This is a genomic window from Verrucomicrobium sp. BvORR034, from assembly GCF_000739635.1.
Taxonomy (GTDB): Bacteria; Verrucomicrobiota; Verrucomicrobiia; order Verrucomicrobiales; family Verrucomicrobiaceae; genus Verrucomicrobium.
In genome coordinates, this window is the sequence record NZ_BATQ01000041.1 from 171,825 (window position 1) to 220,125 (window position 48,301).

Annotated in this window: 42 protein-coding genes (1 of these 42 running past the window's edge); 23 read left to right on the plus strand and 19 right to left on the minus strand. The window is 61.4% G+C overall.

Annotation, left to right across the window (positions count from 1 at the left end; genetic code table 11):
* A protein-coding gene (locus BV034_RS06950) for an LLM class flavin-dependent oxidoreductase (protein ID WP_050025477.1) crosses the window boundary here: on the plus strand, nt 1-249 show its 3' end. The gene continues 981 nt to the left of window position 1, outside the view; only the last 249 of its 1,230 coding nucleotides appear in the window; its start codon lies beyond the left edge, outside the window; it ends in the stop codon at nt 247-249.
* Nucleotides 250-348: 99 nt separating this feature from the next.
* Here the strand turns inward: BV034_RS06950 and BV034_RS06955 are convergent, their stop codons facing one another.
* Complete coding sequence (locus BV034_RS06955) at nt 349-1,248, minus strand: hypothetical protein (protein WP_265592727.1); 900 nt, start codon at nt 1,246-1,248, stop codon at nt 349-351.
* A 503-nt stretch (nt 1,249-1,751) separates the two neighbouring features.
* Between BV034_RS06955 and BV034_RS06960 the strand changes: the two genes are divergently transcribed.
* The 13 genes from BV034_RS06960 (at nt 1,752) to BV034_RS07020 (ending at nt 15,919) form a co-directional block, all read left to right on the plus strand.
* On the plus strand, nt 1,752-3,011 hold the full coding sequence (locus tag BV034_RS06960; RefSeq protein WP_050025480.1) for an SfnB family sulfur acquisition oxidoreductase: 1,260 nt from the start codon (nt 1,752-1,754) through the stop codon (nt 3,009-3,011).
* Between the two features lie 13 nt (nt 3,012-3,024).
* Complete coding sequence (locus tag BV034_RS06965; protein ID WP_081887627.1) at nt 3,025-3,951, plus strand: ABC transporter ATP-binding protein; 927 nt, start codon at nt 3,025-3,027, stop codon at nt 3,949-3,951.
* Between the two features lie 21 nt (nt 3,952-3,972).
* Nucleotides 3,973-4,869: a branched-chain amino acid ABC transporter permease gene (locus BV034_RS06970; protein WP_050025482.1), complete on the plus strand. Its 897-nt coding sequence runs from the start codon at nt 3,973-3,975 to the stop codon at nt 4,867-4,869.
* A gap of 44 nt (nt 4,870-4,913) precedes the next feature.
* A complete protein-coding gene (locus BV034_RS06975; RefSeq protein ID WP_050025484.1) occupies nt 4,914-5,951 on the plus strand; it encodes a branched-chain amino acid ABC transporter permease in 1,038 nt (345 codons plus the stop codon).
* A gap of 480 nt (nt 5,952-6,431) precedes the next feature.
* Nucleotides 6,432-7,172 carry a hypothetical protein gene (locus BV034_RS06980; RefSeq protein ID WP_265592728.1) on the plus strand — a complete coding sequence of 247 codons (741 nt, stop codon included), beginning with the start codon at nt 6,432-6,434 and terminating at the stop codon, nt 7,170-7,172.
* 330 nt (nt 7,173-7,502) lie between these two features.
* Nucleotides 7,503-8,867: an ABC transporter substrate-binding protein gene (locus BV034_RS06985; protein WP_050025487.1), complete on the plus strand. Its 1,365-nt coding sequence runs from the start codon at nt 7,503-7,505 to the stop codon at nt 8,865-8,867.
* A 96-nt stretch (nt 8,868-8,963) separates the two neighbouring features.
* Nucleotides 8,964-9,728: an ABC transporter ATP-binding protein gene (locus BV034_RS06990; protein ID WP_050025489.1), complete on the plus strand. Its 765-nt coding sequence runs from the start codon at nt 8,964-8,966 to the stop codon at nt 9,726-9,728.
* Nucleotides 9,729-10,026: 298 nt separating this feature from the next.
* Nucleotides 10,027-11,148 (plus strand): dimethylsulfone monooxygenase SfnG, encoded by a 1,122-nt coding sequence (sfnG, locus tag BV034_RS06995; RefSeq protein ID WP_050025551.1) that lies wholly within the window; start codon nt 10,027-10,029, stop codon nt 11,146-11,148.
* Between the two features lie 138 nt (nt 11,149-11,286).
* On the plus strand, nt 11,287-11,826 hold the full coding sequence (ssuE, locus tag BV034_RS07000) for an NADPH-dependent FMN reductase (protein ID WP_050025491.1): 540 nt from the start codon (nt 11,287-11,289) through the stop codon (nt 11,824-11,826).
* Nucleotides 11,827-11,959: 133 nt separating this feature from the next.
* The gene (locus BV034_RS07005) at nt 11,960-13,168 is read left to right on the plus strand and encodes an acyl-CoA dehydrogenase family protein (protein WP_050025493.1); all 1,209 of its coding nucleotides are present in this window, start codon (nt 11,960-11,962) and stop codon (nt 13,166-13,168) included.
* Nucleotides 13,165-14,397: a bifunctional 3,4-dihydroxy-2-butanone-4-phosphate synthase/GTP cyclohydrolase II gene (locus BV034_RS07010; RefSeq protein WP_050025494.1), complete on the plus strand. Its 1,233-nt coding sequence runs from the start codon at nt 13,165-13,167 to the stop codon at nt 14,395-14,397. Before BV034_RS07005 ends, BV034_RS07010 begins: the two co-directional genes overlap by 4 nt.
* Nucleotides 14,398-14,459: 62 nt before the next feature.
* The gene (locus BV034_RS07015) at nt 14,460-15,560 is read left to right on the plus strand and encodes a sigma-54 dependent transcriptional regulator (protein ID WP_050025497.1); all 1,101 of its coding nucleotides are present in this window, start codon (nt 14,460-14,462) and stop codon (nt 15,558-15,560) included.
* A 173-nt stretch (nt 15,561-15,733) separates the two neighbouring features.
* Nucleotides 15,734-15,919, plus strand: coding sequence for a hypothetical protein (locus tag BV034_RS07020; RefSeq protein WP_050025498.1), 186 nt, complete (start codon nt 15,734-15,736; stop codon nt 15,917-15,919).
* A gap of 73 nt (nt 15,920-15,992) precedes the next feature.
* Here the strand turns inward: BV034_RS07020 and BV034_RS07025 are convergent, their stop codons facing one another.
* Nucleotides 15,993-17,375, minus strand: coding sequence for a sigma-54 dependent transcriptional regulator (locus tag BV034_RS07025; protein WP_050025501.1), 1,383 nt, complete (start codon nt 17,373-17,375; stop codon nt 15,993-15,995).
* 169 nt (nt 17,376-17,544) lie between these two features.
* Between BV034_RS07025 and BV034_RS07030 the strand changes: the two genes are divergently transcribed.
* The 8 genes from BV034_RS07030 (at nt 17,545) to BV034_RS07060 (ending at nt 25,820) form a co-directional block, all read left to right on the plus strand.
* Complete coding sequence (locus tag BV034_RS07030) at nt 17,545-18,330, plus strand: class I SAM-dependent methyltransferase (RefSeq protein WP_081887629.1); 786 nt, start codon at nt 17,545-17,547, stop codon at nt 18,328-18,330.
* A gap of 125 nt (nt 18,331-18,455) precedes the next feature.
* Nucleotides 18,456-18,743 carry a hypothetical protein gene (locus BV034_RS07035; RefSeq protein ID WP_265592729.1) on the plus strand — a complete coding sequence of 96 codons (288 nt, stop codon included), beginning with the start codon at nt 18,456-18,458 and terminating at the stop codon, nt 18,741-18,743.
* A 94-nt stretch (nt 18,744-18,837) separates the two neighbouring features.
* Nucleotides 18,838-19,569: a YoaK family protein gene (locus BV034_RS07040; RefSeq protein ID WP_050025506.1), complete on the plus strand. Its 732-nt coding sequence runs from the start codon at nt 18,838-18,840 to the stop codon at nt 19,567-19,569.
* Nucleotides 19,570-19,726: 157 nt separating this feature from the next.
* Nucleotides 19,727-19,927: a PAS domain S-box protein gene (locus BV034_RS36795; protein ID WP_343123284.1), complete on the plus strand. Its 201-nt coding sequence runs from the start codon at nt 19,727-19,729 to the stop codon at nt 19,925-19,927.
* Complete coding sequence (locus tag BV034_RS07045) at nt 19,924-20,673, plus strand: ABC transporter ATP-binding protein (protein ID WP_050025508.1); 750 nt, start codon at nt 19,924-19,926, stop codon at nt 20,671-20,673. Before BV034_RS36795 ends, BV034_RS07045 begins: the two co-directional genes overlap by 4 nt.
* Nucleotides 20,670-23,453: an FtsX-like permease family protein gene (locus tag BV034_RS07050; RefSeq protein ID WP_050025510.1), complete on the plus strand. Its 2,784-nt coding sequence runs from the start codon at nt 20,670-20,672 to the stop codon at nt 23,451-23,453. Before BV034_RS07045 ends, BV034_RS07050 begins: the two co-directional genes overlap by 4 nt.
* A 315-nt stretch (nt 23,454-23,768) precedes the next feature.
* On the plus strand, nt 23,769-25,475 hold the full coding sequence (locus BV034_RS07055; RefSeq protein ID WP_050025512.1) for an NAD(P)-binding domain-containing protein: 1,707 nt from the start codon (nt 23,769-23,771) through the stop codon (nt 25,473-25,475).
* Between the two features lie 21 nt (nt 25,476-25,496).
* The gene (locus BV034_RS07060; protein ID WP_050025514.1) at nt 25,497-25,820 is read left to right on the plus strand and encodes a DUF2218 domain-containing protein; all 324 of its coding nucleotides are present in this window, start codon (nt 25,497-25,499) and stop codon (nt 25,818-25,820) included.
* 457 nt (nt 25,821-26,277) lie between these two features.
* On the opposite strand, the gene BV034_RS07065 is transcribed toward BV034_RS07060, so the two are convergent.
* The 13 genes from BV034_RS07065 to BV034_RS07120 all read right to left on the minus strand — a co-directional run bounded on the left by BV034_RS07065 (nt 26,278) and on the right by BV034_RS07120 (nt 42,906).
* Entirely contained in the window at nt 26,278-27,162 is an 885-nt protein-coding gene (locus BV034_RS07065; RefSeq protein WP_265592730.1) for a hypothetical protein, read from the minus strand.
* A 97-nt stretch (nt 27,163-27,259) separates the two neighbouring features.
* Complete coding sequence (locus BV034_RS07070; RefSeq protein WP_050025518.1) at nt 27,260-29,092, minus strand: IucA/IucC family protein; 1,833 nt, start codon at nt 29,090-29,092, stop codon at nt 27,260-27,262.
* 9 nt (nt 29,093-29,101) lie between these two features.
* Nucleotides 29,102-30,496: an MATE family efflux transporter gene (locus tag BV034_RS07075; RefSeq protein WP_050025520.1), complete on the minus strand. Its 1,395-nt coding sequence runs from the start codon at nt 30,494-30,496 to the stop codon at nt 29,102-29,104.
* A gap of 16 nt (nt 30,497-30,512) precedes the next feature.
* A complete protein-coding gene (locus BV034_RS07080; RefSeq protein WP_050025522.1) occupies nt 30,513-31,775 on the minus strand; it encodes a saccharopine dehydrogenase family protein in 1,263 nt (420 codons plus the stop codon).
* Nucleotides 31,776-31,811: 36 nt separating this feature from the next.
* On the minus strand, nt 31,812-32,963 hold the full coding sequence (locus BV034_RS07085; RefSeq protein ID WP_050025524.1) for a carboxynorspermidine decarboxylase: 1,152 nt from the start codon (nt 32,961-32,963) through the stop codon (nt 31,812-31,814).
* 14 nt (nt 32,964-32,977) lie between these two features.
* Nucleotides 32,978-33,184: a hypothetical protein gene (locus tag BV034_RS35830; RefSeq protein WP_265592731.1), complete on the minus strand. Its 207-nt coding sequence runs from the start codon at nt 33,182-33,184 to the stop codon at nt 32,978-32,980.
* Nucleotides 33,178-33,840 carry a sugar phosphate isomerase/epimerase gene (locus BV034_RS07090; protein WP_265592732.1) on the minus strand — a complete coding sequence of 221 codons (663 nt, stop codon included), beginning with the start codon at nt 33,838-33,840 and terminating at the stop codon, nt 33,178-33,180. The genes BV034_RS35830 and BV034_RS07090 overlap by 7 nt, the downstream gene beginning before the upstream one ends.
* Nucleotides 33,837-35,132, minus strand: a complete 1,296-nt coding sequence (locus tag BV034_RS07095) for a DUF6005 family protein (RefSeq protein WP_050025526.1) — start codon at nt 35,130-35,132, stop codon at nt 33,837-33,839. The genes BV034_RS07090 and BV034_RS07095 overlap by 4 nt, the downstream gene beginning before the upstream one ends.
* A gap of 1 nt (nt 35,133) precedes the next feature.
* Nucleotides 35,134-36,405, minus strand: coding sequence for an AMP-binding protein (locus BV034_RS07100; RefSeq protein ID WP_050025528.1), 1,272 nt, complete (start codon nt 36,403-36,405; stop codon nt 35,134-35,136).
* Entirely contained in the window at nt 36,402-38,234 is a 1,833-nt protein-coding gene (locus BV034_RS07105) for an IucA/IucC family protein (protein WP_081887631.1), read from the minus strand. The genes BV034_RS07100 and BV034_RS07105 overlap by 4 nt, the downstream gene beginning before the upstream one ends.
* 305 nt (nt 38,235-38,539) lie before the next feature.
* The gene (locus BV034_RS07110; protein ID WP_265592733.1) at nt 38,540-39,376 is read right to left on the minus strand and encodes a hypothetical protein; all 837 of its coding nucleotides are present in this window, start codon (nt 39,374-39,376) and stop codon (nt 38,540-38,542) included.
* Between the two features lie 208 nt (nt 39,377-39,584).
* Nucleotides 39,585-41,717, minus strand: coding sequence for a TonB-dependent siderophore receptor (locus BV034_RS07115; RefSeq protein WP_050025532.1), 2,133 nt, complete (start codon nt 41,715-41,717; stop codon nt 39,585-39,587).
* A 25-nt stretch (nt 41,718-41,742) separates the two neighbouring features.
* On the minus strand, nt 41,743-42,906 hold the full coding sequence (locus BV034_RS07120; protein ID WP_081887632.1) for a PepSY-associated TM helix domain-containing protein: 1,164 nt from the start codon (nt 42,904-42,906) through the stop codon (nt 41,743-41,745).
* A gap of 196 nt (nt 42,907-43,102) precedes the next feature.
* Here BV034_RS07120 and BV034_RS35835 point away from each other — a divergent pair, with 196 nt between their 5' ends.
* Complete coding sequence (locus tag BV034_RS35835) at nt 43,103-43,405, plus strand: hypothetical protein (protein ID WP_265592734.1); 303 nt, start codon at nt 43,103-43,105, stop codon at nt 43,403-43,405.
* 154 nt (nt 43,406-43,559) lie between these two features.
* On the opposite strand, the gene BV034_RS07125 is transcribed toward BV034_RS35835, so the two are convergent.
* The 4 genes from BV034_RS07125 to BV034_RS07140 form a co-directional block, all read right to left on the minus strand.
* Nucleotides 43,560-44,186 carry a nucleotidyltransferase family protein gene (locus tag BV034_RS07125; protein WP_081887633.1) on the minus strand — a complete coding sequence of 209 codons (627 nt, stop codon included), beginning with the start codon at nt 44,184-44,186 and terminating at the stop codon, nt 43,560-43,562.
* Between the two features lie 11 nt (nt 44,187-44,197).
* Complete coding sequence (locus tag BV034_RS07130; protein WP_050025538.1) at nt 44,198-45,142, minus strand: XdhC family protein; 945 nt, start codon at nt 45,140-45,142, stop codon at nt 44,198-44,200.
* A gap of 5 nt (nt 45,143-45,147) precedes the next feature.
* A complete protein-coding gene (locus tag BV034_RS07135) occupies nt 45,148-47,430 on the minus strand; it encodes a xanthine dehydrogenase family protein molybdopterin-binding subunit (RefSeq protein WP_050025540.1) in 2,283 nt (760 codons plus the stop codon).
* Nucleotides 47,431-47,458: 28 nt separating this feature from the next.
* Nucleotides 47,459-48,301 (minus strand): xanthine dehydrogenase family protein subunit M (locus BV034_RS07140; protein ID WP_050025541.1); only part of this gene is annotated, 843 nt, incomplete at its 5' end.

Here is a 48,301-nt window from a genome sequence, read left to right on the forward strand (position 1 = left end):
GCCTATGCCGAACTCGGGATCGAGGAATTTATCCTCTCCGGGGTGCCTCATCTGGAGGAGGCCTACTGGTTTGCCGAAGGGGTGCTCCCGCGGCTGAAGGCCGCCGGGCTGTGGCGGCATCCGCAACAACCGGAAGTGGAGGGCGGGGACGGGCTGGAGGCGGAAACGGAGGCGCTGGTGGACATCCCCTTCTCACCAGCCGCTAGCCGGCGGGCTTCCGTCGTTTCCAGTTTGCGGCAGACGGCCTGACGCAATGTGCAAAAAAGGCGGGGCGGCATTGCTGCCACCCCGCCCTACCAACACAACGCATGAAAAATGGTGAGACGTCCTGCTTGATCGGGTGCGGTTCTAGAAGCTCACGCCGACGTTGAACGTGAAGAGGTGCTCGTCGGAGTTCCCGGTGATGGGCGAGAGCGTGTCACCCAGATTGTAGTAGAGGTAGCCAAAGCTCACCGCCCACTTGCCCGCGTGGGCCGGGATGCTGTTGAGGGACAGGGTCACCTGCGGCCCGACGGCAAAGTACCCGTACGTTTCACCGGCGTAGAAGTCGTTGCCCAGACCGGCCTTGGCCAGCACGGCCACATTCACGGGCAGCTTGGAGTCAGCGCCGAAGGTGTAGTTCGGCCGGATGCCTGGCTCGAAGTACCAGGTCTCCTTGACCAGGCCGGTGGCGGCGTCCCCGCCCAGGTCGTACAGCGCGATGACATAGGGCTTGAAGGAGAAGTTCTTCCCAAAGATGCCGCTGTCATTGAAGGCAAGGGTGCCGTTGATCCACGAACCGTCGCCATAACCATCGGCCGGGCTGGTCCAGTTGTTCCAGAAGGTGGTGAAGGTCCAGCGCTCGGCGAAGTTGAAGGTGAGGCCGATGCCGTAGTCGAACTCGGTGAAATAACTCCCGCGGTTGCCGGGGCCGGACACGTCGCCGTTCGTGCTCACGTCCGCCCAGAGACCGACGAAGAACTTGGCGGACTTCACAAAGCCGTCTCCCTCATGCAGACGGGTGTACCAGTTCAGGTACGGCTGGAAGCTCACATCATCATCCTGCACGATGATGCCGCGGGTGTTGTACTGGTTGGCCACGGTCACCCCGAGATCCACGGAGAAGATCGATGAGGGAGGTGGCGGCGTGACCAGCGGTTCCACGGCCTTCCCTGAGGGCTCACCCGCAGAGGCGGTGTGGAAAGATGAAACAACCAGCAGTCCAAGGATGCCGGCGCGGAGGGAGATGTTGTGTGTTTTCGGTTTCATAAGATGCATGATTTGGCGCGGCATCGAATAGCACTGGCTGTGCCATGAGATTTAAGGTGCTGGGTGTGAACATGTTGCGGTGATGTTGAGGGCCGGTCTGCCTGCCGCGAACGCAGCAGCGGTGTTCATGTCATGCTGGAGGATCAGCAAAATGGCCGCCCGTGCTTCCGGTTGTAAGGTTGCTACCTGAAACCCTGCGGCCTGTCTTCCTGATCCGGGGACGAGTTGGCTCAATGAACCGTGTGGGATGTCCCTTCCCTGGTGAAACTGCTTCCGCGTTGCTGCGCTGGCAGCAGCCGGGCACCGGGGCCATTGCCACGCATTGGAGAGATGCCGGTTATTTTGGGGTGTTGCGCGATTTTACAATAGGCTCAGTGTCAGGAGGTTGATAGGCACGCGCGATGGTGGCTTGTCTCCCGCACGGAGACGCTGGCACGGTCAGTGCAAAGAAGGCAGGGCGTTGCTGAGGCAGCATCTGAACCTGCATCCCCCCTTCCTCTATCATGAGCACAACACAGAACCGCCACGTACCGGGCCCGCGTCTCGGTGTCTCCGGAGTCCCGCGTCCCACCACGCCCGCACACATCATCAAGGATGACGCCGAGGCCATTGCGGTCGCGGAGAACCTTGCGGCTGAGTTTGTCAAAGAAGCCTCCCTGCGTGACCGGGAGCGCAAGTGGCCTGTGGAGGAGCTGGATGCCTATTCGCAGAGCGGACTGTGGTCCATCAATGTGCCGCGGAAGTTTGGCGGGCCGGAGGTTTCCTACGTCACGCTGGTCAAAGTGATCGAGATCATCTCGGCGGCGGACCCTTCCATTGGGCAGATCACGCAGAATCACCTGGGCGTGGTCGCCGCCATCCGCACGGTGTCTGATGAAGCGCAGCAGCGTCTGCTCTTTGCGGAAGTGCTGGCAGGCGTGCGTTTCGGCAATGCGTTCTCGGAGTTCGGCTCCAAGCGCGCGGTGGACTTTGAAACGCGCTTCACCGATCCGGGGCCGGACTTAGACCACGTCATTGTGAATGGGCAGAAGTTCTACTCCAGTGGGGCGCTGCTGGCGCATCTGGTGCCCATTGTCGCGCTGGATGTGGAGGGACGCGCCTGGTATGCCATAGCGGACCGCAACGCCCCCGGGCTCACCGTGATTGATGACTGGTCGAGCTTTGGCCAGCGCACCACGCTGAGCGGCACGGTGATCCTGGACGACGTGAAGGTGCCCAAGGCCTATCTCGTGCCGGGGTACAAGGGGTATGACCACCACACGGCCGACGGGGCGATCTTCCAGATCATCCAGGTCGCGGTGGACACGGGGATCGCGCAGGCGGCCATCGACGACACCGTGGCCTTTGTCCGCTCCAATGCGCGGGCGTGGGTGGACAGCGGGCTGGAGCGCGCTTCGCAGGATCCCTACACGATCCAGGCCATCGGTGACCTCACGTTGCGGCTGCATGCGGCGCAGGCCCTGCTGGAAAAGGCTGCGCTCGCGGTGGACAAGGCGGTGGCGGAGGCCACGGAGGAGAACGTGGTGAAGGCCCAGATCGCCGTGGCGGAAGCCAAGGTGCTCAGCACAGAGATCGCCATTGCCGCGACCAACAAACTCTTCGAGCTGGGCGGGACCCGCTCCACGCTGGAGGTGCACAACTTTGACCGTCACTGGCGGAACGCGCGCGCTCATACGTTGCATGATCCGGTGCGGTGGAAGTACGCGATTCTTGGAAATTACTTCCTCAATGGCGTGAACCCGCCGCTCCACGCCTGGAGCTGAGCCCCTCCGTGACATGAGCACCGAATCCCTGGCCGCCCCCGTGGCGGCCCCTCATAAACCAGCGCGCGCGGCCCTTCCCCTTCGCAAAGAGCCGGGTGCCGGTCCTGCTGCCCTCAGGCTCGAGGACATCACGCTGTCTTTCGGCGGCGTGGTGGCTGTGTCCAATATCGACATGAGCGTGGAGCCGGGTGAGATCCGGGCCATCATCGGTCCCAACGGCGCCGGCAAGAGCTCCCTCATCAATGTCATCAGCGGCGTGTACCGGCCAGACCGGGGGCGGGTCTGGATTGGCGGGCGCTCTTACGCCCAGGTGCCGACACAAAAGCTGGCGAGGCTGGGCGTGGCGCGGACGTTTCAGAACCTGGCCCTCTTCCGGGGCCTCTCGGTGTTTGACAACATCGTCACCGCCCGGGTGTTCGCGCGGCGTGCGAATTTCATCGAGCAGATGATCGGCCTGGGAAGGGCGCGGCGGGAGCGGTTGGATGCCCGGGAGCGGACGGAGCGCATCATGAGTTTCCTCGATCTCACCGGCATCCGCCACACGCTGGTGGGCACGCTGCCCTATGGTCTGCAGAAGCGCGTGGAGCTGGCCCGGGCGCTGGTGGCTTCCCCCCAGATCCTGCTGCTGGACGAACCCATGGCGGGCATGACCCTGCCGGACAAGCGCGACATGTCCCGCTTTGTGCGCGCGGCGCGGGATGAGTTTGGCATGACGGTCATTCTCATTGAGCACGACATCGGGGTGGTGATGGGACTGTCCGACCGCGTGACCGTGCTGGAGCACGGCCGCAAGATCGCCGATGGCACACCTGCCGAGGTGAAGGCGGACCAGGCCGTCATCGATGCCTATCTGGGTGTCGTCCATGAGGGCGATGAGGAGGAACCGGCGGCGTCCTCCGGGAGCGGCAGGAGAGTTTCATCGAACGGCGGCTTGCGTTGACCCGCCCACATCATTTGCTTTATGGATCATACGGAACTGCTCTTTTTCACAGAGGTGCTCGTCGGCGGCCTGCTCTCCGGGGTCATGTACTCGCTCGTCGCCATCGGCTTTGTGCTCATCTACAAGACCTCTGGCGTGCTGAACTTTGCCCAGGGCTCGATGGTGCTCTTCTCCGCGCTCACGTTTGTCAGTCTGGTGGAGCGGGCCGTTCCCTTCTGGGTGGCCTTGCTGGCCACCTTTGCGTTGATGGTGCTGCTGGGCTTGAGTATTGAGCGGCTCGTGCTGCGGCCGCTGGTGAACAAGCCGCCCATCATCCTGTTCATGGCCACGCTGGGGCTGTCTTACATGATCGAAGGCGCGGCGCAGCTTGCCTGGGGCACGCAGGTGCATGCGCTGGAGCTGGGCATCGAAGATCTGCCGTTGGAGATTGCCGGGGTTTTCATCAGCAAGTTTGACCTCTTTGCCGCAGCCATCGCGGCTGCGATGGTCACCGGGCTCACGCTCTTCTTCCAGTACACCCGCGTGGGCCTGGCCTTCCGGGCGGTGGCGGATGATACCTTTGCGGCCTATGCCGTAGGGCTGCGTTTGCCCCGGATCTGGGCCACGGTGTGGACCGCGGCGGGCTTTGTCGCCACGGTGGCGGGCCTGCTGTGGGGCGCGAGACTGGGCGTGCAGTTCTCCCTGTCCCTCATCGTGCTGAAGGCGCTGCCCGTGCTCGTGCTCGGCGGGTTTGATTCCATCCTGGGGGCCATCGTGGGCGGCCTGATCATCGGCGCGGCGGAGAAGCTGGCGGAGGTGTATCTCGGCCCGTATGTCGTCGGCGGGATCGAGAGCTGGTTCGCCTACGTCATCGCCCTGGGCTTCCTCCTCATCCGGCCCTCCGGCTTGTTCGGCCAGAAGCCGGTCGAGCGTGCCTGATTTGATCTGATCTGATCTGACCTGACTCCTGATCTTCCTCCGCCATGTCCTCCTCTGTTCTTTCCTCGGTCCCTGCCGCCGCACGGTTGTCCCTCCCTGTCTGGGTGGGGCCGCTCATCACCCTCGGCATCGCCTTCGGCGTGATCCCCTTTGTCGGCACCAGCTATCTTTTCGATGCCATTCTGACCCCCTTCCTGGCGCTGTCCCTGGCGGCGCTGGGGCTGAACCTGCTCACCGGTTACGCCGGGCAGCTCTCGCTCGGCACGGCAGCCTTCATGGCCGTGGGGGCCTTTGCGGCGTACAACTTCAACCTCCGGGTGGAAGGGCTGCCTTTTGTGATTTCCATCGGGCTCGCCGGGCTCTCTGCGGCGGTGGTGGGGATCTTCTTTGGCCTGCCCAGCCTGCGGCTGAAGGGCTTCTACCTGGCCGTATCCACGCTGGCGGCGCAGTTCTTTGTGCAATGGGCGCTGACCAAGTTTGACTGGTTCTCCAATCACAACCCCTCCGGCGTCATCGATGCACCGCCGCTGGTGCTCTTTGGCATCACGTTCGGTGGCGCGGTGGGACGCTATCTGTTCGCCCTGACCGTTGTCACGGCCGTCACGCTGCTCACCCTGCGCCTGCTGAACACGCAGACGGGGCATAACTTCATCGCAGTGCGGGATCATGAACTGGCTGCCCGGGTCATCGGCGTGCCCGTGCTGCGGACCAAGCTGCTGGCCTTTGCCATCTCCTCCTTCATCGTCGGCGTGGCCGGAGTGCTCTGGGCCTTTGCCTATCTGCGCACCGTGGAGCCGCATGGTTTCAACCTCGACCGTTCCTTTCAGATCCTTTTCATCGTCATCATTGGCGGCCTTGCGTCCATCCGCGGCGCGTTCTTCGGCGCAGCGTTGATTGTGGTGTTCCCCCTGGTGCTCTCGCGTGTCGGCAGCTTCCTGCTCGGGAGTTATTTTGACTCCGGCGTGTTGGACATGAGCCAGCGTATCGTCCTGGGCGTCCTCATCATCGCCTTCCTCATTCTGGAACCGAGGGGGCTGGTGGCGTTGTGGGATCGGGTGGTGCGGGGAGGTAAGGCGCGGTAGGTGGTTTGTGGGTCAGTAGCTTCGGAGCTCAGTGGGCAGTGCGTCAGTGCGTCAGAATGAGGTGGTTTGGGTGTGCTGGGAGATGTGACGCTTCCTCGAACCGTCGGAGGCGTGTAAGGGGAATGTGCGACCGTCCCTGAGCCGCCTAAAGGCGGAACTCCAACCCTGACGCGACACCACTCATCGTCCCAAGTTGCTTCCCGCTGTTCACGGCCAAACTACCCACCCTCTGACGCACTGACGCACTGCCCACTGACGCACTGGGCTCCGAAGCGTTGTGCCACCAAAGACCCTTCGTCAAGACTGACCGCATTTCCCCAAACAAATTCCTATTGACCCAGTGGGGTATTCTGGTGGAATATTCGAGAACTGACCCTGCCAAGGGAAGAGGCACTCACCGCCTGGGGCTCACCGGAACACAAGAGGCCACTGGCACCGCCGGGCGGTTTGCCGCCCTCCAACCTCTCTGTCTGTATGCCCTTGTCCAAGCTTCGTAATCTGCTGCGCCGTCCTGCCGCCCACCGCGGAAGCATCGCTCTGTCGTCGGCGCTGGAGGAGGGTGACGAGATCGACCTGCCGGAGCCGGGGCCAGCCAGGGGGCCTCTGACGGAGCAGGAGGCGCGGGTGGTGGCGGAGTTCGCCGCGCACCTCCCCAGTCTGAGCAGAGGCCGTGTGCTGGATCTGGGCAGCCCGGACGGGCGCGTGGGGCTGCAGGTGCTGAAAGGGTGCGAGGAAAGTGCCGTCACCTATGTGCATCCCTGCTGGGACCGCGTGGCGGATGCCCTCATCTCTGTGGGCGAGGAGCTGCGCCGCCAGCCCGGCCAGCGTTCCCGCATGAGCTATCACGTGAGCCAGCTCACCGCGCTGGATGTTTCTTTTGTTTCGTATCATCGTTATCTGACCTGGGTGGGGGCGGGGGACTGCCTGGACCAGGTGGTGTCTGGCGGAGAGGCCACGTGGAGCAGCCGCACCCGGGCCTCACTGGAGGTGCTGTTGGAGTGGTATGCTGGTCTCACCTGGAACCATCCCCAAGTGCAGACCCGCCTGCTGCTGGGTGTGTCCGACAGCGATGCGGGCACCCTCGCTGCCCTGGCCAGCCTGCATGGGCTGGAGGTGAAGGCCTCACACGTGCACCCGGGTGCGGTGGCGGTGTTTGAACTGCATCACCGGTTCATGGAAAGCCTCCGCGGCACTGCGGAGATGAAGGCGATGGCTGCCTGAGGGCCGCCGTGTGCCGTCTCCACAAATGACAAGCCTGCTGGGGTTTTTACGTTCGAGTTCTAGGAAACAATTGAGCGGGCCGGTGGAGAACTACGGCTGCGGGAGCAGCGATGCTGAAGGATTGCTGCGTGAGAAGCACCTGGCATGGGGGATGAAAAGGACCGGGTGCCATCAATGAATGCCCCGGTGAATTTTTTCATGCCGGATATCCGACTCACTTTCTGGAGGTTGGGGGAAATGCATTGGGATGAGGCGTCGGCGTAAAGCACGGGTTGGCACGGTCAGTGATTAAGAGAGGCGTGCTTGATAAGAAGCAAACCAGATCGAACCATGAAGACCACAGCATTCCTCAAACCGCTGCGTCACGCAGCCCTCGGTGCCGCGCTGGCGGCCATTGTCGGTGCCTCCCCTGCAAAGGCGGATGAGCAGTTCTTCCCCCTCCAGAGTTACCGCGTGGGCCCCTATGCGGCTGGCGGCACCGGATTCTTTGGCGGGTTTATCGATTATCTCAACCTCGTCAACACCCGCGATGGCGGCGTGAATGGCGTGAAGCTCACGTGGGAGGAAGGGGAGACCCAGTATGAGGTGGAGAAGGGTGTGGAGGTGTATGAGCGGCTCAAGAGCCGCCCGAACATCGCTGCCTGGACGCCCCTCTCCGTGGGCATCGCTTATGCGCTGATTGATCGCGTCACGGAAGACAAGGTGCCGCTCACGACCATCAACCACGGCCGCACTGACTCCACCGACGGGCGCGTCTTCCCGTACATCTTCCCGCTGCTGCTCAATCCCTACAGCGAGACCTCCGGCATCGTGAACTACATTGCCACCCGCGAGGGCGGAACGGAGAAGCTCAAGGGCAAGAAGATCGTGGTGCTCTACCACGGCTCTCCCTATGGCAAGGAAACCATCCCCATCTATGAACTGCTGGCGGAGAAGTACGGGTTCACGGTGCAACAGATCGAGGTGCCGCACCCCGGCAATGAACAGCAGTCCCAGTGGCTCACCATCCGCCGGGTGAAGCCCGACTACGTGGTGCTGCGTGGCTGGGGCGTGCAGAACCCCGTGGCGCTGAAGACCGCCCAGAAGACCGGTTTCCCGGTGAACAAGATCATCGGCAACGTGTGGTCGAACTCCGAGGAGGACGTGATCCCCGCGGGCGATGCCGCCAAGGGCTATGTGGCCATCACCACCCAGGCCTCCGGTGCGGAGTACCCCGTGGTGCAGGAGATCGTGAAATCCCTCTATGACAGCGGCAAGGGCAACCTCCAGGACAAGAAGCGCATCGGCAGCGTGTACCATAACCTCGGCATCGTGAATGGCATCCTCAACGTGGAAGCCATCCGCATTGCCCAGGCCAAGTTTGGCAAGCGCACACTGACCGGTGATGAAGTGCGCTGGGGCTTCGAGCACCTGCAGCTCTCTCCGGAGCGTGTGAAGGAGCTGGGCGCAGAGAACCTCTTCCGTTCCATCCACGTCACGTGGGACAACCATGAAGGCAACGGTTATGTGAAGTTCCAGCAATGGGACGGGAAGAAGTGGACGCCGGTGTCCGACTGGATCGCGCCTGACTGGGCCCTGCTGCGGCCGATCATTGAGAAGTCCTCCGAGCAATATGCGAAGGAGAAGGGTCTCAAGGTCCGCACCAAGGAAGACGTGGACAAGGTCAACGGACCCACGGGTGTGGCCAAACAATAAGCAAACACCGGCCAGCCCATGAGTGAGGCAGCGTCATCATCACAGGGGACCGGTCCAGCACCGGCCCCTTCACCCGCCCCGGAAGTGCATCTCGTGATGGAGGATGTCGAGGCGGTGTACAACCACGCCATCGTCGCCCTGCACCATGTGAGCCTGACCGTGAGGAAGGGCGAGATCGTGGCGCTCATCGGGGCCAACGGCGCGGGCAAAAGCACCGCGCTCAAGGCCGTGTCCAATCTCCTGCCTGCACTCCGCGGGCAGGTGACCGCCGGGCGCATTCGCTATGAGGGGCGTGATGTCTCCCGCACCAGTCCGGCGGATCTCGTCCGCCAGGGCCTGGCGCAGGTGCTGGAGGGCCGTCATTGCTTCCGCAGTCTCACGGTGGAGGAGAACCTCCTCACCGGCGCTCTGGGGCATGGCTACCGGCGTCGCAAGCTGGCCAGTGCCCTGGACCGCATCTATGACATCTTTCCCCGTCTGGCGGAGAAGCGCCAGACGCTCGCGGGCCTGGCCTCGGGCGGGGAGCAGCAGATGACGGCCATCGGCCGGGCCCTGCTCTCCAAGCCCAGGCTGCTGGTGCTGGATGAGCCCTCCATGGGATTGGCTCCTCTAACCGTGCAGAGCATCTTCCGCATCCTGAAGCAGCTCAATCAGGAGGAGGGGCTCTCCATCCTGGTGGCGGAGCAGAACTCCACGGTGGCCCTCCAGTATGCTGATCATGTGACCGTGCTGGAGGCGGGCGTCACCGTGCTGGAGGGGCGCGCAGAGGAGATCCGGCGTCGTGATGACATCAAGTCCTTCTACCTGGGCGAGGCCCCCGCTGGCAGCCAGTCCCGGCCTGAAACCCTCGCGGGAACGTGAGGGGCCCGTTTTCCGCCACGTTGCTGCTCCAGCAGCACTTAGGCAGCAGTTTCTGTTGCGGTCGATTCACCACCAAAAAGCCTATAAATTATGCAATCTGCTCACTGTCAGCATGTTAACTGCCTTGGCATGACTCCTGCCATTGTTTCACTGGCAGCAGTTTCTGCGCGCCTCCAGTTCCTCCCATCCACCGTGGCCTCGCGGAGATGTGCCTGACAGCCCCTGTCTGGGGCCTGTGTTGAGCAGGGAATCGTGCCCCACCAGCCATTCCATCTTCACCAAAACAAACCACATCATCATGAGCCATCCCCACACCTCCAACAACGGAGACGACGGCCGCGCCCCCCTCAAGTTTGCGTACTGGGTACCGAACGTGAGCGGCGGACTCGTCATCAGCAACATCGAGCAGCGCACCAGCTGGGACATCGACTACAACCGCAAGCTCGCCCAGATCGCCGAGCAGAGCGGCTTTGACTACGCCCTGAGCCAGATCCGTTTCACGGCAGGTTATGGGGCGGAGTACCAGCATGAGCCTCTCGTCTTCAGTCACGCCCTGCTGGCTGCCACAGAGAAGCTGAAGCTCATCGTCGCGCTGCTGCCCGGCCCCTGGGAGCCAGCGGTGGCGGCCAAGCAGCTGGCCACGCTGGACCAGATCACCGGCGGGCGTGTGGCCATCAACGTGGTGAGCGGCTGGTTCCGCGGGGAGTTCGCCGCCATCGGCCAGCCCTGGCTGGACCACGATGAGCGCTACCGCCGCAGTGAGGAGTTCATCCGTGCGCTCAAGGGCATCTGGACGGAGGAGAGCTTCACCTTCAGGGGCGACTTCTACCGGTTTAACAATTATTCCCTGAAACCCAAGCCGCTCCAGCAACCGCATCCGGAGATCTTTCAGGGCGGCAGCTCCCGTGCGGCGCGGGACATGGCCTCCCGCGTGAGCGACTGGTACTTCACCAACGGCAACACACCTGAGGGACACAAGACCCAGATCGATGATCTGCGTGCCAAGGCCGCTGCCAATGGCCGGTCGGTAAAGATCGGGGTGAATGCGTTTGTTATCGCCCGCGACACCGAGGAGGAAGCCCGCGCGGTGCTGCAGGAGATCATCGACAAGGCCAACCCCGAGGCGGTGCACGGCTTCGAGCACGAGGTGCGCAATGCCGGCAAGGCCTCCCCTGAAGGCGAGGGGAACTGGGCCAAGTCCACCTTCGAGGACCTGGTGCAGTACAACGATGGCTTCAAGACCAACCTGATCGGAACTCCGCGCCAGATCGCGGAACGCATCGTGAACCTCAAGCGCATCGGCGTGGATCTCATCCTCACGGCCTTTCTCCACTTCCAGGAGGAGGTGGAGTATTTTGGCAAGCATGTCCTTCCCCTGGTGCGTGAGCTTGAGGCAGAACCTGCACCTCAGGCTGCCTAGTGCTGTGAGTGGACCGCTATCTTCGAGGCAGGCCGTGTTCCTCTACGCAGCCTGTCCCCAGGAGAGTCCCGGGTCATCATCAACACTTGGTTAGTCCAGAACCCGACATCCATCTCCACTCGTAAATGTACTCTTCCCATGTCCGACGTCTTGTTGATCTCTGGTAGCCCGGCTCAAAAATCCCGTTCCTCCCTCCTGCTGGCATTCGCTGCCAGCACGCTCGAAGCCTGGAATGTCTCCAACGAGACGGTGAGCATTCTCGACTTCTCCGCGGAGGATCTCATTCAGGCCCGTTATGAGAGTGAGTCCTTTGCCGCATTCAAGGCCAAGGTGGAGGCCGCCAGGGCGATCATCATCGCCACCCCCATCTACAAGGGCTCCTTCACGGGCGGTCTGAAGGCGTTGCTCGACATCCTGCCCCAGAACTCGCTGCGCGGCAAGACCATCGTCCCCATCGCCACGGCGGGCACCCAGGCCCATCTTCTGGCCATTGATTATTCCCTGAAACCCGTGCTCTCCGTGCTGGGGGCCACCGATCTGCGCCAGGGGGGGTTCGTCGTGGACACCCAGTTTCACTACACGGACACCGGCTTCCGGCTGGATGACCACCTGCAGGAGCGCTTCGACACCAGCCTGGGGCGTCTGGCCGTGACGCTGAAGGCTCAGGTGCAGGTTTGATCCTGCCGCGGCGCGAGTTCGCAAGAAGGGGCCTGCGTTCACCGCAGCAGCCTGCGGGGTGCGGCCCCTGCCTGCCGCACCTTATTTCATCAGACCCTCCTCTTTACAGCCCAACCACCCACATCTGTACAGTATGTTTGTCATTGAATCGCTCGCGGAGAAACCGCCATCCAGGCCCAATCGATCCCACCCGCTGGAAATCGCCGAACGGCTCGCTGGAGAGTTCGCGCAGACGGCTGTGGAGCGGGACAAGCGGGGCGGGACGGCCAAGGCCGAGCGGGACCAGCTGCGGGAAAGCGGGCTGCTCAATCTGTTGATCCCCACCAGTGAGGGGGGGCTGGGGGCGGAGTGGCCGGAGATCTTTCGCATCATCCGCCTCTTTGCCCGGGTGGACAGCTCCATTGCCCATCTCTTCGGCTTTCAGCACCTCATGCTGGCCACGGTGGAGCTTTTCGGCACGGAGGCGCAGCGCCGTCACTACTACACGCAGACGGTCGCCAACAACTGGTTCTGGGGCAATGCGCTCAATCCCCTGGATGTGCACACCACCGTCTCGTGGAAAGGGGACAAGCGTGTGGTCAATGGCCGCAAGGGCTTTGCCTCCGGATCGGCGGATGCGGATGCGCTCATCGTCTCCGCCGTGGAGCCGGGCAATCCCAGGCTGCTCATCGCCGCTGTGCCTCTGCCGCGTGAGGGAGTGGCCGTGCGGGGCGACTGGGACAATATGGGCCAGCGCCAGACGGACAGCGGCACGGTGGAGTTCGCCGATGCCGTGCTGGAGGACGAGGAAATATTGCGCAGCCCCGGACCGCTGGGCAGCACCCGCGCCACGCTGCGGCCCTGCATTGCCCAGCTCATCTTTTCCAACATCTTTCTGGGCATCGCCGAGGGGGCCTTCAATGAAGCGCGGACCTACACCTCCGCGCAGACGCGCTCGTGGATCACGTCCAATGTGGAGACCCCGCAGGAGGATCCCTACATCCTCCGGCACTATGGCGAGATCTATGCCCAGCTCCAGGCTGCCAAGCTGGTGACGGATCGTGCGGGCGACTCCTTCCAGCGGGCCTGGGAGATTGGCGATGCCATCACGGAGAACCATCGCGGCCGCGCCGCGCTGGATATTGCCACGGCCAAGGTCATCACCACGCAGTCGGGGCTGGATATTGTGAACCGCATGTTTGAGGTCATGGGTTCACGCTCCACCACCGGCTCGGCGCGGCTGGACCGCTACTGGCGGAACCTCCGCACCCAGACGCTGCATGATCCCGTGGACTACAAACTCCGGGAGCTGGGCGACTGGTCGCTGAACCGTCGCATCCCGAACCCGTCCTTTTACTCATGAGCATCAGCCCCAGTTGGTCCAGCCCGGTGGAGCACGCCCTCGCCGCGATCGCGCGCGGTGAGCTGGTGGTGGTGGCGGATGACGCCAGCCGTGAGAATGAGGGGGACATCATCCTGGCCGCAGAGAAGGCCACGGCGGAGAAGCTCGCCTTCATGGTGCGGCACACCAGCGGCGTCGTCTGCGTGGCCCTCTCACCCGAGCGGCTGCGGCAGCTGCACCTTCCGCTGATGGTTGAGGAAAATACGGAATCTCATCGAACCGCTTTCACCGTCACGGTGGACTGGAAGTACGGCACCACCACCGGCATCTCGGCGGCGGATCGCAGCCGTACCATCCGCGCCCTGGCGGATCCCTCTGCCACTGCGGATGGCTTTGCCCGCCCGGGGCACATCTTCCCCCTGCGCGCTCATCCTCGTGGTGTGCTCAGTCGTCCGGGGCATACTGAGGCGGCGGCGGATCTGGCTGAGCTGGCGGGCCTGCATCGCGCCGGGGTGCTGTGTGAGCTGGTGAATGACGATGGCTCGATGATGCGCGGCGCGCAGTTGACGGACTTTGCCCGGCAGCATGGCCTGCCCTTCCTCTCCATTGCCGATCTCATCGCCTGGCGTCGGCAGAATGAGGCGGTGGTGCGTCTCACCGCCTCGGCCCGTCTGCCCACCAAGCACGGCGTCTTCACCGCGCACACCTTTCTCTCTTTGCTGGATGGCGTCGAGCATGTGGCCCTGGTGAAAGGGGACGTCACCAGCAGGGAGGATGTGCTGGTGAGAGTGCACTCCGAGTGTCTCACCGGAGACATCCTCGGCTCATTGCGCTGCGATTGCGGCCAGCAGCTCGATCTTGCCCTGCAACGGATCGCTCAAGCGGGCGAGGGCGTGGTGGTCTATCTCCGGGGGCATGAGGGGCGCGGCATCGGTCTGACCCACAAGCTCAAGGCTTATGCCCTGCAGGACACGGGGCTGGATACCGTGGAGGCAAATCTCGACCTGGGCCTGCCTGTGGACTCACGCAGCTATGATGTGGGCGCGCAAATCCTCACGCACCTCGGCCTCACCTCCATCCATCTCATGAGCAATAACCCGGCGAAGTTCACCGAGCTCTCCGGCTACCGCATCAAGATCACCAAGCGCATCCCCTTGATCACCGCTCCAAATCATGAGAACCTGTCTTACTTGCACACCAAGCAGCAGAAACTCGGGCACAGCCTGAATCTGCCCGTCACAGCCGCCTGAATACCAACACCCAGGGCGCGATACACCAAGTCAGGAAAATCACCCTTAGACTTCCTTGTCGCATGCCAGCACCTTCCAAGTCCGTATTGACGCTGCCGAACGTTCGCGCTCAGGCAGCGGTCCATCGGGCGAGTTTAATCGTCTTTGAGGATCCCAAGTCCCTCGCGCTCATGCAGCGCATTGAGCTCATCGCCCCCAGCGATGCCAATGCGCTGATCGTGGGCGAGACCGGTACGGGCAAGGAGATCATCGCCCGACATCTGCATGATCTGAGTGCCCGCACCCGGGGTCCGTTTGTCGCCGTGAACTGCGGGGCGTTTTCTGAGACGCTTGTGGAGAGCGAGCTCTTCGGTCATGAGCGCGGCGCCTTCACCGGTGCCACCGTCGCCAAGCCCGGATGGTTCGAGACCGCCCATGGCGGCACGCTGTTCCTGGATGAGATCGGTGATCTCCCCCTGCCTCTGCAGGTGAAGTTGCTGCGCGTGCTGCAGGAGCGCCAGGTGGTGCGCATCGGCTCGCGGAAGCCGGTGGAGATCGATGTCCGCCTGGTGGCGGCGACGAACGTGCATCTGGAGGAGGCCGTGGCCGCAGGGCGCTTCCGGGAGGATCTGTACTACCGGCTCAAAGTGGCTGCGGTGGATCTGCCATCGCTGCGGGAACGTCCTGGCGACATCCTGCCACTGGCGCGCCATTTCCTCAGGATCTATGGGGAGAGGCTCGGGGTGCGCAATGCCACACTCAGCCCCGTGGCCGAGCAGCAGCTGGTCACCGGTCACTCGTGGCCCGGGAACATCCGCGAGCTGGAAAACGTCATTCATCACGCGCTGCTTGTCAGCAAGGGGCGCGTGATCCGGCCGGAGGATCTGAACCTCGCCAGCCTGCGCCCGCGCACCGTCAGCCCTTCCAACTCAAACCATCGGGAACTGGAGGCGGAGTCGCGCTTCCGTTCGGCCTTGCTCGCCCTGTTTGAAGAGGGCGGGGAGCAGCTCCACCTGCGGGTCGAGGACCTCGTGATCAACACTGCCTACGAGTATTGCCACCGGAATCAACTCCAGACCGCCCGCCTGCTCGGCATCAGCCGGAACATCGTGCGCGCCCGTCTGGTGCAGAGTGGTCAGCTGCTCGCCATCAGGCGGCATGCGGAGACAGTGGAGACTAATTGAGTGAATCGAGGGGAGGGGCACATTGGATCGATGAAACGCCTGTTGGCAATCCAGCCGTCACAACACGGATTCCGTTACCGTCTCTTTCAGACCTGCTGCCTGCGTAAAGGACTTACCTATTGCGACCCAAATCTGGCTTGCGATTTTACAGCGTGAGGCTGTACACGATCAAGATGAAGACCGGACCCGAGCAACGCCATCTTGCGCAAGGCCATGTCGAAGGCAGTGAATCTGTCGTATTGTGGCGGGCGGGTCATCCTGACTGTGTTTTCAAACGCAGCGAGTTTGTTTCCTTCCGCTATGAGGCCGCCTCAGGCAATCACATGGGCCGCAAGCACAAGCCACGCGAGGGCTCGTAGTGGAGCGTTTGGGCTGTTGAGTTGCCTTGCAGGATACGGCGAAATTTGCGACACCCCATCACGGCATAAACCGCTATGATCGGCCTTTGGGCTTTGGTCTATCGAGGCCGTAGCTCTTGATTTTGTACTGGAGGGTCCGACGACTGATCCCCAGAATGTCGGCGGCTTCCTGCCGATTTGAGGTGCACTTGAGGAGGGTTTGTCTGATCAGCTCGGATTCCACCTGGGAAATGGTCATGCCGGGTTGAATCGTAAATCCCAGCCGTTTTCTGTCTGACTGGACAACGTCATCGGGAATCTGCTCCTTTCCGATCACGTTCTGCGTCACTGTGACAGCAAGACGTTCTACCAGGTTGCGCAACTGCCGGACATTTCCCGGCCAGGGCAGGGTTTGAAACAGGGACACAACTTCCTGCGAAAACCTCTTCGGGCGGCGTTGGTGTTTGGCGCAGAAGTGCTTTGCGAAGGATGACATCAGGTCGGGGATGTCCTGCACCCTTTCTCTAAGGGGAGGGGGGCTGATGGTGACAATGTTCAACCGATAGTAGAGATCATCGCGAAACCGGCCTTTTTCACACTCTTCCTGCAGGCGTTTGTTGGTCGCCGCGATGATGCGGACGTCGGCCCGCTCCAGTTTTGTGCCCCCGATGGGACGGTACATGCCGTCCTCCAGCACTCTGAGGAGATCGCCCTGGCCTTTGGTGGAAAGATCTCCAATTTCATCCAGAAACAGCGTGCCACCATGGGCCAGGCGGAACCGTCCCTGTCTGTCGCCGACCGCTCCCGTAAAGGCCCCGCGGACATGGCCAAATAGCTCCGCTTCGATCAGACTGTCCGGAAGCGCCGCGCAGTTTACGGCGATGAACGGCCGGGTGCGTCTCCGGCTCTTCTCGTGAATGGCCCGTGCGATGATCTCTTTGCCTGTACCGCTCTCTCCTTCGATCAATACCGTGACATCAGTTGACGACACCTTTGCGATCAGGCGGCTCACGGCTTGCATGGCTTCGCTTCCTCCGGCAAAGATGTCGGGATCCGAACGGCGGCGCAGGCGGATCTTGAGTTGCTGGTCTTCGGCGATCAGCGATTGATGGTCCAGGGCGTTCTGGACCGACGCCAGCAGCCTGCCTTCATCTAGCGGTGCCGTCAGGTAGTCGAACGCACCATTTTTCATGGCGCTGACGGCGGATTCGACCGTGCTGCCTTCACCGGCAAGGATGAACTGGGTGTCGGGCGCGAGACTGCGAAGCTTTAGCATCAATGACTCAGGCGTGACCTGGCGGGCATTGAAGGACTTTACCACCACATTGAATAGTTCGGCAGAAGCCAGATGAAGTGCGGCGGTTTCGTCTGTGGCGAGCGCGACGCGGTAGCCTGCCTTGGTCAGGATCTGGTGAATGGATCTGGCTGAAGCTGGTCTGCGATCTAACACCAGAATGTGAATCTGCGACGGATCCATGCGGGGTCAGAGATGCCTGCACAAAGGGGCGACAGCAAGTGCAGTATTTGCACAATTTTCAGAAAGAGACTGTCCTGTCGGGATCTCAATGTGTGCGTAAAATACTCAAGATGAGTTGATTGTGGCTTGTTGAAGGGGGTTGGCATCCAAGCTGCAAACAAGGGGAAACATGCCTCCGTTTTCCTGTGACTTATGCAACGAACCCGAACATGCCAGACTGAACCCCCGACAGTTTCACTCGGATGAAGAGTTCGACTGCATCTTGCCAGAGCAGTTTCAAAACCTTTCCCAGCGGCATTGGACGCCGGTCGGAGTTGCATTTGAAGCGGCCCGCTTCCTGGTGGACCGGCCCGGCGCCAGGGTGCTGGATGTTGGATGTGGTCTGGGGAAGTTTTGCGCAGCGGGGGCGTCCATCACCCAAGGGTACTTTGTCGGTGTGGAGCAGAGGGGAAACCTGGTTCGCATAGCGCAGTCACTGCTGCAGCATTTTCAAATTCCAAGAGTGGAGATCGTTCAAGGAAACATTCTGGACATCGACTTTCGCCAGTTTGACGCCTTCTATCTGTTTAATCCCTTCCAGGAGAACTCGTTGCCCTCGTTCAGGATTGACTCGAGCGTGACGCTGGACCCAAAGCTCTATGACATCTATACGGAGCACGTCTACAGGCAGTTGTCAGCGGTACCTTTGGGCACCCGGGTTGCCACCTATTGGGGGGACCAGGAAGAAATACCCGATTCATACGAGTGTGTGGAGTCGTTGTTCGATGACCGGTTGAGGTTTTGGATCAAGAAGCGGCGCCATGCTTTGCTGGCCTGCGCCGGTGTGGGGGCGGTCAACCGATCGCGTGGCGCATCCCCATCAGTTCAACGTGGGTATACGAACCAGGAAAAGACCCTGCTGGGGTCCTGGTCGTTTGATCCGAGGTTGGGGAGCCCTGCGGTATCAATGGCCTGAACCCGGTGCCTCCTCTTCATCACCATCTACCAGCTCAAATACCGGCTATGGATGACCTCTACAGTGATCTGAACAACTCCAGGCGTGGAAACTCATTCATCTGCTCGTTCCTTGTGGAGCAGGACATGATCGTTGCGGTCAAGTACTGGCTGAATTCTTGTGAAGCACAGCACCTGGCGGTCGAGTTCGAAGCTGCCCTTCAGGCTGAAGGCACCAGGCTGAACCGAAAAGGAGCCCTGCATCACGTCCTGCGCCTCACACCCCGGCTGTTGGTCAAACTCCTTCTGTTCGCACGGCGTGATGATATCAACCTAGCCAATGAAACAGAGGTGGGGATTGGCATTGGTCAGATCCGGGCGCGTATCGAAACATGGGCGCTGGCGTGGATGTCACTTCGGGATGTCTACCTCTAGGCCGGGAGGGACCAGAAGGGTGTCGTTTCATGAAGCGCGGCGGATCGTTGCTGGCGCGAGCAACTGGTAGGGTTCACCTCCCACAACTTTTCTCATGTCTGTCCATTTCCACCCGAAGCTTGCCGTGGTCACTGGATGTCTCCTGGCGACGTTGAGCGCGGGAGTCAACGCCTCCTATTTGATGCGTTTGGGGACCTCGGTCAGTCATCTGACAGGAGATGTGGCCAAGGTGGCATTGAGTGTTGTCTCTGGCAATGACTCCGTCCCCCTTGTGGTTGTGCAACTGGGTGCTGCCACGCTTGGGTTCATCACTGGCGCGGCGACGGCTGGATTCCTGATCCACCATCCGAACATTGAGTTCTCACGTCCCTATGGACGTTCTGTTGTGGCATTGGGTCTTTTTCTAGCGCTGGCCTATCTCTCCCTCGACGCATGGCCAACCTTGTCCATGGGGCTGGCTGGGCTGGCTTGTGGTCTTCAGAATGCCCTGGCGACCCACTACCGTGGCATGATTCTGCGGACCACCCATGTAACGGGGTTGCTGACTGACTTTGGCACGAATCTGGGGATGAAACTCAGAGGACATGACATTGCGGGATGGAAACTGTCCGTGCCGCTGCTCCTTGCCACGAGCTTCTTCATGGGTTCACTTCTGGGCTGCGTCGCCTTCCAAAGCTTGGGAGACAAGACCTTGCTGGTCTACGCTGGCATCTACTTGGGTCTGGGATTGCTTTGGGCCGTCTACCGGCTGAGATGGGTTCGGACAAATAGTGTTCATCACAGCTGTTCGAGCAATGCCCGCGTTGAAGAGGCGCAAGATGGATGAATTGGGCAACCTCTGCAGAAAAAACACCTTTCATCCGGCCCGGTGTACAGTTTGAACTTGGAACATGATGCCGGGAGAATATCCTCTAAGTTCGACACGCCAATCGCACATGCATCCCGAACCCTTTCCAGGCGACTTTGCTCCACCCGCCCGACTGATGCTGGCGGCCATTGTGGATTCTGCCGAAGATGCGATCACCAGCAAGAGCCTGCAGGGGGCGACTACAAGCTGGAACCGAAGTGCCAAGGAAATGTTTGGCTACACGACCGGGGAGATTATCGAACGGTCGGTTCTTCCTGGGGGCGAACGGTGCAGTCATTGCCCCAACCCACTTTCCCGACAGACCAATCCACTATGAGTTCATCTGGTGATCATCCCGTCAGGCTGGAACGCCTGGTCAAAATCTATACCCAGGGCGTGCGACAGATCCATGCGCTCCACCAGGTCGATCTCACGGTGAAGTCCGGTGAGTTCGTCGCCATCATGGGAGCTTCCGGCTCGGGCAAGAGCACGCTCCTGCATGCCATTGCAGGATTGACGGATGTGAATGAGGGCAAAGTGATCGTGGCGGGCCAGGACCTTGCCGCCTTCTCAGACGCGGCACTGACCCGCTTTCGCCGGAGGCAGGTGGGCATGGTGTTTCAAGCCTTCAACCTGATCCCCAGCCTCACGGCGGAGGAGAACATCCAGCTCCCTGCCATGGAGCTGCCGGATGTGAAACAGCGGGCGGAGGCGATCCTGACGCGCATGGGTCTGCTGGACCGCCGGCACCACCGGCCCGATGCCCTTTCCGGAGGGGAGCAGCAACGCGTGGCCATTGGCCGGGCACTCATGATGGAGCCCGCCATTCTGCTGGCGGATGAGCCCACGGGAAGTCTCGACTCCCGCACCGGACAGGAGCTTTGCCAGGTGCTGCGGGACCTCGTGACACGAGAGGGGCGCACCACGGTGATGGTGACCCACGAGCCCCGTGTGGCGATGTGGGCGGACCGGGTGGTGGTATTCAAGGACGGTCGGTGCCTTTCCGAGTTTCCTGTAACCCCCGGTGCCGGAGCGGAAGCGGTCGCCCTGGCTTATGAACACGCGCTTCAATCAGCCGCATGAAAACCCTTCTGAGACTGTCCTGGGCTCATGTGCGGGAGCATCCCCTGCGCCTCACCCTCACCTCTCTGGCCACTGCGGCGGCCGCGGCCATGGTGATCTGGGTGGTGAGCGGTTATGATGCGCTGCTCAAGACGTTCGACGAGTACGCGAACCTCGCGCTCGGCCGGTATGAACTCTCCGTGGCGCCCATCAGCCACTTCAGCCAGATGGCACCCGGCGTCATTCCGGCTCCTGCGCAGAAGGACGTGCCGGCGGAGTCCGTGGCGCTGTTGCGCGCCGATCCCTCCGTAAGAGTGGCGGATCCCATGTGGGCTGCGCAGATCGCCGTGGACCGGGCTGAACCTGCAGCCACCCCAGGTAGGCGGGGTGAGTTGCCGGGCACGGTGGTGGGAACGGATGCGGAAGCTCCGCCCTTTGAGCTGGCGGACGGCCGTTGGATCCGAAGGGCCGACGGACCGGAGGCCGAGGGCGTACTGAGCCTCGCGGCAGCGGAGGCTGCGGGAGTGAGGGTGGGGGATGAGCTGGTCGTCGGTTTAGGGAAACGACAGCAGCGTCTCCGTGTGGTGGGGCTGGTCCGCAGCCCGGACGTGTCCGGCTGGAGTGCCTCCGTGGCGAAGACGCAGACGATGACCCCCGCTGTGGGTGGTTTGTTTGTCTCCACGAACCTTCTGGAACGGGCCACAGGGGAGTCCCGCCGCATCAGTTTCATCGGGGTGGGTGTAAAAGAAGGAGCAGACCTCACCCGGTTCCGCTTCCAGTGGTCTCCCCGGCTGAGTGCTCTGGCCACCCCGTGCCAGTTCCAGGAGGCCCATGATATCGAGGAGGCGCTGGATGAAAGCGCCTCTGCGGAGAATCTCGAATTCCAGGGTCACATGGCAGCAGCCGTCTCCATGCTGGCTGCGTTCTTCATCATCCTGAGCACGCTGAACATGGGTGTGACAGAACGCATCCGGCAGCTCGCCATCCTGCGGGCGGTGGCGCTCACCCGGACGCAGACGGCCCTGCTGGTGGTGATGGAGGCGTTGCTGCTCGGGGCCGTCGGTTACGTGGTGGGCTGCACCAGCGGCTGGCTCCTCATGAAGCTGGCCGTGGCCAGGGCTCCTGAGCTGCTGGAAGACGGGGCGGTGGTGGGCTCGTTCAGTTTGACGCTCGCCGCAGTCTGCGCCTTTGGCGGGGCATTGCTGGCCTCCGTCTGGCCGGCATGGCGGGCCATGCGGGTGCGCCCGCTGGATGTGATGGGCAAGCTCGCTGAGTCCGCCTCTGGAGGCATTCGGCCCGGCTGGCTGGCGCTGGGACTGGTCCTGCTGGCGGTGTATCCCCTGGTGGCCCGCGTGCTGCCGCATGGGGATGAGGAGCCCTTTGTCGCCTACTTGCTGGTGGGTCTCTTCTGTCTGGCAGCGGGTGTCGTGCTGTGCAGCCCGGCGCTCGTGCATCTTGTGGATCGCGGCCTGAGCCCGCTGCTCGCCCGCGTTCTGCGCATCCCGCCGCGACTGCTGTTGAGTCAGATTTCATCGAACTTGTCCCGCACCCTCGCCACCTCGGTGGCCCTCAGCGTCGGGCTCGGCCTGCTCATCGGCATTCACGTCTGGGGGCATACCATGCTGGGTGGCTTCCTTCCCGGTCGCTGGGCACCGGACGCGATGATCGCCTTCCGCCCGGGCGGCATCGATCCCGTCGCGGCCGCCCAGATGAGTTTGTTAAAAGGCATCACGGAAGCCCTGCCGGTGGTCGTGGAACAACCCCGGCTCAAGGAGGATCTCACCCACAGTGCGGTGCGCGCCACTGTGGTGCGGCAGGACAGCGTCGTCATCGTGGGGGTGGATGCTCAGCGTGCCTTTGGAGGGAGCTCACCGCTGTTCAAGTTTCAGTGGGTTCAAGGTAATGCGGAGCAGGCCGTGGCGCTGCTCCGGCAGGGGCGCGGCTGCATCGTGCCCGATCATTTTCTGAGGGAGTCCGGACTGAAGCTGGGCGATTCCTTTGAGCTGGTACCGCCGGAACGTCCTGGGCAGCCGGTTTCCTACGTCATCGCCGCCACCGTGAAGATGCCTGGCTGGCACTGGCAGACGAAGCCCACTGGCATGCGCACCCGCACCCACCGGGCGGCGGCCCTGGTCTTCGCCGACTACGCCACGGTGGCGCAGGACTTCCAGTTTCAGGCCGCCCCGTACCTATGGCTCAACTGGGACCTTGACCAGACTCACAGAGAGGCGGTGGAGGAGTCCGCCAGAAGGTTGTTGGAAACATCTTCAGGAAAACCCGCTGTGGTGGGTGATCCACCCGCCGGAAGTGAGCAGCCCTACGTGAAGCTGCACAGCATCGAGGACATTCGTGACATCGTGAATGCCCACTCCCGGCAGTGGCTCTGGGTCCTGAGCCGGCTGCCCGTGGTGGTGCTTCTCATCACCTCGGTGGGGGTGTTCAATACCCTGCTCGCCTCGGTGCATGCGCGGCGGTGGGACTTTGGCATTCTCCGCTCCGTCGGCTACACCCGCAGCATGTTGGTGCGTCTGGTGGTGGCAGAGGGCGTTTTGATCGGCATCGTCGCAGGCGGCCTCAGTCTGGTTTTTGGCACCTTGTCCGGATGGTGCGGCGCCGGCATGTCACGCTACATCAGTTTCTTTGGAGGGATGAACACCGATCTTGTCGTGCCCTGGCCGGAGGTGCTGAGCAGCCTTGCCGCAGTCCTCCTGCTGTCCAGCCTCGCCGCCCTGTGGCCTGCAATTTCCATCGGACGCACCATGCCGCTGGATCTTCTCCAACAGGGCCGAGGAGGCTTCTAAGACTCAAAATTCAAATTCCAAATCAGGACCACGGTCGCTCCCACACCTTGAATCCTGGTGTCGAGCTGCCATCCCTGATGGCCGGTTGCCAGCATCGCAACATTGGCCATCGATCTCATCGTGGGCGCGTTGCTGTTCCAACTTCCTCTCCTTTCCGAACGGCCTACAACAAATCCAGCACATTTTCTCATGTTGACATAGCTAATGAATCTCAATATCAGATGAGCGATTCGAAAACTGCCACATGCAATCGAAGCGATCGATCTGTGGTGGCACCGCAAGAACCACCAAACATAAGAGAAGGAGATTTCGGAAATGAGAGTTTGTGTTGTTGGAGCAGGACCGTGTGGACTGACTACGGTCAAACAGTTGCGCGATGAGGGACACGAGGTTGTCTGCTACGACAAGAACTCCGGCGTCGGCGGGATCTGGCTGCGTGACGGCGACGACGGCACGAAGACGAAAGCGTTCGACCACCTGAAGCTGACCATCTCCATGCGGTTGATGGCCTTCTCAGACTTTCCCTTCAAGGGCGGCCGCAAATTCTATTCCCGGCAGGAGTACTTCGATTACCTGACCGAATACGCCAACCGCTTCGGTCTCCTGGGCAGCATTCGATCCCACACGGAGGTCACCGATGTGAAGAAGACCGCGCAAGGTTATGTCGTCACGTCTCGCTTCGGCGGAGTCGAGTCCAGTGAGAACTTCGACGCGGTGGCGATGTGCTCAGGCCCATTCAAGACGCCCCAACGTCAGTTCCCCGAACTGGCTGGCTTCACTGGCGAGATCGTACATTCCGCGGGGTATCGCAACGCCGAGCGCTTCCGCGGCAAGCGCGTGCTGATCGTCGGCCTGGCCGAGTCCGGGGCTGACATCGTGCGGGAGATTGGCGAGACCGCCTCCAAGACCACCCTGGCGATTCGCTCCTACACTTTCCTGCTGGCGCGGATTGTGGATGACCACCGCAGCACCGACAGCCGCACCGTGCGAGCGCACCACCACGAGATGTACGATCGCGCCACCACACGCCCCGTGCCTTACAAAACGTTCTGGGGCAGCAGTCGGCTGGCCAAGACGGCATTCGGTGCCATGTCAGTCGGCCTGGGGCTGATCTCGTCGATTGGAGGTATTGTGCAGGCTCTGCGTGAACGGATCAAGCCGCGTACCTACGCGGAGTACAACCTGCTCGGCGAACCCATGGTGCCCTACAAGATGGACGTGGGCTGCGAGGAGGAGAAGGAAAACTGGGACCTGATCAAAAAGTGGAACGAGAAGTCCCACCCGGAAGGCAGCTGGAGCCCTCGCGGCATCTTTTGCAAGAACGTCAGCTTCATCCCGAGCATTGTGAATGGCAAAGTGGTGGTGAACGACACCGGACTGGCACGTGCCGAGGGCAACACCGTCCACTTCAAAGATGGTGCGTCAGCCGAGTACGACGCGGTGGTGCTGTGCACCGGCTACGAGCGCGATTTGACGCTGGGGGATCTGAGCATCGAAGACGGCAACGTCCGCAACCTCTACCGGCACTTCCTGCATCCCGGTCACGATGGCAGGGTCGCCTTCATCGGCTTCCTGCGTCCCTTCTCCGGCGGCATCCCGATCTGCGCGGAGATGCAGGCCCGCTACTTCGCACGGGTGCTCAGCGGCAAGCTGCAGCCGCCTCCCAACCTCGCCGAGGTCATCGCCGAGGAGAAGAGCTGGGAGGAGTACTGGACCGAGCTGAGCCCCCGGCACACCGAATCCCACCCCTCGCAGGTTCTATACCTTGACGCGCTCGCTCGGGAGATCGGCTGCCTCCTGCCGCTTCGCAAATTGTTCCTGAACCCGAAGCTCTTTATCCAGGTCTGGTTTGGAAGCTTCAACCCCTCCGCCTACCGCATCGTGGGGCCGCACAGCTTCCCCAAGGCGGCCCTGGCTGACCTGTACTCTGAGCCCGTCGAGGACCGTGGCAACATGTGCTACCACATGTCGGTGCTGCGGATGATGCCCACGTCGGTGCATCCGAAACATATGATGCCCTAGTAAAGCCACAGGAAACAACCCATGACCACTCTCACGCGCAGCGGTACGGCCGAGGTCCAGAACGGCCAGCGCTATATCAACATTCTTTGCAAGCATTGGGCGCGCAAGTTCGACGTCCAGCTTGATGACGAAGGGGCCAAAGTCGTTTTCCCGAAAGAAGACGACGACCCCGACTATCCCGAGGATGCGACGGCCATCTTCCGCTCGACGGAATCCCGGCTCGACGTCCATCTCACCGCGTCCACGCTGACACAACTCGACGCCTACTGGGGCGCGATCGATGACCATCTCGACCGCTTCGCGGCTCGCGAAGGTGGCCTGCGCCTGATTTGGGAAACAACTTGAAGCGTGCACCGGGCAGGGACGCTGCGAGGCGCGGGGGTGGCGTGCTACTCCTAAGAACCTGTTTGGATAAAAACGCTGGGTGTGTTGCGAGGCATTTTGAGTCTGGACAAGGCGCGAAGAGGGCGTGAATCGAGATTCACAACCGATGAGCAACGCCGTCCAGGCTCAAAAGGACCGCAACCCGGAGGGGCAGTTCTCAGGCTCGGCGAAGCCGCTTTTATCTCATTCCCTTAATTGAACCTGCCACACCCGGATGTTTTTATCCAAACAGGTTCTAAGGCCTCGCAGCGCCTCACGCTCCTGCATCCAGCCGTATACCACCTGCTGGCCAGGACGGCGGCACGGCGATTTTCGATACGGACGGAAACCAGAGGAGTTTCTGAATGCGAGGACGGCTGCCCCTGATGAACACAGAGCCGGTTCGCTGAGGCTCAATACAACTCAGCAGACGGCGCACTCATTTGACGAGCTCACCCTCGAGGAACTTCTGGACCGCGGGGAAAAGTTTCGTTTCGTCGTGGTCCGCACTGGGGACGATGTCCATGGTGACCGGGATGCCGTGCTGCTCATAGTTCTTCTTGAGGGTGGCGAGGCGCTCGATGCGGTTCTTTCCTGTAATTTTGTAATCGGCTCCTTTCACCCCCTCGCCCATCCAGTATTCGGAATCGCGGGTGATGGGTTCGTTCCATTCATCAGTGTCTTCGGCACCCACGACCATGTGGACGCTCACGCGGCGCATGGCGGCGAGGTTCAGTTTCACGTTAAAGCGCTTGTAGAGGTCCCGGGTGCCGACCCACCAGTCGGCGGTGTTATCTATGAGGGTGACCAGGCCAGGAGCAGCGATGGAAACGGCACGGAGGCGGTGGGGATGGAGATAGAAGAAGCGATGCGTGAAGTGGCCTCCGCCCGAGAAGCCATGCATGAAAAAGGTGTTCCCCGTGAGACGGTATTTCGAGGCAGCCTCATCGACCATACTCAGGAGGACAAGATCGTAACGGGTGCCCTTGTAGTCGATGAGCTTGTAGTTCTCCAGATCCTGGCGACCGTGGGTGTTGAGGGGGAAGAGCGGGGCGAGAAGGATGACACGGTGCTTGTCGGAGAAGTCCCGCATGTGCTCGACGTAAACATCGGGACGGCGTTCGGTGCCGTGGACAAGGACAAGAAGCTCGCAAGTTTCTGTGCCGTTCTCCTGGTAGCCCTTGGGAATGTAGAGCGTGTAGGAGAAGCGGGGATCCAGCTGGCTGGCGATGTAGGGCGTCATACCCCTGTCATGCCAGCCAAACTCCTTCACCTGCGCAAAGGCGGGCGTAAAGCTGCCAGCGAACACAGCAGCGACTAACAAGAAGGTAGATCCTACCAAAGCATTCATGGGCATGTAAACGAACGGTGGGAAGACTTGAAGGAGAGACTCCACAAACTCAAGACATCAGGAAACCGGGTCACACCGCTCCCACCATCTCAAATGCAGGAGTTTTAACCTCACCCAACCCCCGCGCCAGTGGATTGGCGATCGGCGCATAAATGGCGAGCTCGCATTCCGCCTCGAGTTCGTCACGGTCCTCGATGCGAGTGAGGAGGTTCGCCTTGCAAGGCAGAGAGTCGCTTTGCAGGAGGGTGTCGATGAGCGCGGCACCGGGGCCGTCCATGGCGCTGCGCAAAGCGTCGAGTTTGGCTTCGATGTGGCTGAGGAGAACCTGCTCGTCCATCAATCCATCGGCTCCGAAGCGGTGGACGATGGCGAAGAGGTGGTTGAAGAAAAGATAATAGCCGAGACCGTTGCGAACGATGTCGTCGGGCTCGAAGACTTTGGGAAGGTCCTCGAGTTCAGACACGAGATTGACCAGGGTCTCGCGATGACTTTCGGCCAGGGCGATGCCCTGAATGTCGCGGTAGTAAGAGGCCTCGGGAGTTCCGTCGTCAGCAAATCCAATGACGACGTTCTGCTGGTGCGCCTCAAGGGCGATGCCGTGGCGGTCGAACACGCCGAGGACCGGGGCGATGGCCACGGTCCAGTAGGCGTCGAACCAGCGGCGCGCTGCGTGTGCAAGGGAGAGCCCCTGCCGCTTGGACAGAAGCCGGACGAGGTCGAACAGGCGGGAGTGGCCCGTGTCATCCAGGGGATCCTCCGTGAGGGCGGCGATGGAGTGGACGGCTTGGTGACGACGGGAGCCGCGAAAGGGATTGGCGCGAAAAATGGCCTCGAAACCTGTTTCCTCGATCCCAGGCAGATCGAGGCCCAGATAGGCGGGATCTTCAAGGACGAAGAAGCCGGGAAACTCGTCCTCCACGCGACATTCTCGCAGGAGTTGGGTGATCCAGACACTGTCGCCGAGTTCGCTCTTGAGATTGAGCCGGAGGGAGTTCGTGAGTTTCACCGGAATGGAGAGTTTGAGCATCCAGTCGAGATCCTCCGAATAGACAGTGCGCACCGAGGACGTCGGGGTGAAACAGGGCCCCAGCTCGCCGAGGGCGATGAGCGACTCTGCGGCCAGGAGTTCCCGCACGTGAGGCTGGTGATGAAGCCAGTGGGCCTGCAGCGGATGGACGGGCAGCAGAGCGTAGCCAGAGGCAGCGAGATCGGCGAGACGTCGGCGACCCGTTTCGTTGAGTCCGTGGCACGCGATTTCAAAGCCCAGGGCCTCAGCAGACATGTCGAGGAGGGATTCCTGGATGACAAGCTCGCGACGGGCGGCGAAGAGTTGCAACCGGAACCGCCCGTTGAGCTCGGGAGTGTAAACGGGGTGCTGCCATGCGTGCATGCCCTGGCGCGACTTGGGCGTGGGATGGAGCCAGTGGCCGGTGACGACGGCCTGTTCAGATTCGATGAACGGGGTCTCGTGTGCGGGATTTCCTAGATCCTTCCTCGCGCGGCGGTGTGCGAGATAGCGCTCCATCACCTGATGGCTCTCGACAACCCGTGACAGCAGTTCGAGGCGTTGTGGGCTGCCGGGATGTTTTGCGTAGATTTCGTCGATGAGACGGAGCTGAGCCGTCAGTGCATCGAGCTTCTGCCAGGCTGATGAACCAGCGGGGCGTTCGTGGACTTCGGCGATGGTATGACGTCCCACCAGGGATCGGTAGCGAATGAAGAGGGCGAGGGTCGTGCCGACCTGCGGAAGTGAAAGCTCCACGACATCGCGGACCCCAGGCCCGGCAGCGAGGCCAAAGCGGGCGGCGAAGTGTGCGGGGGCCTGCCAGTGTCCCTCGTCAACTTCGCGGAGGTAGCAGTTGCAAAAGGTTTGGAGCGAGGCGGCGGCGGCGGTGAGGTGCATGGGGGAAAATCAGTCCTCGACGGGTTGAAGCGGAAATGCAGGTTCGAATCGGTCGGGGCGATGGCGGTAGCAGAAGGCGATCGCGACGGCGAAGGTGATCCATTCGGCGAGGGGTAGAGCCCAGAGGAAGGACCATTGCGAGAAGCTGTCCCGGAGGGCTGCCTGGTCGAAAAGGTGGGCGAGGCCAAGGAGGAGGCAGGCAGGCAGGATGAGACCGCGCAGAATCGCGACGATGGCCGATGGGGTCGGCCGGTGGATGGCGGTGAGGTAGCAACTCAGAATGACGTTGACGCCGTTGACGAGGAAGAGCGGCCAGATGGCAAAGGCAAGGCGGCTTGCCTCTTCGACGATGGCGGCATCCTCGCCGCTCAGGAACCAACCGGTGAGCTGGTCGCCGAAAAGCAGCAGAGAGATGGCGAGAATGAGGCCGATGCCACTGGAACCGATGAGTGCAGTGGAGAGGAACTGCCGGATGCGCTGGGGGTTCCCCGCGCCGAAGTTCTGACTGACAAGGAGATGGAGGGCGTCAGCTACCCCGTAGGTCAGCATCAAGCTGAGGTAGATGTAATAACTCACGACGCTGAAGGCGGCGACGCCATCCACTCCCAGGCGGCCGATGAGGAGGAAGTTCAGCAGCCAGATGATGATGCCGGCGGAGATCTCGTTGATGAATTCTGAAACGCCGTTGTAGCAGGCCTTGAAAAGGTGGGACCAACGGGTTTGCCGCCAGATGAAATGAAGGGTCCGCTTACGGCTGAAAAAGTAGATGCAGAGCACAGCGGCCTGTGCCACCTGGGCGATGGCGGTGGACCACGCGGCACCGGCGAGGCCCCATCCCCATTGGCAGACGAAGAACAGGTCGAGACCAATGTTCCCCAGCGAACCAACGAGAAGCGAGACGGTGGCAAGAATCGGATGGCCGTCGGCGCGCACGAAGTAGTAGAGAACCATCGTCGTGAGCTGGATGATGAGGGTCCAGCGCAGGATGCCGAAATATTCGCCGACCATGGGCACCAGCTCTGCCGGGATATTAAGAAGCCGGAACAGCCAGGGCTCGAAGACAATGCTCGAGAAGGTGAAGAGAGCCGTGGTGGCGACCGTGGCGATGAGGGTCTGGCTGAAGACCGAGGATGCCGTGCCTGGATCCTTCGCTCCCATGTGCGTGCCCGCGCCCACCGAGCCACCGATGGCGAGCATCAGGGCCAGGGCGTAGAGCACAGTCAGGAGCGGGACGAGGAGGTTCACCGAGGCGAGGGCCTCCGCGCCAACGTAGTTTCCCACGAAGACACCATCAACGAGGCTCGTCGTGGTGAGCGCGATCAGCCCCACCATGGACGGGACCGCGTAGTAGAAGAAGGTGGGCAGAACCGCGCCGGTCAGCGCGGGGTTTTTCTCGGGAGTCATCAGTTCGAGGAAAAGGTCAGGCGCAGATCAGTTCGTCGGGCTCTGGCGCGTCAGCCTCCGTGCCCTTGCGGATCGCCATCGGCAGCCCGAGGTGCGAAAGCAGTTTCAGGAAGGGCAGCGGGGGCAGTTCCTCAACATTGGCCATGCCCTTCACATCCCAGTCGCCCTGGGCCAGGAGCATGGCGGCGGCCACGGGCGGCACACCTGCAGTGAAGGCGATGGCCTGGGAGCCCACATCGGCAAAAGTCTCCTCGTGGCTGCAGATGTTGTAGATGAAGATTTCCTTGCACTCGCCCTTGCTGTGGCCCTTGATGAGGGTGCCGATGCAGGTCTTGCCCGTGTAGTCCGGCGCGAGGCTGGCGGGATTGGGCAGGCAGGCCTTGAGCACACGGAGCGGGACAACACTCTGACCGCAGGAGGTGGTGACTTTCTCGTGGTTGAGCAGCCCGGTCTTTTCGAAGACCTCCAGGCAGCGCAGGTAGTGGTCGTCGAATCCCATCCAGAAGCGCACCGTCTCGACACCCTGGATGTGCTTCGAGAGGGAGTGAACCTCATCGTGCCCCATCAGATACAGCTTCTTCTCGCCCACCTCGGGGAAGTCGTAGTCGGTGGTGCGGGAGTGGTGGGGAAACGTGCGCCATTCGCCGTCCTCCAGGCAGCCGGCATCCTCGATGATCTCTCGCAGGTTGATCTCGGGGTCGAAGTTCGTGGAAAAAAAGCGACCGTGATTGCCGTCGTTCACATCCATGATGTCGATGGAAGTGATCGAGTCGAATTCGTAGCGGGCGGCATAGGCGCAGTAGGCGTTGACGACGCCGGGGTCGAAGCCGACGCCGAGAATGGCGGTGACGCCTTTTTGGGCGAATTGCTCGCGTTTCTTCCACTCGAAGTTCGCATACCAGGGATAGGGCGCGTTCATCACCGCGGAGTCCTCGTGGACAGCGGTGTCAATGTAAGCCGCGCCGGTCTCCAGGCAGGCATCCATGACCGACATGTTGACGAAGGCGGTGCAGACATTGATGACGATGTGGGATCCCGTCTCGCGAATGAGGCTCGCGACCTGGGCGGAATCAGAAGCATCCACGGTGCGGGCAAAGATCTGAAAAGACTCTTCGCGGCGGTAGTTTCTGGCCTCGATGGACCGGATCACCGTCTGGCAATTTTCGAAGCTTCGCGAACTCAGGCAGATCGAGCCAAACACCTGGTTGTTTTGGGCGCACTTGTGTGCCACGACTGCGCCCACGGCGCCTGCTCCAATGATGAGGACATTCTTTTTCATGATGGTTGGCTGCTGCGAATAAAGTGGCTGGATGAGCTAGACGAGGTGCGTGTTTGTCAGGGCTTCACGGAAATCCTCGTAAGTCGGCTGATGGACGAGGCGGAGTTCGCCAGAGAGGTTCCGGTGATAGATGGCGGGCATGCGGATGCCATTGAAGTAATTCTTCTTCACCATCGAGTAGCCGCCCACATTGGGGAAACAGAGCTCATCGCCGAGGGCCACGGGATGGGGGAAAACGTAGTTGCCGAAGTGGTCGCCGGCGAGGCAGGTGCGCCCGCAAACCCGATAGACGTGTCTGGCATGTCCGACCAGGTCCTTCGCGTCTTTGGCCAGGGGCTCAGCGCCATCGACTTCCGGCGTGTATCCATAGGTCAGCACGTCGAGCAGGTGCGGCTCCACCCCTGCATCGACGATGAGGGTGGGCACCTCGTTTTCCACGATGTCGAGCACCTTGACCACCAGGCTGGTCGAGTTCGTGACGGCGGCTTCACCGGGTTCCAGGTAGATCTGCAAAGAATGACGCTCGGAGAATTCACGAAGATGGCGGCAGAAGTCGTCGATCGGATAGGCTTCGTCAGTGAACGCAATTCCTCCACCGAAGCTCAGCCACTGAAGGTGGGGCAGGAGCTTGTCGAAGCGTTCCTCGATGACATCGAGCTGCGAGCAGAAGCTGGCCAGGTCGTTGTTGTCACAATTGACGTGAATCATCGCTCCCTGAATGCGCGAGCCGATGTCCGCTGGCAGCTCCTCAGCACGCACGCCAAGCCGGGAGTATTGGCAGACGGGGTTGCTCAGTTCGTACCCAGAATGACCGATGCCAGGATTGAGGCGCAGGCCCACAGAGATGCCGGCGGCGTGGTGGCTAAGGCGGTTGAACTGGCCGAGCGAGTTGAAGATGATCTTGTCGCAATATCCTGCGACTTCCGCGATCTCGTCGTCCGCGTAGGCGACCGAGTAGCCGTGTGTCTCCCCCCCGAACTTCTCGTGGCCCAGTCGCGTCTCCCATAGGCTGCTGCTGGTGGTGCCCACGAGATACTGGCGCATGAAGTCGAAGGCGCACCAGCTTGAGAAGCATTTCAGCGCGAGCACACATTTCGCCCCGGAGCGTTCCTGGACCAGGCGGATGCGCTCCATGGCAGGAAGCATCCGCGCCTCGTCGATCAGATAATAGGGAGTGGAAAGCCGCATGCGTGTGCCAGTGGTTAAAGCGCGGCGGTGGTCAGGGCCTGGAGGCCGAGCGTTTCCGCTTCCAGCAGGGAAAGCTGCTCAGCATCCCGTTCCAGTGTGCCAAGAACGTTGGGGCCAAACCATTCGAGCGAGGCGTCGAGCGTGGGCCAGAGCGCCGTTTCGCTCATCACAAGGGCGAGGAACTTACGGTAGTCGAAGGCCCCATTGAAAAGGCTCACCATGCCGGCGCGGTTGCCGCGGGGCGATAAACGTTTCCGGGAAGGAACTCCTGGAGGAAGGAGCGGGAGCGCACATTCTTGAGGTGCATGTGGGCGACGAGCGGCTCGAACTCGCCGATGACTTCGAAGGGGTCGGCTCCTGACTCCCACACGTGAAGGACGTCGAAGTTGAGCCGCAGCGCGGGGTGGTTGATTTCCTCGATGAGCTGCCGCGTCGATTCCCTGGTGTCGGCCAGTGTGTGAGGATGCAACTCCACGACGAGCTTCACACCGTGCCCTTCGGCGATGTTGCAGAGTTCGCGCATGCGGAGAGTCCAGTCGCGGCGATCCTCGACGGAGACTTCCTGGCTGGCCTGGTTGCCGGCGAAGGTGCGGAGCTTGCTTGCTCCCCAACTTTGCGCGAGGCGGCAGAGGTCAACGGTCTTGTCCATCACGGCCTGGCGGTCTCCCTGCACGGGCAGGTAGTCGCTCAGCATGGGCACGCAGAGGCCTTGGGAGCGGAGCCAGTCGAGGTCGTAGCCCGGCCGGTCGCGCAGGTTGATGGCGTGCACGCCCCAAAGCTCGATGCCAGAAAATCCGCGTTGTGCGGCCCATTCCACCACTTGTTTCAGCGAGATCAGGTGGTGGCGGAAGGAGATGGTGCAAAGGGAAAGTTTCATCGAACGGCCTCCAGTTCGGCAATGGGAGCCTCCTCGCGGGAAAAGCTCCGCTCGCACCACATGTCGAAGACTTCCTGCATCCGCGCCTTGATGCGGTTCTCTCGCTCGACTTGTTTGTCGAGCAGGTCAAAGATCTTGTCGCCGAGGCGGCGGTCGCCGGTGGTTGCCAGCTTGATGGCGTGGAACTGGATGAGGGTGTAGGTCTTCGCCAGCTCGTCGATGACCTCGCACCAGTGGTCAAACTCCGCCTCCTCCAGCTCCAGCTCGCGCCAGAAGAAGGCGAAGCCGTGCTCGTAGGAGTACTTGCGGATGGAAAGGATGGGCACGTCGTCGAGGGCGTGCCGCAAGCTCGCAAGCGGCAGTTCGTCGCCGTTCTTGTCGTAGCCTCCGAGATGGGCGTCCATGACCTCGCGCACTGCCTCGGTCATCAGATGCCGGTCGAGGAGCATGCAGTGCTCATAGTAGGCGCGGATCTGGGTCGGGTGCGGCTCGTGCGCATACTTGTCGGAGAAGACGTAACCACCACCCACGGCAGGATGCCGAGCCGCGTGGAGGAGCCGCTCCTTGGTCGTGACTCCCTCCCACCGGTAGTCGGGATCATACACGAACCATGTGTCCGGCTTCTCCGTCGGACCGAGCATCAGATAGTGCGGGAAGGGGTCCTTGTTGAACTCGTTCACACGTTCAGGAAGGCGGTGCATGTCGAGCATCACCATGATGTGCTGGTCGGGCGTGCGGTTTTCGACGAGCGAGACCAGACGGCGGACATTTTCCTCGCGGTCCATGTCATGGTCGAACCAGGGCTCGACCTTGATGCCGAAGAGTCTTTCATACCAGTCGAGGAAAAACTGATGACTGATCCGCTCGCTGTGGTAGGAAATCTGGCACTTTTCGGTGACAACGATTTCCGAATCCCAGACGCCGAAGTAGAGGGTGCGCTGGTCGAAATCGAAGCGCTTGATGACCTCGCTGAGGCAACTCACGAAGCAGTGGAGTTTGATGTCCTCCTCGTACTCCAGCAGCTTTTCAGGATTAGGGCGAGGCTGGGCGTCGTAGAAGAGTTTGGCCACGGCACGCACCGTGGAGAAGTCCTTGTCCATGATGGCGGAGTCAGGCAGGGAGAGGTCGTACTTCACCTCCAGACTGACGAGGAGTTCGAGCGTGTCGGCCGAGTCGAGTCCGAGGTCCTCTTTCAGCCGCGCGTCGCTGTGGAAGCCGCTCAGCTTGATGTGCGGCATGTTGCTCGCGAGCGATTGATAGATGCTCTCAACGATTTGTTCTCTCGTTTTCATGTCAGAATGTCAGGGAGGGTGCGGGAGGAGCCTCTGCGAGGGCCTTGCGGCTGATTTTTCCGTTGGGCAGACGGGGGATGGCTTCCACGCGAGCGATGTTCATGGGGATCTGGTGCGTGGCGAGCCGTCCGGCGCAGAATGCACGCACAGCGTCCGCGGGGATGGTTTCTTCCGAGACGAAGTGAAGGCAGACCTGCTCGCCCCCGAAGCCGCGGCTCTTTTTGAAAACAACCGCGTCCCGGATGCCGGGCATCGCGAGGACGACCTCCTCGACTTCGCCGGGATAGACGTTGAATCCCGCGACATTGATCATTTCATCGATCCGCGAGACAAAGTGCAGCCGGTCTCCTATGAAATAACCCAGGTCGCGCGTCTCCACGGTCCGGCCATCGGGCAGGGTCACGACGATGTCAGCAGGTTCCCCGGCGTTGGTTCCTGCGGCAATGGCAATGTGCGGCAGAGGTTTGCCCTGGTCGTTCGCTGCGAGAAGCCCGTTGCCGAGGGACAGGCATCCCGCCTCGGAACAGCCGTACTGCTGGTAGAGATGGCGCACCTTTTTCGCAAGTTTTTCGAAAGTCGCCTTCTGGAGAACCGTGCCTGAGGTCATCACCGCCCACAGTGGTTCCTCCTCCTTCACCAGCATGGCCAGCGTGGTGATCATGGCCGGGGACGAGTAGAGAATGGAGGATGGCAGCTCGCGTAATTTCCGGAGAATAAACTTCGGATTGAGGTTCCGGATGATGACCGGCTGCAGGCCCCTTCGCAGTGCGACGAGAATCCCGCAAATCAGCCCATACGAGTGAGTAGCCGGGCAGGCCACGATGGGCGTCCAGTCATTCGCCTCAGGAAAATGGCTCACATAGCTTTCGATTTCCGTGTCGATGCTGGCCCAGCTCCGTTCGATGAACTTGGGTTCGCCGGTGGTTCCGGAACTCGTCTGGATGAGCCCGGCCGGGGCGTCGGGAAGGACATTTTGCGAATCGATTGCGATGACTTCAAACCCATCGTCGTGAAAGGCGACAAGCAGAATCTCGCAGCCGCTGCGTTCGGCACGGCGGCGTGCGCCCTCCAGCGGTGTGTCGATGGGCAGAGGAAATACGGTGCCGCCTTTTTCCTTGATGTAGAGGCAGAGGGCAATCCACAGAGCCGTGTCTTGCAGGCACACCGCGAGGCGGCGCCCGGCGCACCCGGAGAGCACGGGGTGGACGTCGAACTGGGCGAACCGGCTTTTGAAATATCCCTGGTCGTAAGTTTGGTCGTCAACGTGGATCATGGCGCTTCGCGGCTCAGAGTGTTCCGGACTTCGTGCTCGTAATAGTCGAGCGTTCCGCCGCGGTGGATGGTTTTAGTCAGTAGCGACTCCACAATGATTTTGGGCTTGTCCGCTGCGATGCTCGCGATGCGCGAGGCTTCGGTGACTCCGGATGCGGCATAGGCGTCCAGCTTCGCTCTTACGACGTTCCAGAATTCCTTTTCGGCGAGGCCATGAAATCGCTCGAGCAGGAACGACACGTCCGCGAGGTTGAAGACGTAAACCGTGTCCACATAGAGCTGTCGCAGAGACTCGACCAGGTCCATGCGATAGCCGTCGTCGAGCGGGATGGTCTCAAAGAAGGGATCGACGGAGGCGAAGTCCGGTTCGGTTTCGGGACGACCAAGGAACTCGGGAACGAATTCGGTGTCTTCGTGGAAGTCGCGGAGCACGATCCGTTTTGGCCAGCCGTTCTGGTGGACGAGAATGAGGTTCTGTGCATGCGCCTCGAAGGCGATGCCGTGATGGACGAGCATGTGCCAGATTGGAATCACGACGACCTCGACGAGTCGTTCTACCCAGCGTTCGGCGCCGTAGGTTTCAATCCAGTCAGCGATGAAGGGGCGCCCATCAGATTCAACCAATGTCAGGGAGGTAAAGGGGATCGCGGCCTCCCCCTCTCCCAGCCGGCCGACGATGCTCTCGCGGAAGATGACCCCGAGCAGCCCCGCCGTGTCCTCGTCTTCGTCTGGCTCGTAAGAGACGGCGGCGTACTCGCTGAGCAATTGCAGGCGGTTGCCGTCCTGAAGGAAGGGGTCCTCCGCGACGAGGGAAACCAGCCACTTCGAAAGGAGAGGAGCCGTGCAGACGAAGTGCGGCTCGAGATTGCGGCGCGACGAGGTGCAAACGATGTCGAGCGGCAGCTTGATGTTCGCCTTCTCGGGATGAGAGGCATTGACCAGCGTGCGCAGCGACTGGGAGGCGTGATAAAAATCGCCCGCCGGCCCGAGTGGAATCAAGGCCCCGGAGTCGAGCGCTTCGCCGAAGCCACGTTCACGCAGATCCTTTGCCTGCCAGGGGTGGGTGGGAACGAGGGAATAACGCTCGAAGTCGCCGCCGAGCTCTTCAAGCCGCCCGGCGAGCCAGGAGTAGGTGGCGGCACCCAGCTCCGCCTTCCAGAAGTCGGCCTCGTTCCCGGGCAGTGCAGTCCGCAGCAGGTCGCGGCTCACCGCCACGAAATGCAACTGAAAGGTATTGCCCTGTTCCGAACCATAGGCTTGATGGTCCGCAAGGGAAAACCCGGTCCGGGTTTTGAAACTCGGATGGTACTGGTGCCCTTCGACGATGGCCGATTCCAGCGCCTGAAAACCAAGTTCCCGGCGCGGGTTCCGATGGTGATCGAGATGGGCGCGGTTCCATCGGTGGAGTTCAATCGTCTGCGTCAGTTCCTCAAGCAGGCGTCGTTTTCCCGCCGGTGGCACCTCCATCGCCCGGAGGAGATCGGCCAGGCGGAAGGCTGTCGGTTTGTTCTCGACTATCTGGACCACGGTTCCCTGCGCGATTCGCACTCGGTCGAAGGACGAGAAAGCTGCCAGACACCGGAAATGCAGTTCTCCAACCGAAAAGTCCACCTGCGTGTCGTAGATGGGCACCGCATCGAGCGCTCCGGGAGAGGACGCGGTACGAGGCGCAACCTGGTATTTGACCAGCCGCTCAAACAACAAGGCTTCAACGAACTGGCGGATGACGCGCCGGTCTGCCTCGTCCGGAGTGTATCCGGCACCTTCTTTCTGACTCTCGGTTGAAAGGGCGTTTTGGTTATCCAGAGAAATCGGAGAGGGTATAACCATTGAGTGAAATTAATTAATGATATTGCGTCGCAGTCCCAGTCTTAACTGCAAACCCATTAGTGCAACCTAAATGTTTGGTTAGTTACTTCTAAGCAATAATCTTAGAATGAAAATAACCCGGGAATGCTTTTCAGGCCTGAAACTAGAATGCAGGTTCGTGTCATTCCGGTGATTTTCCTCTGTCGGACAGCCGTTCTTTCTTCACTTGGCACAAAGACCAAACACCGCGCCGGATGCAGGGATGGCGTTGGGTATCTCATGCTTCAAGTGGGTGCGGGGCTGCTGCGTTCAGGTATCCCTAATTGTTAAAAACTAACGGCCAGCTTGAGGCTGACCAACCAGCTGTGGTCCTGTCCATTCTCAGCCGTCGTGGTGCGGCCAAAATCGTAGTAAAAGCATTCCGCAGTGACGGTCCACTTTCCGGCCGTGGGATCGATGAAACCAAGGGGGATGGATACCTGCGGGCCGATGACGAAGTAGCCGTAGTCCACCCCGTAGTATCCGCGCCCCACTCCTGCCATCACCAGCAGGGCCGCGTTGACAGGGGTGTCGCTCTCAGGAAATAACGTCACATTGGGGCGGATGCCGGGCTCGAAACAAAGGCCAGGCGCGAGGTCGCTGCCGAACTCGTGCGCGATCTGGAAAAAGGGCTCCAGGGAGAAAGTTCCTGGAAAGAGTCCGTGGTCGTCAAACTCAAGCGTCGCGCTGATCCAGTGGCCGTCGTCATAGGCTCCTGCAGGGCTGGTCCAGCGGTTGTAGAAGCTGGAGATCGTCCAGCGTTCGGCGAAGGTGATGGAGGCGCCGAATCCGTAGTCGAATTCTGTGAACCGGCCGCCATCTTTGCCAAGACCTTCGTAGGGAGTGGAGCCGATTGCCGCCCACATGCCAGTGAAGACCGAGGCCGCGTTAATGAATCCGTCGCCCTGGTACAAGGAGACATTGAGATCAAGATGAGGCTGGAAGGAGGTCCCCTCACCTTGTACAACGAATCCGCGTGTGATGTAATGGTTCGCCACCGCGATGCCAGTTTCCCCACTGACCATGGATTCGGCTTCGGGTTCTGCAACAGCTTGAACCCCCGCGCGAAGGCAGGTGGCGGAAGCAGCGAGAATCGCGAGACAAGTAAGGTGATGGGCAGACATGATCAATAGACTGGATCACAACATCGACAGGATGCGCCCTCTCAGCAGCGTCAGATTGCGGATCGAGGAAATCATCAATAGCCGTTGAGCGGCATCAGGGACCGCCATGCCCTTTCCTGGAGGGAAATGCGTTCTGATAACTAGCTGCGGCACCTGGATTTTTCCGGGTGCCGCAGCAAAGGCGGCGGAGGTGAGCCTCCGTTACGAATTAAAAGTCCACCTGAATGGAAAACACCGCGGAAATCGGGGATCCGTGAGCCAGATAGCCAGCGTCTCCGGGGTAGAACTCGCCGGATTCGTAGTAGCGCTCATCCAACAGGTTGCGAATGCCCACGCGGAACGTCCAGTCCGCATCGGCAATTTTGCGCCGGTAGGTGGCTCCCACATCCACCACGACGTAGGAATCCGTGGCGAACTGCTCCGTCTGATCAAGATACTGCTTGTCCACAAAACGGGCGTTGGCGTTCAGCGAGAGGCCAGGCACTTGCGGGATGTCCAGAATCGCCCAGAGATTTGCCTGATACTCGGGAACATACTGCGGTGTCCGACCGTCGAGTTCGGCGTAGCCGGTGTCCTTTTGCTCGGCATCCAGCAGCATGAAGGCGAAACCCGTCTGCAAGGAGTCGGTGATTTTGCCCCGAAGGGTAACTTCAATGCCCCGATGACGTTGGACGCCAGAGAACGATTCGATGCCAGTGGCCGGATTCATGGCGGCGAGATCCTGATCGATTTGGAACAGGGCAAGCTCGCCTGCGAGACGGCCTTCCAACAGCTCAGTCTTCACGCCGAGTTCGAATTGTTCGGATCTCTGGACACCGAGCGGTGCAAAGGCGTTCGTTGCCGCGCGGCTGGCGGTTCCGCCATCCTGCACACCCTGGGTGTAGGTTAAGTAAGTGTGCACATTCTCGGTCGGCGAGAACATCAATGCTGCCGTCGGGGTCCATGCATCGACCGTGTCATCGGAGGCGGGATCCGTCGGATAGGTGTTCTCAAAGCGGCCAAAGCGACCGCCCAACAAGATCGACCAGTACTCATTGAATTCGATGATGTCGGTCGCAAAGACGCCGATCTCATTGTATTCGAAATCGAGCGCCGTCCACCCAGCCGCTGCCGGGATGGGAAGTGAACTCAAGTTATAGGCGTTGTTGGGCCCCACGTCAGGAAAGCTGCGCTCGCCAGAGGTGTCGTAGGCGCGCCACTGGGTGCCGAACACGGTTTTGTGTTTCAGGCTGCCGGTGTTGAAGTTGCCTTCCACGTGAGCATGAATGCCCCAGGATTCCCACTCGAAGGGGCCATTGGTGAGCAAGGCACCGTCTGTAAAATCACCGTTCTCCAGTACCGAGTAGGGATAACTCAAACGGGAATCCCGCTGGGCATCCTGGTAGTTCACGGCCAGACGCACCTTCCAGTCCTCATTGAGCTCAGCGTCGATGCCGACCGCTGCGTCAAAGGTCTGCTGCTCGTTGCGCGCCCAATCCTGCATGATGTTGGTCTTCACGCCGGTGTCCAGCACGCGCCCGTTGGCCGTGATCATAGGACCGTAGTAGCCGCTGCGCTCGAGATCCTGGCCCCCGATCGCGGTCCAAATGTTCACCCCATCGGTCGGCTTCCACTCAGTGTACAACGAGCCCATGAAGCGGTTCCCGTCAGCGTTGTTGTAGAAGCTGTCAAACTCGTCGGCGGCTAGCACCAGACGATAGCCAAACTTTCCTCCGGCCACGACGTCGCTGGTATCAATCTGGCCATACACGCTCCCGAAGGTGTCGACGTCGAATTGCAGGCTGGTCGCGTCGGCCTGGGGATGTTTACGGACGAGATTGATCGCACCGCCGGGGGGCATGAAACCGTATTGAAGTGCGGAGGGGCCTTTGAGCAGTTCAACCCGCGCCTTGTCATCAAGGGTGGGGGCAACGGTGTTGATGATTGGCACGCCGTCCATGCGGTAGCCGTTGAAGTTATCCACCCGAAAGCCGCGCAGGCCGAAGTTTTGAGTGCCGTAGAAGCCGCCGGGCATCTGAATCGCGATGCTGGGGTCATGTTGCAGGATATCCTTGAGGGTGAAGGCACGCCGGTCTTCGATCAACTCCTCATTGTACACACTGACGCTGAAAGGCGTCTCAATCAGCGGAATGTCCGAGAACAGCGCGGCTGTGGTGGAAGTTTCCAGATAGCGAATAGGGAATTCTGAGGTGACGACAACCTCGGCCATCGTTTCGGTGTCCTCGGGCTTTGGCGTCGCTGGGGGCGGAGAGCTTTGGCCAAGGAGGCTGGAGGCTGCCAGACCACAGCAAACGGTGATGGCGGCGGGAGTGCTTATTAGGTTGTTGTGTTTTCGTTTCATGATGAGAGAGAGGAAGAAATGCGGCTCATGCGGCCTGGGTGCGGGCTTTGCGGAAAAATCGGCGCCAGCTCAAAGCGAAGCCGGTCCACACGAGGACGAGCAGTGCGGCAGTGGCCAGGGAGGCGACGATTTTGCCCGGCAGCCCGAACGCCCCACCGGTGTGCAAGAAGCGGATCCACACGCGCGCCTGAAGCCCAACGCTGCGATCCTGAAAGTGAACTTGCTGGAGAATCTCTCCGGTGAACGGATGAGACTTCACCGGGATGTAGGCCCGGCTAGGCATGGGGTCCGGCACCGTGACGCCGAATTCCAGTGGCTCCAACGGACTGCTGGCGGGATCTGGCATCGCCTCCAGGGTGATAGACTCCCAATTGGGGAACGCGGCGACGATGCGGGAGAAGCAAGTATCAAGGGGGACGGGAGAGGTCCCAAGGGCGGGGGCAGGGACAACGGGCGGCGGTACGGCCATCATGCCATAGTTGCGAGATTTCGGGGGTTCCTCGCCGGCCAGGATAAAAACCAGGCGGTGGCCCCATTCGAACGAAATGGCCACCGCTGTGAGTGCCAGGGCGAGGACAACGGGCAGCGCCCAGAAGCCGCAGACGTTGTGCCAGTTGAAATCCCGGGCCTTGCCCTTGAAGCCCGTTTTGAGCAGGAGCAGAGGGCGCAGCGCCCTCCAGGTCCACTGGCGGGGGAACCACAAATAGAGGCCCGTCACACAAAGGACCACGAGCGCGAGGTTCGAGACGCCCGTAACGATTCGTCCAGTGGAGGTCAGCCCCTCGTCGGCTCCCAGCCATCGATGCCACTCCTCCAGCTTGTGGATGATTTCATGAGCGCCGTGAGCCTGCGATGCGCGCGTCTCACCGGTGAACGGATCCAGATAGAACGGCCCGTCATCGCCCAGATGCACCTCCCAAGCGCGCCCGGAATCGCTGAACATCGCGATGGAGGAAACCTTTTTCCCCGCGCTGTTCGCTTCGATCTTCCGGGTGAGTTCTGCGATGGGTAAAGGAACCCTCTCTTTTCCGGAAACCCCTTCCAGGCGGCTCTCCCGCCGGTCATGCCATCGCAAAATCTCTTCCTCGAAGGCGATCGCAATCCCGGTGACCGACATGATCGCAATGATCGGGCCGGCAATGAGGCCGGCGACGAGATGGCACCAGAAGATGCTTTTGCGAAGAGTCATGCGGATCTCTCAGGAATGTCTAATGAGAACGCTACTGAGACGCAGTTGCAGTGATAAAGCAAGCCTAGTATTGAAATTTTTAATGCAGGGTATCTATGGAACCTTGCGCCGCGCAACCGGCATGGAGAGCCCTTGTTTTCAACCCTGGCGTGCAATGGGGAGCAGCTCCTTCTGGTGATCCTGAATGGGAGCGGCTTTGAAGGCATCGACCCTGGCCGCAGCGATGATTTGCTGCGGCGACTACCGTCAGCATCCCGCAGTTGGTGGAGCAGGCTGCGGGCACGCTCACGGAGATGTTTCTGGCTGGGTCTTGGGCAGGTGCCTCCAGACACCGCCGTTTTCCTATCGCGTGGACATCGTCCGCAACAGCGAGGGCCGGATGTACATCGGCCTAAGCGAAGATGTCGCGAAATGGGTGGCTAATCACAACAGCGGCGTGTCCACGTGGACCAAGCATCGCGGACCGAGGGAGTTGATCTGGCAAATCGCGCCGCACTGACCGATTTCACAGTAGGGCAGGCCAAGGCGTATGTGCATATGTCGAGAGCCAAATTCGATGACAGTCTTTACACTGTTCAAGGCGGGGTCACCACTGTGATGCGAAACGGGTTCCCAGGGGCACTTCGATTTGCCCGAAGAGACGGTCTACGGGTTTAGCGATGGGCGAGGGCGGCGACGTCCTGTTCTGTATCAATGTCAAACGCGGCTTCGGGGCAGGGGAGGTAGCCTAGTTCCGCCGGGGGCTGCTGACGAAAGAGGGCTCTGGCTCCTTCGTGTCCCTGCAACAAACGGAGCTGGGGAAAGTGTTGTGCGGCAAAAAGGACGGGGGGCCCCAAGGTCCCGTTTTCATCATGTCGGGACACCACCATCGAGCAGCCGGCCCCGTGCAGGTGTGATTGTTGGTGTTGATGTTGAACGAGCGCGCGAAGCATCGCTGCGGTGACGGCGGGCTGGTCACAGAGCATGATGATCACGGCCTTGTGATCCGCCTCGCTGACTGACTGCATGCCGCAGGCGAGGGAGGTGCCCATGCCCTCCTGCCACCGGGGGTTTGTCACCAGCTTCACGGGCAGGTCGAGCAACGTTTCGCGACACTCTGGCGCGGAGGAGCCAAGGACGACAATCACAGGGCCGAGAGCTGCCGCGATCGCGGTCTGCGCGGCGTGCCGCAGTAGCGTGCCCTGACCATAGGGGAGCAGTTGCTTGGGCCTGCCCAGGCGGCTGGAGCTCCCCGCAGCGAGCAGGAGGATGGCCGTGGTGGGCATGGCAGGAGAGGGCATGATCGGGCACCTCAGGCCGCTTCACTTTCCGCGAACTCCTGGACTGCGAGATGGATGGGCGTGGCCCGGTCACGCAGGTGGCCTCCGTGACGCTGGGCGAGGACGGCGGCCACCTCCGCCACAATGGAGAGCGCAATCTCTTCTGGCGATTCGCTTCCTAGATCCAGGCCCGCAGGAGAGTGCAGGCTGGCAAGATGCTGCGCGATCTCAGGGCTGCGGCTGAGCAGTTCATCGAGGAGCTGTTGATGCCGTCGCCGCGGACCGAGCAGGCCCACATAGGGCAGCTGCAAGGGAAGCACCCGGTGGAGCACGGAGAGGTCGCGGCCGAACTTGTGCGTCATGATCAGGGCGATTGTCTGCGCGTCACCAGCAAAATCCTCCGCAAGGTCTGTGGCATGGGTGAAGGGCAGCGTCAGCCAGTCCAGGGCCTGGGTGAGCTGCAGCAGCGGTGTTATTTCCGGACCCGCACCAAAAACCAGCATCCTCACGGGGAGTGGCACGGTGTGCAGGAAGGTGCCGCTGCGCTCCGGGACCAGCTCGCCGGGAACGAGCAACCGGGTGCCGGGCACCGGCCCCTCATAGCAGGAGCTAAGGCGGCAGACCTGGCGCCTGTCCAGCTGGTCACCCAGATGGGTAAGAAGATTGCCCGCTGCTCCAGCGGGCGGGATGCGCTCCAGCAGGATGCGCACTTTCCCATCGCAACCATAGAGACGGCGTGTGTCGAACTCCAGGACGCGGGGGGCTTCATCATGGAGGACATCCATCGCGTGCAGGGCGATCTCCTCTTCCAGGCAGCCGCCACTCAGCACGCCCACTGTGGCTCCCTTGTCATCCACCAGCATGCGTGCGCCCGGCTTGCGGTACGTGGAGCCGCGCGTCTCCACCAGCGTGGCCAGCACCCACGGCCGGTCGGGATAGCGGCGCGCCCGCTCAATGATCTGCCGGAGCTCTTTCATTTATTTCATCCTACCTGGGTGGGGGCTCCGAGCAGGTCTTCGATCGTCACCGGCAGTTTGCGTGCGCGGAAGCCAGTGGCGTGGTGGATGGCGCTCGTGATGGCGGCAGCGATGCCCGCGAGGCCGATCTCGCCGATGCCGCGTGCCCCGAATTCATTCAGATGGAGGTCGGGGTAGTCGAGAAAGATCACGTCCAGCTTCGGCACATCGGCATTCACTGCCATGATGTAGTCCGCGAGGTTCGAGTTGATGGGGGCACCGGTGCCGTGCTCGTACTGGGTCTGCTCAAAGAGGGTCATCCCGACGCCCATCACCACGGCCCCTTCGATCTGGTTGCGACCGGCAAGCGGGTTTACAATCCTGCCAGCATCGATGACGGTGAGCACGCGGTTGATCCTGAGGCGCACCGTTTCCGGCTGCCAGGTGACTTCCACAAAATGCGCCCCAAAGGAGTGCGAGGAAAACTGGGGCTTGGGGTCCAAGAAATTACCATCAGAAGAACCCTGGCCTGAAACACCCCGCATCTTTGCTTTCTTCAGGATCTCGCCAAAGGGCACGCCTTCTCCGCCGCCCTTGGCTTGCACCTTGCCGTCTTGAAAGGTCAGGCCATCCGGCTTGCTTCCCGCAAACGGGGAACCGGGTGCCTTGGCCGCCACGCCGAGGAGGGATGCGGCCGCCTTTCCCGCAGCGGCCATCACGGCGGGGATGACCGAGGCCGTGGCCATCGAGCCGCCGGAGACTGGTCCCTCCGGCAGACTACTGTCCCCCAGGATGACCTCGATCTTCTCAACCGGGATCTGCAGCTTCTCTGCCGTGATCTGGGCCAGCACGGTGTAGGTGCCGGTGCCGATGTCCTGGGTGGCCGTGCTGACGGCCGCCGTGCCATCATCGCGCAGCTCCACGCGCGCCGTGCACCCGAAGCGTTTGGCAATCCACGTGCAGCTCGCCATGCCCCAGCCAACGGTCAGCCCGTCTCGTTTCATTGAACCAATGGCCGGCGTACGCTGCGCCCAGCCGAATTTCTCCGCGCCCGTCGTCAGGCACTCGCGGAGATGCCGTGAGGAGAAGGGCAGCTTGGTGCCCTCGTCGATCTCGGGTTCATTGGCGAGCCGGAGCTGCACCGGGTCCATCTTCAGCAGATCCGCCAGTTCATTCATCGCGGACTCGGTGGCATAGAGGCCGGGAACGGCACCCGGGCCACGCATGGAGGTGGGGGTGCCCACATTCCGTCGTGCCAGGGCGGAGGTCACCCGCAGGTTTGGCACGCTGTACATGTGCGGCGTGCCTTCCCCGCAGCTCTCCTCATAGTCATCAAGCATGGAGGTGTGGTTGACATACTCGTGCCGCAGGGAGGTCAGCCGGCCCTCCTGCGTGGCGCTGAGCCTCACGCGCTGCTGGATGAGCGGCCGGTGCCCCACGCACTGGAACATGGAGCGGCGGTTGATCACCAGCTTCACTGGCAGGTTCAGCTGGCGTGCCGCCGCAGCGGCCAGGGCGCAGTGGGTCCAGGGCCAGAGCTTGCCTCCGAACCCGGAGCCGAGGAACTTGGAAATAACGCGCATGTTCTCCTTGGGCACACCCAGCATCTGGGCCAGGACGTTGCGCGCATTCACCACGGCCTGGGTGGTGTCATACAGGGTGAAGCCGCTGCCATCCCACACGGCCACCGTGGCGTGGAGCTCGATGGGGTTGTGTGTTTCCGCCGGGAGAAGGTAGGTGGCATCCAGGGTCATCGCGGCCTTTTCATAGGCGGGCTCCGGCTCTCCACGCTCGCTCTGGACCTTGGGGGATTCCAGTTGCTCCGGCTTGGCACCTCCCTTCTTGCGAACGCCAGCGAGACGTTCCACCCCGAGCTCTCGCTCGACATTGGGCTCCTCCCGCCGGTAGGTCACCTTCACCGCATCTGCGGCAGCGCCTGCCCGCTCAAAGGTGTCTGCCACCGCCAGCGCCACATACTGGCCGTAGTAGCGGATGACATCGTCCTCAAAGGGCGGACGCGTCTCATCGATCATGGACAGGTCACCAAAGCTCACCGATACGCGGAAGAGCTTGCCGATGTTCCCCTGGTGATAGATGGCACGGACGCCAGGCATCTTCTCCGCTGCTGCGGTGTCGATCTTTTCAATCTTCCCGTTCGCGATGGTGGCGGACACCGGCACCGCGTAAAGCATGCCGGGAAAGTGATGGTCAGAGCTGTACATCGCCCGGCCCGTGACCTTAAGCGGTCCGTCCACTCGGGGGCGTGCCTTGCCGACGATCTTGGGGGAGGTGAGGGGTTCTGCAGCCATGGCGTGGTTCTCCAAATCAGCAAGTCAATCAGGCAGGTTGAGCGGCGAGTTTCAGCGCGTGCATGAGGCACCGCCTGGCCAGCTCGATCTTGAAGGTGTTCTCGGACTGTGGGCGCGCGCCCTGCACGGCCATCTCCGCAGCCCGCTGGTAGGTCGTCTCCGCGGCGGGCTGTCCCTCCAGAGCAGCCTCCACCTCCCTGGTGCGCCAGGGCTTCACACCGATGCCGCCCATCGCCACCCGCGCCCGGGTGATCCTGCCCCCGGCCACCGTGAGCACCACGGCGGCGGAGGCCAGGGCAAACTCGTACGATGCACGATCGCGAAGCTTGAGATACAGTGATTTGTTTCCTGGTACCGGTGGCGGCAGGGTGACATGGGTGATGAGATCGCCCGGCTGGATCACCGTCTCCTGATGCGGCGTGTCCCCGGGCAGCAGGTGAAACTCGGCAAAGGGAATGGCGCGGGTGCCCTTGGGCCCCATGACATGGATGACGGCCTCCAGCGCGGCCATGGCCACGCACATGTCAGAGGGATTGTTCGCGATACAGTGCTCGCTGGTGCCGAGAATGGCGAGATTGCGGTTGTGCCCGTGGATCGCCGCGCAACCGCTGCCGGGCTCACGCTTGTTGCACGGCATAGCGGTATCGCGGAAGTAGATGCAACGCGTGCGTTGCAGGAGATTGCCCGCAGTGGTGGCGCGATTCCGCAACTGCGCGGAGGCCCCCTGCAGAATCGCCTGGGAAAGCACAGGATAGTCCCGCAGCACGGCGGGATGCTGGGCCAGCACAGAGTTCCGCACTGTGGCGCCGATCTTCAGGCCGCCATCGGGCAGGCTCTCGATCTGATCGAGGGGGAGCCGGTTAATATCGAC

Bases quoted from the DNA above. Each gene is read 5' to 3' on its own strand.
- BV034_RS06955 (WP_265592727.1), bottom strand. From the start codon at position 1,248: ATGAAACCGAAAACACACAACATCTCCCTCCGCGCCGGCATCCTTGGA.
- BV034_RS06960 (WP_050025480.1), top strand. From the start codon at position 1,752: ATGAGCACAACACAGAACCGCCACGTACCGGGCCCGCGTCTCGGTGTC.
- BV034_RS06965 (WP_081887627.1), top strand. From the start codon at position 3,025: ATGAGCACCGAATCCCTGGCCGCCCCCGTGGCGGCCCCTCATAAACCA.
- BV034_RS06970 (WP_050025482.1), top strand. From the start codon at position 3,973: ATGGATCATACGGAACTGCTCTTTTTCACAGAGGTGCTCGTCGGCGGC.
- BV034_RS06975 (WP_050025484.1), top strand. From the start codon at position 4,914: ATGTCCTCCTCTGTTCTTTCCTCGGTCCCTGCCGCCGCACGGTTGTCC.
- BV034_RS06985 (WP_050025487.1), top strand. From the start codon at position 7,503: ATGAAGACCACAGCATTCCTCAAACCGCTGCGTCACGCAGCCCTCGGT.
- BV034_RS06990 (WP_050025489.1), top strand. From the start codon at position 8,964: ATGGAGGATGTCGAGGCGGTGTACAACCACGCCATCGTCGCCCTGCAC.
- sfnG (WP_050025551.1), top strand. From the start codon at position 10,027: ATGAGCCATCCCCACACCTCCAACAACGGAGACGACGGCCGCGCCCCC.
- ssuE (WP_050025491.1), top strand. From the start codon at position 11,287: ATGTCCGACGTCTTGTTGATCTCTGGTAGCCCGGCTCAAAAATCCCGT.
- BV034_RS07005 (WP_050025493.1), top strand. From the start codon at position 11,960: ATGTTTGTCATTGAATCGCTCGCGGAGAAACCGCCATCCAGGCCCAAT.
- BV034_RS07010 (WP_050025494.1), top strand. From the start codon at position 13,165: ATGAGCATCAGCCCCAGTTGGTCCAGCCCGGTGGAGCACGCCCTCGCC.
- BV034_RS07015 (WP_050025497.1), top strand. From the start codon at position 14,460: ATGCCAGCACCTTCCAAGTCCGTATTGACGCTGCCGAACGTTCGCGCT.
- BV034_RS07020 (WP_050025498.1), top strand. From the start codon at position 15,734: ATGAAGACCGGACCCGAGCAACGCCATCTTGCGCAAGGCCATGTCGAA.
- BV034_RS07025 (WP_050025501.1), bottom strand. From the start codon at position 17,375: ATGGATCCGTCGCAGATTCACATTCTGGTGTTAGATCGCAGACCAGCT.
- BV034_RS07030 (WP_081887629.1), top strand. From the start codon at position 17,545: ATGCCTCCGTTTTCCTGTGACTTATGCAACGAACCCGAACATGCCAGA.
- BV034_RS07035 (WP_265592729.1), top strand. From the start codon at position 18,456: ATGATCGTTGCGGTCAAGTACTGGCTGAATTCTTGTGAAGCACAGCAC.
- BV034_RS07040 (WP_050025506.1), top strand. From the start codon at position 18,838: ATGTCTGTCCATTTCCACCCGAAGCTTGCCGTGGTCACTGGATGTCTC.
- BV034_RS36795 (WP_343123284.1), top strand. From the start codon at position 19,727: ATGCTGGCGGCCATTGTGGATTCTGCCGAAGATGCGATCACCAGCAAG.
- BV034_RS07045 (WP_050025508.1), top strand. From the start codon at position 19,924: ATGAGTTCATCTGGTGATCATCCCGTCAGGCTGGAACGCCTGGTCAAA.
- BV034_RS07050 (WP_050025510.1), top strand. From the start codon at position 20,670: ATGAAAACCCTTCTGAGACTGTCCTGGGCTCATGTGCGGGAGCATCCC.
- BV034_RS07055 (WP_050025512.1), top strand. From the start codon at position 23,769: ATGAGAGTTTGTGTTGTTGGAGCAGGACCGTGTGGACTGACTACGGTC.
- BV034_RS07060 (WP_050025514.1), top strand. From the start codon at position 25,497: ATGACCACTCTCACGCGCAGCGGTACGGCCGAGGTCCAGAACGGCCAG.
- BV034_RS07070 (WP_050025518.1), bottom strand. From the start codon at position 29,092: ATGCACCTCACCGCCGCCGCCGCCTCGCTCCAAACCTTTTGCAACTGC.
- BV034_RS07075 (WP_050025520.1), bottom strand. From the start codon at position 30,496: ATGACTCCCGAGAAAAACCCCGCGCTGACCGGCGCGGTTCTGCCCACC.
- BV034_RS07080 (WP_050025522.1), bottom strand. From the start codon at position 31,775: ATGAAAAAGAATGTCCTCATCATTGGAGCAGGCGCCGTGGGCGCAGTC.
- BV034_RS07085 (WP_050025524.1), bottom strand. From the start codon at position 32,963: ATGCGGCTTTCCACTCCCTATTATCTGATCGACGAGGCGCGGATGCTT.
- BV034_RS35830 (WP_265592731.1), bottom strand. From the start codon at position 33,184: ATGGTGAGCCTTTTCAATGGGGCCTTCGACTACCGTAAGTTCCTCGCC.
- BV034_RS07090 (WP_265592732.1), bottom strand. From the start codon at position 33,840: ATGAAACTTTCCCTTTGCACCATCTCCTTCCGCCACCACCTGATCTCG.
- BV034_RS07095 (WP_050025526.1), bottom strand. From the start codon at position 35,132: ATGAAAACGAGAGAACAAATCGTTGAGAGCATCTATCAATCGCTCGCG.
- BV034_RS07100 (WP_050025528.1), bottom strand. From the start codon at position 36,405: ATGATCCACGTTGACGACCAAACTTACGACCAGGGATATTTCAAAAGC.
- BV034_RS07105 (WP_081887631.1), bottom strand. From the start codon at position 38,234: ATGGTTATACCCTCTCCGATTTCTCTGGATAACCAAAACGCCCTTTCA.
- BV034_RS07110 (WP_265592733.1), bottom strand. From the start codon at position 39,376: ATGTCTGCCCATCACCTTACTTGTCTCGCGATTCTCGCTGCTTCCGCC.
- BV034_RS07115 (WP_050025532.1), bottom strand. From the start codon at position 41,717: ATGAAACGAAAACACAACAACCTAATAAGCACTCCCGCCGCCATCACC.
- BV034_RS07120 (WP_081887632.1), bottom strand. From the start codon at position 42,906: ATGACTCTTCGCAAAAGCATCTTCTGGTGCCATCTCGTCGCCGGCCTC.
- BV034_RS07125 (WP_081887633.1), bottom strand. From the start codon at position 44,186: ATGCCCTCTCCTGCCATGCCCACCACGGCCATCCTCCTGCTCGCTGCG.
- BV034_RS07130 (WP_050025538.1), bottom strand. From the start codon at position 45,142: ATGAAAGAGCTCCGGCAGATCATTGAGCGGGCGCGCCGCTATCCCGAC.
- BV034_RS07135 (WP_050025540.1), bottom strand. From the start codon at position 47,430: ATGGCTGCAGAACCCCTCACCTCCCCCAAGATCGTCGGCAAGGCACGC.